Below are 41405 nucleotides of genomic sequence, written 5' to 3'. Positions count from 1 at the left end.
TCGTTTTCAGCGACTTTAATATCTTAACAAGTTATCAACCCGATTGTCAACAACTTTTTTGATATTTATTTTTGTGTGTCACGACCATTCGCGGCACAAGAAGTAATATACCATGGCTTTTTGAATCGTACAAGCATTTTATTAGAAAAACATTTAAAAACTTTTATTTACCCGTTTTTCGACTCGTTTATCCCTATGTTGACTTCAAAAAGAATGCTCCGTTCCTTCTATACAATATAGAAAGAACGGAGCTCCACTCATTAATTTTGTTGGTGACGCATCGTTGGGAAGAGTAATACATCACGAATCGATGGCGCATTCGTCAACAACATGACGAGACGATCGATCCCGATCCCAAGACCACCCGTTGGCGGCATACCGTACTCGAGTGCTTCGATAAAGTCTGTATCCATTTCATGTGCTTCATCGTTGCCTGCTTCTTTTTCGACGAGTTGTGCTTCGAAGCGTTCACGTTGATCGATTGGATCGTTCAATTCCGTGAAGGCATTCGCATGCTCACGACGAACGATGAATAATTCAAAGCGATCCGTAAAGCGTGGATCCTCTGGATTTTTCTTCGCAAGCGGTGACACTTCAACAGGATGACCATAGACGAATGTTGGTTGAACGAGTGTTTCTTCTACTTTTTGTTCGAAGAACTCATTCAAGATATGTCCCGTCGTCATGTGTGACTGAACTTCAACACCGTGTTCATGTGCTAGTTCGAGGGCACGTTCGTTTGAAATCTGTTCAAAGAAGTCAACACCTGTCGCTTCTTTAACGAGATCTACCATGTGTGCTCGTTTCCAACCGACAGATAGATCAATGACGTCTTCTCCGTAAGTGACTTGTGTCGTACCGAGTACTTCTTGTGCGACGTGAGCGATCAGATTCTCTGTTAAGTTCATGATGTCTTTATAATCCGCATACGCTTCATAGAGTTCGATCATCGTAAACTCTGGGTTATGGCGTGTTGAGATTCCTTCATTACGGAACACACGACCGATTTCGTAGACTTTCTCAAGTCCACCGACGATCAAACGTTTCAAATGGAGCTCGATCGCAATCCGCATGTAAAGCGTCATGTCGAGCGCATTATGATGCGTGATGAACGGACGAGCCGATGCTCCACCCGCAATCGTATGCAACATTGGTGTTTCGACTTCCAAGTATCCGAGGTTATCGAGATATTGACGAATTCCACGAATGACTTTACTCCGCGCGATGAATGTCTCACGTGATTCTTGGTTCGTAATAAGGTCGAGGTAACGCTGACGGTAGCGTTGCTCGATATCTTTTAATCCGTGATATTTATCCGGAAGCGGACGTAATGCTTTCGTTAATAACGTAAATGCTGTGACGTGAACAGAAAGTTCACCAACATTCGTCTTGAACACATATCCTTGGATCCCGACGATGTCACCTAAGTCACATGTCTTATAGATCTCATACGCCTCTTCGCCGACGTCATCTTTACGGACATACAACTGAATTTGACCTTGTACATCCTGAACATTCGTAAAGCCAACCTTCCCTTTACGACGTGTCGTCATGACACGTCCCGCGATGGCAACTTCCGGTTTCAGTTCAGCCAATTCTTCTTTTGTATGTTCACCAAATGATGCACGAATGCTCGCAGTATCCGTCGAACGTTCAAAACGTGCGCCGAATGGATCGAGACCTTGTTCACGCATGGCGTTCATCTTACCGAGACGCACCTGCATTTGATCGTTCATTTCCATATCCTGACTCACTGTCTTCACTCCTTTTAATAATGGTTCACGACGATTCTCTCGAATAAAAAGCTGTCGGAATGACCGACAGCCCTTTTAGAAAACCGATACGCTCATCTTCAATGCAACTAGCGTACCACAAAACGACTCTGTCCGACTATACTTTACCTGTTAGGCATATGCTACGTCTTCTTCGAGTGTCTGCAAGTACTGCTGTAACAGTTCGACGAGTCCTGCGTGTGTGTCGATATTGAATAACGCATTGCGAACGCGACCGTTCCCCTTCATTCCTTTCAAATACCAGGCGACATGTGTCCGCATTTCGCGTACGGCGAGTTCTTCTCCCTTTAGCGCGACTAGTCGTGTGGCGTGTAAGAGACAGATATCAATCTTCTCACGCGCCGTCGGTTCTGCTGGAAGCGTTCCTGATTCGAGATACTGGATCGTCTGATACAACATCCACGGGTTCCCGAGAGCTGCCCGTCCGATCATGACACCGTCGACGCCGATCTCATCAATCATCCGCTTTGCATCTTGCGGCGTCTGAACATCTCCATTTCCGATGATCGGAATGTTGACCGCTTTTTTCGCTTCGCCAATGATGTTCCAGTCTGCGACCCCTTCATACTTTTGCGAACGTGTCCGCCCGTGGATGGCAACGGCTTTCGCACCACCCGCTTCTGCCGCTTTGACATTATCAACACAATAGATGTGATGACTGTCCCAGCCGGTCCGCATCTTAACAGTAACGGGTTTATCGATCGCTTGCGTCACCGCATGGACCATCTCATATACCTTATCCGGATCAAGCAACCATTTCGCTCCAGCATCACTTTTCGTGACTTTCGGGACCGGACAGCCCATGTTGATGTCAATGATATCGGCATTCGTGTTCGCCTCGACATATCGTGCCGCTTGAACGAGTGTCTCTTTTGAACCGCCATAGATTTGAAGGCTGAGCGGTTTTTCCCGTTCATCTACGTACAGCATCTGAAGCGTTCGTTCGTTCTCGTACAAGATCCCTTTATCGCTGACCATCTCCGCACAGACGAGTCCCGCACCGAATTCCTTTGCAATTAACCGAAACGCCGGATTACAGACGCCTGCCATCGGTGCCAAGATGACTTGATTCTTCAGTTTGACATCACCAATGTTAAATTCCATTATTGTTCCTCCGCTTCTAAAAGCCCACCTAACCGTCGTACACCGTTTCGTTCTGTCTCTGGTAACTGCTGATACAACTGCTCGACGCTTTGTCCAAGACCGGGTATGACGCATGTTGCTGCGAGTTCACGTAATGGTGCGAGGACGAATGCCCGCTCTTGCATCCGCGGATGCGGAACGGTTAATCCTTCGAGATCAATGCGTTCTTCCTCATATAGCAAAATATCTAAGTCAAGCGTTCGTGGTCCATTTTTGAACAGACGCTCGCGTCCTTCTAGCTGTTCAATTTCCTGCAGTCGCCCAAGTAAGACAGATGCCTCATCCGTCGTTTGAATTGCGACGACCATATTATAGAATAAATCCTGATCGAGATATCCGACAGGTACCGTCTCATAAATGGAAGAGGTCTTCACATCATGAACGGACGGTAATGCTCTCAGGCGAGCAATCGCTACTTTTAAGTGAGCCGCTTTATCGCCGATGTTCGAGCCGAGTGCAATGTAAGCTTGCTTCATGCATAGTCCTCCCGAAGGCGATTGATTTCGACCGCCACATGTTCATAATGACCGGCAATTGGCGGATCCGGCTTGATGACCTTGATCGACGCTTCTTGAATTCGTTCATCTAACGCAAAAACTGCTTTTGCAATACGGTCCGCCAAGGCTTCGACGAGTTGGAGCGGTTCTCCTTCGACGACACGTTTCGTCGCTTCATACAATTCGGCGTAATTGACACTTTTCGTCAAATCATCCGTCCGACCGGCTTCTGCCAATGCAAGTCCGATCGATAAATCGACATTGAAGCGTTGACCGAGTTTCGTCTCTTCTGCGAATACACCGTGATACCCATAAAAACGCATGCCTGTTACATGAATTCGATCCATCGTTATTCCCCCTTCGTCGCAGCCAACATGATGTCCATCATCTGCGCTGCCCGTTTGACTTCTTTGACGTCATGCACACGCATCCAGTCACATCCTTGTTGAATCCCGTAACACACCGTCGCAATCGTTCCTTCGAGTCGTTCTTCTGTCGGTAATCCGAGCGCGAGTCCGATCATCGATTTACGGGATGTCCCGAGTAAAACCGGATACCCGAAGTCCGTTACGATCGATAGATGACGCATCAGGTACAAGTTCTCTTCATGCGTCTTCATGAATCCAATCCCAGGGTCGAGCCAAATGTGTTCTTCCGCTACCCCTGCCTGTTTTGCTAACCGAATGGATTCCTCAAGGTCAGCCCGGACTTCTGCCAGCATATCTGTCCCATGCGCCGTCTCCCGGTTATGCATCAAAATGATGGGTACTTTATACTGCGCAGCAACGTTGACCATCGAACGGTCGCCCCACTTCGAGCCCCAAACATCGTTGATGATATCTGCTCCCGCTTCAATAGCAGCCTCTGCGACGACCGGTTTGTACGTATCGATCGATACGAGGACGTTCAGCTCTCGTTTGATGCGCTTGATGATCGGTAAAACACGGGCGAGTTCTTCTTCGACTGATACGAATGCTGCCCCCGGTCGTGTTGATTCTCCACCGACATCGATCGCATCTGCTCCATCCGCGACGAGCTGACGCGCTTGCCGCATCGCTTGCTCGACATCGACATATTGTCCACCGTCCGAAAAGGAGTCCGGTGTCACGTTCAAGATACCCATGATGTAAGTCATCGTTGTTCTCTCCTTGTCGTCACCTGTTCGACGGATTGATCGAACAGCGTCATGATTTGTGCATATCCTGTTCCGTTGATTCCAGGGAAAGGGCGTCCGTCAAGTGACGAAATCGCGACCGCTTCCTGAACGGAATTCGTATAGATGATCTCATCTGCTTCTTCGAGCTGCGGTAAATAAGCCAAGCGTTCTTCGACCGGTACATGTTGCATGAGAAACTGACGGGTAATCCCGTTCAGTGCACCGGTTTCAAGCGGTGACGTATACCATGTACTTCCGTAACGCCATAAGATGTTTGACGTAATGCCCTCACAGACATGACCTTCCTTCGTTAAAAACAGCCCTTCTGCTTCCGGATTGAACAATTGTCGTTTCGCCACTAGATTGTTCATGTAATGATGTGACTTCAAGCGGTAAGTCGTCTCCGGCGTACTGCGCGGTAAACGAATCGTCTCGAGTGCACGTTCCGCCCGTTTTCGCGGAGCGATTGGTTTCGCATAGATCAACACGGTCGGCGTATCGTAAGGATCGATTGATAAACCGATCTCGCGTGGACCAGCCGAGACGTTCAACCGAATGTATAAATCGTTCGCCCCATATGCTGCATATAAATCTTGGATCGCTTGCCGTAAGGCTTCCCGATCATATGCTAGCTGGATTCCGAGTGCGACACAACTCATCCGTAAGCGTTCAATATGATCATCGAACAAAAACGGATGTCCGTTATAGGTCCGAAACGTCTCGAATACACCCATCCCGTAGACGAATCCGTGATCGAGCGGGGAGATGCGTACTTCTTCTTCTCGTTTAATGGTTCCGTCATGCCAGAGATACATAATGCGTCAACTCCAAGAAATTTTTTAACATCTGCTTACCGTCTCGCGTCAAAATCGCTTCCGGATGGAACTGGACACCGAGAATCGGCAACGTCCGGTGACGGAGTGCCATGATCTCTCCACCGGCTTCCGCCGTCACTTCGAGCACTTCCGGGAATGTCTCGCGTTCAACGACGAGCGAGTGATAACGTGTCACCGGCGTCGCTTGTGGGATCCGTTCAAAGATGCCTTGTCCGTCATGCGTCAGTGGCGAGACTTTTCCGTGCATCAATTCCTTCGCGCGGACGACTTTACCACCGAATACTTGCCCAATCGCTTGATGACCTAAGCAGACCCCTAGTATCGGCACCTTTCCAGCAAAATAAGCAATCGCTTCTAGACTGATCCCCGCTTCATTCGGTGTACAGGGGCCCGGTGAGATGACCAGATGATCCGGTTGTAACGCTTCGATTTCCGCAAGCATGATCGCGTCGTTGCGAAATACCCGGATGTCTTGCCCAAGTTCGCCGAAATACTGGACTAAGTTGTACGTAAAGGAATCATAGTTATCAATCAATACAATCATTGCGTTCCCTCCGCTGTTTCTTTTGTCACCCATAACGCTTTGGCTTTACTAAGTGACTCTTCGTATTCACGTGCTGCGTCCGAATCTGTGACGACTCCAGCACCTGCTTGAACATATGCCATCCCGTCTTTTGCGACGAGTGTCCGGATCAAGATGTTGAAAATGACATCATCCGCCCAACTGATGAAGCCAAGCGACCCAGTATAGATACCGCGCCGGACCGGCTCCAGTTCTTCAATGATTTCCATCGTCCGGATTTTTGGTGCGCCAGTGATCGTACCACCTGGGAACATCGCAGCGAGCACCTGACTCCCCGAGTGTTCCGGAGCTACTTCCCCTCTGACGTTTGAGACGATGTGTTGTACGTGCGAGTATTTTTCGATCACCATCAGCTCATCGACATGAACCGTACCATAACGACTGACGCGTCCTAAATCATTCCGCTCTAAATCAACGAGCATCACATGCTCTGCCCGTTCTTTTTCATTATCGAGTAAGGTTTTCGCAAGTCGTAAATCCTCCGCTTCATCCTTCCCGCGCGGCCGTGTTCCGGCAATCGGACGTGTCGCTAACGCATCACCGATTTTTTCGACGAGCAACTCGGGTGAGGCAGACACGAGTGTTAAATCTTCATCCGCAAAGTAACCCATGTATGGAGAAGGATTGACTTGTCGTAATACATCATACAAATGTTCCGCTGTCGTCCCAAGCGGTTCTTGTTGACGGACGGACAAATTAACTTGGAAAACGTCACCGTCCTCAATATAGGATTTAATCCGGTGTGCCGCTGTCATGAACGCTTCCTGCCCGAAAGCCCGTTCTCGCTCACCTGATGAACCAGTCGCTGTAAATCGAGGTGCATCCGTCTCGATGCACCAACGCGCGACTTCCGTTTCAAGAACTCGCTCTGCTTCTTCTGCCGTGTCTCGTGTCACGGCAATGAACAACTGCTTCGTTTCCTCATCAAACACGGCGACTTCATCGTACCAGTAAAATGATAGATCGGGTGTTTGCAGATCATCCATCGCTTGTTCCGTTAGCTTTTCTAAATAACGGACGGCATCATAACTGACGTATCCGGCAAACCCACCAAAGAACGGTGGCATTCCATCCGGTCGGACTGATTCACGGTCGACGCGGAGCTGTTCGAGTACATCAAACGGATTCGCCGTCGATGTCTCGACTTTTCCATCTGTCTCAATCGTCGTCGTTCCGTCTTTTGTCCGGACGTATCCGACAGGACGAGTCGCCGCCATCGTATACCGGCCGATTCGACCGCTTTCGAGCCAGACGTGTCCCGTTGTGCCATTCGTCTGTTCAACATATCGATTGTAGAATTGTTCTTTCGTCCATGGTACTGCTTTGTATTTCGTCTGTCGCATACGCGTCCCCCACTTCACATTATTCTGCTCTCATTATACGCAAAAAAGTACACGGAAGCCGAATGACTTCCGTGTACGTCCAGTTGATTACTTCGATTGGTCTGCTTCTTCCTCGATTTGATACAGCGGTGTACTTAAGTACCGCTCCCCATTCGAAGGAATGATTGCGAGAACGTTTTTCCCTTTACCGAGACGTTTCGCTGTCTTGAGCGCCGCTGCAATCGCAGCACCTGACGAGATACCACCTAAGACACCATTCGTCTTCGCTGCTCGGCGTGCGTGATCGAATGCTTCTTCCGTCGTGATTTGCTCAACACCATCATAAATCTCTGTATCGAGAATCGACGGCACGAACCCAGCACCGATTCCTTGCAGTTTGTGTGGTCCCGGTTTACCACCTGATAAGACCGGTGAATCCGTTGGTTCGACGGCAATGATTTCAATACCTTGGAAAGCATCGCGTAACACTTTACCAGCACCGGTGATCGTTCCGCCCGTTCCAATTCCCGCGATGAACGCATCGAGTTGCATGCCTTCGAACGCTTCGACGATTTCAGGACCTGTCGTTTTTTCATGGACGACTGGATTAGCACCGTTATTGAATTGTTGCGGCATGAAGTAACCGTGTTCTTCCGCTTCCGCTGTCGCGCGAGCGATCGCACCCTTCATCCCTTCAGGACCCGGAGTCAGAATCAATTCCGCACCATAGGCGCGAAGCAACGTCCGGCGCTCCATGCTCATCGTTTCTGGCATGACGAGGATGGCGCGATATCCTTTCGCCGAAGCGACCATCGCTAGTCCGATCCCTGTGTTTCCACTCGTCGGCTCGATGATCGTGTCTCCTTCTTTGAGTTGACCCACTTCTTCTGCGGCCTCAATCATAGATAGCGCGATCCGGTCTTTTACGCTTGATCCAGGGTTCATGTACTCCAATTTCAGATACACATCTGCATCCTCAGGACCCGTTAGATGATGTAACTTGACGATCGGGGTCCGACCGACTAAATCTAATACTGAATTCGCAATACGCATGACCATTCCTCCTCATTAGTGAACCGCTTGAATTCCAAGTAATCCGATAAACTAATTATCAGCGGACTGGATGAAATCTGTCAATCAAAGCGTTTGACTTCCGGCTTTTTTCCATCCTTCGTCTGGCGTTCGACCGCTTCTTGAATCAAACGATCAATCGTCTGTTTTTCCTGTTCCGTTCGCATCGTCTGATAGACCATCGCGCGCGTGATTTTCTCATCACCGACTTCGGCGACGACATCCTCGAGCGGACCACCGATGCTGTCTTGAACGATTTTAGGAGAATCGACCTTTGGGAGCTCACCCATGAAGGCGTAAGCACCGGTCATGAAATTCGTCAACATTAAGATGAAGATCAACATCCACAAGTACTTAGGTTGTACATTCCCCATATTAGATCCCTCTTATGCTCTTTCGAGTGATTTTTCGCGAAGTTCCTCTAATTCTGGAACATCATAGTGATAATGCTCTGAACAGAAGTGACAAACAGCTTCCGCACCACCATCTTCATCAATCATCGCTTGAATCTCATCTGGTCCAAGAGCGATGATCGCTGTCGCTAATTTGTCACGGTCACACGTACATTCGAATGATACTGGAATCGTATCAAGATGTTCATAGTCACCGAGAACGAGTTCTAACATTTCTTCTGGTGTTTTTTCCTCACCGACGAGAATCGAGATCGGTTTTAGGGCTCCAACACGTTTTTCGAGTGCTGCAATCGTCTCTTCCGATGCACCTGGCATCAATTGAACGATCAAGCCACCTGCTGCGATGACTGATTCGTCTTCTGGATAAACGAGAACGCCAGCCCCAACGACCGATGGGCTTTGTTCCGATACAGCGAAGTAATACGTGAAGTCTTCGCTGATCTCACCTGTTTGAATCGGCGATTGACCACCGACGAAGTCACGCAACCCGAGGTCTTTGATGACAGAGATGTTTCCGCGACCGACCGCTTCACCGACTTTTAGTTTCGTCAGACCATCTGCATTGACATACGTATCCATCTCGACGCGGGGACGACTCACATATCCACGTACGACACCTTTTGCGTCGGCATCGACGATGATTTTCCCAATCGGTCCATCGCCTTCGACTTTTAATGTGACACGTGTATCGCCTTTTTGCATCGTACCCATCATTGCACCGATCGTCAGTGTCCGACCGAGCGCTGCTGTGACGACAGGTGTCGTCTGGTGGCGCAGTTGTGCTTCATAGACCGTCTTCGTCGAACGGATTGCAAACGCACGGACTTCTCCATTGAAGCCTAACGCCCGTACTAAATAGTCATCTTTTAATTGTGCTAATAATTCTTCACGTTTCATCTTGATTCCCTCACTTATTTCGTTCGTAGATAATCCGTAATCCATCTAACGTCAAGAATGGATCGACGACCTCAATCATCGTGGATTCCTCGCTGATTAATCGGGCTAAGCCGCCGGTCGCAATGACCTTCGCTTCTCCCATTTCTTCTTTCATCCGGTGAACGAGTCCGTCCACCTGTGCCACATATCCGAAATAGGTCCCCGACTGCATCGCATGAATCGTATTCCGTCCGATGGCTGACTGCGGTTTCGCGATTTCGATTCGTGGCAATTTTGCTGCCTTATTATAGAGTGCCTCGGTTGCAACCATCACACCGGGTGAGATGATGCCGCCGTAATACCGTTTTTGTGCATCGATGTAACAATACGTCGTCGCTGTTCCGAAATCGACGATGATCATCGGTCCCTCGTATTTCGCCGTCGCCGCTACTGCGTTGACGATTCGATCGGCTCCCACTTCCCGTGGATTATCGACTTTTAAATCCAGTCCTGTCTTGATTCCTGGTCCAATCAAGAACGGACGGCGTTTAAAGTAACGCACACACATATTTTCTAGCGGAAACACGACGGGGGGTACGACAGATGATAACACGATTCCCTCGATTTCTTCCACGTTTAGCTCTGCGTCACGGAACAACGCTTTGACGAGCATACCGTATTCGTCCGTCGTCCGTGTTCGGTCTGTCGCAATCCGCCAATGCTCAATCAACTCTTGTCCTTGATAGACACCTAAGACGATATTCGTATTTCCGACATCGATGACTAAAATCATTTGCTTATTTCCCCGCTTCTTCTCAATTTTCATGCTTCTATTGTATTCCGTTGTTTCACGATCGGAACTATATACGTTGTGATTATACCATGCTCGTATGGTCACACCTACCGATGTGTATTCGCTCGGTCTGCCACAAAAAAGAACGGATTCGATATCAATCGAATCCGTTCTATCCGTTTACACTTGATCGTCGCGGCGCGGCGTATCTGGTGTATCCGTATCTACATTTTTCCCTTCGTCAACGACTGAACCCATTTGCGTTGGAGACTCTGTCGGTTGATCAACAGTTGCATCTGTCGATTCCGGTGCTTTCTCTTCTGCTTTTGGAGTCGTTGCTTCTGGTTCATGTTTTTTGTATTCGCCTGTCTCTAGGAGATGGTGAATTTGTTTTTGATCAAGTGTTTCAACTTCAAGCAACGTCGTTGCAATCAAGTCGAGCTGATCGCGCTTCTCAGTCAGGATATCTTTCGCTTTTTGGTAACAGCGGTTGATGATCGCTTGGATTTCCGTATCGATCTCGTGTGCGATTGCATCCGAGTAATTCTGTTCGTTTTGGAAATCACGGCCGAGGAAGACGTTACCGCTTTGACCTGATCCGAATTGAAGTGGTCCGAGTTTTTCACTCATCCCGAACTCCATGACCATTTTCCGTGCAAGACCTGTCGCACGCTGGAAGTCATTGCTTGCCCCAGTCGAGACTTCTCCGAAGACGATGTCCTCTGCGACGCGACCACCGAGCAATCCAGTAATCTTATCTTCGAGTTCCGGCTTCGTCATGAAGTAACGATCTTCTTTTGGCAACATGACGACATATCCGCCCGCGTTTCCGCGAGGAACGATTGTTACCTTGTGTACTTCATCCGCATCGTCGAGCGTGACACCGATGATCGTATGTCCAGCTTCGTGCCATGCGACGATCTTTTTCTCTTTCGGCGAGATGATCCGGCTCTTCTTCGCTGGTCCAGCAATGACGCGGTCAATCGCTTCTTCGAGGTCAACGATTGAGACTTTATCACGATCTGCACGAGCGGCAACAAGTGCTGCTTCGTTTAGAAGGTTTTCAAGATCCGCACCTGAGAATCCAGGTGTTCGTTGTGCGATGGCTTTCAAATCAACCGTTGAATCAAGTGGTTTGTTCCGCGCGTGAACTTTCAAGACTGCTTCACGACCGACGACATCTGGACGGTCAACCGTGATTTGACGGTCAAAACGACCTGGACGGAGTAAGGCTGGGTCAAGAATATCAGCACGGTTCGTTGCTGCGATCATGATGATGCCTTCGTTTTCACTGAATCCATCCATCTCAACGAGAAGTTGGTTCAATGTTTGCTCACGCTCATCGTGTCCACCACCGAGACCTGCGCCCCGTTGACGACCAACAGCATCGATTTCATCGATGAAGATGATACATGGTGCATTTTTCTTCGCGTTTTCGAACAAGTCACGGACACGCGATGCCCCGACACCAACGAACATCTCAACGAAGTCAGAACCTGAAATCGAGAAGAATGGTACGCCAGCCTCACCAGCTGCGGCACGTGCGAGCAACGTCTTACCTGTACCTGGAGGACCTACGAGGAGGACCCCTTTTGGAATACGGGCACCGAGTTTCGCGAATTTACGCGGATCTTTCAAGAATTCGACGACTTCGACGAGTTCTTGTTTCTCCTCGTCTGCGCCGGCTACATCATCAAACGTGATCTTTTTCTTCTCTGTATCATAGAGGCGTGCCTTCGATTTCCCGAAGTTCATGACGCGACCGCCACCACCGCCACCTTGTGCTTGATTAATCAAGAAGAAGAAGAGGATGAAGATGATGATGAATGGAACGATCGTCGTCAGTAACGCGATCCAACCACCATTCGTTTCTGCTGCCTTGAAGTCCAATTTGACTCCTTGGCTTCTGAGTTGCGTATAGAGATCCGTTAGTTCCGTATCAACAGCCGGTACGACCGTCTCATACGTTGAATCTTTTTCACGCAAATCTCCTGTCACATTATACGTCTGCCCTTCATATTGGAAGGTAGCCGTCTTGATTTCACCTTTTTCAACAGACTCGACAAACTGTGTGTAATTGATTTCTTTGCTTTTGTTCACTGGACTCTGCAAGTATTGCAGAAACAAGATCAAAGCTAGAAAAATGACCCCAAACACGAGGGTATTCTTCACTGCTCGGTTCATCTTATGCCTCCTCTCCGCATCCATCTCGTTTTTCTAATGGATGAATACGAATCCTGGCGCGACAGGGCGCGCTTTGTAATTGGTTTCATCTTATCATGGGACAGACGAGATTAAAAATAATTAGCCGCCGTAGACTGCAGGTTTCAAGACACCTACATACGGAAGGTTACGGTATTTCTCTTCGTAATCCAGACCATAACCGACGACGAATTCGTGTGGAATGACGAAGCCGCTGTAATCTGCGTGCAAGTCATTCTTCCGTCCTGTTGGTTTGTCGAGCAACGTCACGATCTTAACGGACTTCGCTTTCCGGTACTTGAAGAGGTCGACGAGGTAGCCAAGCGTTAATCCGCTGTCGATGATATCTTCGACAATCAAGATGTCGCGTCCTTCTACCGATGTGTTCAAATCTTTTTCAATCTTGACTTCACCTGTTGATGTTGTCCCACCGTGATACGTTGAAACGTCCATGAAGTCCATTTCAAGGTGCATATCCATCTTTTTGACAAGATCAGACATGAACGGCATTGCGCCTTTTAAGACACACACAAGCAACGGAAAACGATCGTGATAATCCGCTGTCAATTCGCCGGCGAGTTCGCCCACTTTATTTTGGATCTCTTCTTCTGAAATCAGTACTTTTTCCATATCGTTCATCAAGGTCATGCTAGGTATTCCTCCTCCATAATAAACACTACATTACCATTCTATCATTAAATAAGATTTTGCGAGGAGTTCAAATGACCCGAATATTGCAATTCGATGTCCAATGACGGCTAAAATCACTCCATTTGCATCGACGACGACCGGAACCTGTTCTCGGAGATAACGTGGAACCTTAGCATCAATCAGAATTCGACTGACTTTTTTCGAACCTACGGCAAGCTGGATTCGATCTCCTGGACGTGGCGGACGCACCGTCAACGGGAACGCAATCGCGTCCAGCGGGATACCTTGGTTTCCGATTGAGAAGCGAACCATTTGTCCACCATAATGATACGTTCCCAAATTCTCCCCTACTTGAAACGGTAAATCGTCATTCATTGACCGTATCACACGATCCTGCATCAAAAAGCCATATGCACGTCGCATCCTCCAGTTTCCATAATACACTTCGTCCGAGCCCTTATCCACCCGAAGCCACATGATGAAGTGACGAATCGTTTCTGAAGAAAACGTTTCTCCCGTTAGTGTCGGCAAGACAAGCCGCTGTAAATCCGTCGGTAATTCTAAAATACGTGCTATCGGAATTCCGTTTGCTTCCTTACACCGGTCGAGATAGGTCGCGACGAATGTCGCCTGCTCACGCATGATTTGCTGTCGCGCATGCGCTGCCGCTGCTGTTGCTTGTTCAAACTCTGGACGAATTTCTCGGAGTGGCGGCACAATCGTATGCCGGATTTGATTACGCAAATAAGTAGTTTCTGCATTTGACGCATCTTCTCGCCACGGAACTTCATGTTGCAATGCATACTCGCGTAATGTTTGCTTCGATTCATGTAGCAACGGTCGATGCAACCAACCGTTACCAAACGGACGAACGACGGGAATACCATCAACCTGCGCTTCTCCACGAATGAGCTGAATGAGTAGCGTCTCAATTTGATCGTCTTGATGATGGGCGAGAATCAGACGCGAGCGCCCGGTCTCTTCCATGATTCGTTCAAAAAACGCATATCTCTCTTCGCGACAAGCTGCTTGAGAGCTCGTACGTCCTGTCCATTCTAAACGCGTCATGAAAAAAGATATCTTTCGGGCCGTTGCCCACTCCTGAATAAAGCACGCTTCTTCGTCGGACGCCTCTCGTAATCCATGATGCACATGCGCAATCGCGATATCGTAACCTTCTTTGTACAACCGATCGACGAGTACCATCGAATCACAACCTCCCGAAACACCTACTAAAAGTGGTTCGAACGGCACACCTTCCATAACGATTTCCCCTTTCCGTTAAAACCTAAAAAAAGCTATCTCTATATAATAGAGATAGCTTTTGAGAATGACCCGTACGGGATTCGAACCCGTGTTACCGCCGTGAAAGGGCGGTGTCTTAACCGCTTGACCAACGGGCCAAAAAAATATGGTAGCGGCGGAGGGAGTCGAACCCACGACCTCACGGGTATGAACCGTACGCTCTAGCCAGCTGAGCTACACCGCCATATTTTTAACTCGTGCGTCTTAAGCACATTTTCTATAATACGGGCAGGTCAAATGAAAGTCAACGCTTTTTCTAAAAATAATTTCAAAAAAATAAAAGATGGAATGAACGGCGTCATTCCATCTCTATTCTTATAGAGAACAGGTCAGCAAGTTATTGACGTTTTGCGCCGCGTCCGCCACGTTTTGAATCCGTTTGACGTTTCAACGTAGCAAGACGATCTTCACTATCTTTCAGGAAACTAGACATCAGCGTATCGAACGATTGTTCTTTGCGCGGTGGTGGTGTACCACGGCCGCCTTTGTTGAAGCCTCCACGGTTACCGCCTCCACGTGGTCCTTTGTTATCGAACGAACGTGGTCCACGATCTTGTCCTGCTGGACGTGGTCCACGGTCGAACTGACGTGCAGGACGAGGACGTTCGCCTTCTGGACGATCGACGGCTTTTTTGATGGAAAGACCGATCTTACCATCGTTTTCAACACTTAAGACTTTGACGGTGATTTCTTGACCAACCGTCAACACATCATTGATGTCTTTAACGTAAGAATCTGCCACTTCACTGATGTGAACAAGACCAGTTTTCCCTGTTGGTAACTCAACGAACGCTCCGAAATTCGTGATGCCTGTTACTTTCCCTTGCACTTTGCTGCCTACTTCAATCGACATAAATTGTATTGCTCCTTTTTAGTTGATTCGTTTCTTATTATACGAGTGATTCATTCTTTTTTCAATCAATCGGCAACCTTCAATTAGTCTTCCGGTGAAAAGTAGAAGATCGTTTCCCCTTTTTTCGAATAGAGCAACTCGCTCCGAGCTAAGTTCGCTACATACTCTTTATCATTGAGACGATTGATTTCTTCCTTCAGACGGGCGGTCTCTTTTTTCGCTTTCGTCTGCTCTTGTTCAGCTACTTGAAATGACTGCTTTTGTTCTGCGATCAATTGCCGTTTTTCCATGTATGACCACCCCATGAGGGAAAAGATGAGCAAAAAGACGGTCAGACACAAGAAAAAGCGATTTTTGAGACGTCGACGGTTTTCAATAGCATTCTGACTCAATTGCTTCTTACGGTCATTGAGCGGCTTGATCTTTGGCGTTTGACGCCCTGATTCGAGCGGTGTTGGCATATCATCCCTCCTCTTTCTGAGTGGTCATCCCTGACACTCTTTAGTATACTTCCTTTTTCCGGTAAATTACATCGATTCTTCGGAATTCACCTTTTCTTCACGGATGATTTCATACATATCAGACGCTTCTTCTTTTTTCGCATGTTCTTTAATGCTTGAAATCGCAACTGTCACGATCTTATTTCCGAACCGAATCGTCATCTCATCACCTGCTGCTACCGTGCTACTTGCTTTCGCTACATTACCATTGATCGTAATCCGACCTTGATCGGCGACTTCTTTCGCAAGCGTCCGTCGTTTGATCAGACGCGATACTTTTAAAAATTTATCAAGTCTCATGACTGTTCCTCCTGCTTCGCTTGATGCCAGAGTGAATCTTGCTCTTCAAGCGTCATCTCAACGAGCGGTCGATCCGCTAGTTGTTCCATCCGTGTAAAACGGCGAATAAATTTATCATTCGTTCGTTGTAATCCTTCTTCTGCCGATAGACCGAGGTATTTTCCGACGAGTGTTATCGAGAACAGGACGTCTCCAAATTCTCCGAGTCGTTCTTCTGGGGCTGCTTCTTTCAATTCATGTAACTCTTCGATCACTTTTTCAAGTGCCCCCTCGACGTCACTCCATTCAAAACCGACTTTCGCCACTTTCTTTTGAATGTCTTCTGCGCGCATCAAAGCAGGTGCTCCTTTTGTCACACCATCAAGTAAAGAAGTCCGCTCCGGTTTTTCTTGTGCTTTGATGTCTTGCCAGTTCGACACAACGTCTGCTGAAGAATCAACAGTCGTTTCCCCGAAGACATGGGGATGGCGACGAATCATCTTATCGCTGACGCTTCCGATGACGTCTCGAATATCAAAATACCCTTCATCTAGACCAATTTGTGCGTGGAGCATAACCTGTAAGAGGACGTCTCCTAGTTCTTCTATCATTAAGTTATCGTCCTGAAGGTCGATTGCTTCCAGTAATTCGTAAGATTCTTCGATTAAATGTCGTTTTAAGGACTCATGCGTCTGCTCTTGATCCCACGGACAACCACCTTCACCGCGTAATCGCGCGATAATCTCTTTTAAAGTCGCGAAGTCACGATTCAACGTCTGCTCATCCGTAACCGGTGGTACATAGACCGTCGTTAAGTTACTGAGCGTCGTCACATGATCGAGTTCATATAACGGCACGCTTTGGACAGTTTGTTTGCTTGTACCCGCTGCCGTGACCAAAGTGACAAGATGTTCGTCCGGATAACGTTCCATCAGCTGAACCTTTAAGTCACCGGCGACGAGCGCATCATAGACTTGTCCAATCAACAAATGTTGACGAATCTGTGCTTCATCGACAGCAAATGCCGTTGCATCAAGTAACTGGAATCCTTCAATCGGATCCACGCCAAGTGCAGCGAACATCGGATCAAGAAAACTTTGTCCCCCTACGACATCGACATTGTCTGTCCGTTGCAACAACTGTTGCACAGTACTCTCAGCGACTAATGGATGTCCTGGAACGGCATAGATGATATTTGTCGTTTCAGAAAGACGAAGCAATTCCTCGACGATTTCTGTATATACGTCTTCAAACCGACTATGTCGTTCATAAACTGAGTCAAATGATGTAAAGTTCATTCCCTCTGCTGCAAGTTCTGAAACGACTGGATGATCCACTGTCCGCAAATAGACAGGTTGTGTCGTGTTTTTTAATAATCGATAGATGCCAAACGGCAATTGTTCGAGTTCGCCGACGCCAAGGCCGACGATCGTAATTCGGTGTGTCATATGCTCCTCCTACGTTGGTACATCTGATATAACTTATCTCCTAAAGGCAATAACGCCCACTCTTGTTCTGATAAGGCACGAAAGCGTAACGCCATACTGCCATAAATGATGGCACCACCGACGACAAGAACGCCGACTTCGAGTGCCGCACCGATTCGTGTCTCAAGCTCAAACAGCTGGAAAAACGTCTCGATCAGATACAGAAACACACCCATGGTAAGCACAGGTAAGACCAGTCTTCGATAAAAAACAGTTCCCGCAGATACACGACCGAACTTCCGGTTCAATAAAATCCATTGTGCTGCCGCCATGACGGCAAAACCGCCAAATGTCGCCATACCCGCCCCGATCATACCATATCGGGGAATGAAATAGAGGTTCAGAGTAAGCTTCGCCCCTAATCCGATAAGAACACCAACAAGCGCATACTTCTCGGCATCAACCGACTGGAGACAAGAGACGATCATCATCGCGATCGATGCGGCAAATGCCGTCGCTGCGAGCCAAATCAATCCCGCTGTTCCTTGATCATTTTGATATAACGCAATATTGAGCGGACGCATCACACCCATTAGCCCGATCGTCGCTGCAGCGGCAATCAATAAACCGGAACGGAGTAATGTCTCGAGTTGTTGACGCATCATCTGTGGATCGTGTTTCCGGTATGCGGTCGACAAGGCTGGCACACTCGCAAGGCTCATCGACGTCGCAAACAGAATCGCAAATTGCAGTAACGGATACCCACGGTCGAGTATTCCTTTTTCGATTTTTGTTTCCGTCGTATTGCCAAGTAGATTGACGAACGTTAATCCATCAATCAATTGCATCAGCAACAAGGCAAGTGACGCGATACTAACTGCTACACCGCTTGTCACCAGCACTTTTCCGACACGTCTTATATGAATACTCGAAAATACCGGACGACCGATTTTCCCTTTCGCAAAGCGTAACAGGACGAATAACGAAACGATGCTGCCGCCAATCGCCGTTAAATGAGCGCTCGCACCAATCCAGTAGGGGTCCGCCTGCATCGAGACACCGATATACGTCACAAGCAACAATAGTCCGACACGGACGGCATTTTCAGAGACTTGGGATACAGCCGTCGGTCGCATCTCAAGATCTGCTTGGAACATTCCTCGTAGAACAGCAATCACGGGTAGTAAATAAAACGTACATGTTACCGCACGCAGGGGCACAACCAGTTTTGCATCCCCGAACCACCCAGCGAGCGTCGGGGCGATCCACCATCCGAGCAGACCGAAAAAGACGGTCATGGCAAGTAAGACATAAAAAATCGACCAGAGAACTTCTCGTTTCTCATCCGGGTGGTGAAGCGTCAACTTCGCCACGATGACAGGCAGCGCATAAATGCCGAGCGCTGCCGCAATCGCAAATAATGGATAGACGGTCTGATAGACGTACAATCCGAAATCACCAGCGAGGTTCTGATACGGAATCCGGTAAAAGAAGCTGAGCAATTTTGAGATATAACTAGAGATCGCAAGCAGTGCTGCGCCTTGCGCAATCGTTCGTCTATTCATCGCCCGACGAGCCGGCGATCAAGCTCTGCTAGCAACTGTTCTGCCTGCATCGTCATCTGTTGCGTCGACTGTTTATTCCGGTTCAGGGTCAAGACGAGTTTCTGTTCTTGTTGTCCCATTCCAAGACCACGTCCCAGTGGAACAGTCCATTTAACGAAGTCCGCCACATCGAGTTGTTGTGTCGATTGGAGCGATAAGACGATCTCAATTTTCGGATCGGTTTGTTTAACACGCTCGACACGCGCCCGTTCAGCGAAAATGCGCATTCGCGTCAACTGGATCAAACGCGCGACCTCATCCGGAAACTCACCGAATCGTTCAAGCATTTCCGTTTCGAGTTGTTCGAGACTATCGACGGTATCAACATATTTCAAACGTTTGTAGAACTCGATTTTCAGCTCGGAGTCTGTCATGTAGTGCGATGGAATATAGGCATCAAGGCTGAATGTGAACTCAGGAACGAATTTCTGGATGCGTTTTTTACCTTTCATCCGTTCTTTCCGCTCCTCGACTGCTTCTGCAAGCATCTGCGAATAGAGATCGAAACCAACAGAATCGATGAATCCAGATTGTTGCGAACCGAGTAAGTTCCCGGCACCGCGAATCGACAGGTCACGCATTGCGATTTTAAAACCGCTACCGAGCTCCGTGAACTCCTTGATTGCCTGCAGACGACTTTCTGCCACTTCCGTCAATCGTTTTTGCGGACGGTACGTAAAGTACGAGTAGGCGACGCGACTTGAACGACCGACACGACCACGTAATTGATAAAGCTGTGATAAGCCCATTTGATCGGCGTCATGAACGATCAACGTATTGACGTTCGGGATATCAATCCCCGTCTCAATGATCGTCGTACTGACAAGGACGTCGGCATCTCCTTCGAAGAAGGCGATTAGCTGACTTTCGAGTTCGGTTTCCGTCATTCGACCGTGAGCCGTGACAATCCGTGCTTCCGGTACGAGGGCGCGAATCTCTTCTGCCTTTCGCTCGATGCCCTCGACACGGTTGTAGAGGAAGAATGCTTGTCCACCACGTCCGAGTTCCCGTTCGAGTGCTTCCCGCATGACGATTCCGTCGTATTCCATGACGTATGTCTGGACCGGATAACGGTTTTCCGGTGGTGTCTCAAGGACCGAGAGATCACGGATTCCGATCATCGACATGTGCAATGTCCGCGGAATCGGTGTCGCTGTCAACGTCAAGACATCGACGTTTGTCTTCAACTGTTTCAGACGTTCTTTGTGTTTAACACCGAATCGTTGCTCTTCATCAATGATCAACAATCCGATATCAGCGAATTGGACGTCTTTCGACAGCACACGGTGTGTCCCAACGACGACATCGATCGTTCCTTCTTTTAACCCTTGTTTCGTCGCCTTTAATTCTGCTGGCGAACGGAACCGGCTCATGACCGACACTCGAATCGGCCATTCACTGAATCGCTCAAGCATCGTTTCGTAGTGTTGTTGCGCAAGGACGGTCGTCGGTACGAGTAACGCGACTTGTTTTCCAGACATGACCGCTTTGAACGCCGCTCGAATCGCAACTTCCGTTTTCCCATACCCGACGTCGCCACATAATAGACGATCCATCGGACGCGGACGTTCCATATCCTTCTTGATCTCGGCAATCGATCGCAATTGATCGACCGTTTCCTCATACGGGAACGAAGCCTCGAACGCTTGCATGTTATCGTCGTCCTCTGGGAACGCAAAACCGACGGCAGCTTCACGAGCCGCATAGAGCTTGATCAATTCATCAGCGATATCCTCGACCGATTTCTGGACCTTCGCTTTGACCTTTTTCCATTCCGTCCCGCCGAGTTTATAAATCTTCGGCTCTTTTCCTTCAGCGCCGACATACTTTTGAATCAAGTCGATCTGATCGACAGGAACATACAACGAGTCCTCTCCCGCGTAAACGAGATGGAGATAATCCTGATGATTACCGGCTACATCAATCGTCTTGATGCCGTGGTATCGTCCAATCCCATGATGAATATGAACGACGTAATCGCCTGTCTTCAATTCTTGGTAGCTCTTGATCCGTTCAGCGTTCGTCAGCTTCGTCGTTTGCTTCCGGCGACGCGCTGGTTGCTTGAAGACTTCTTCTTCCGTGATGACGACGAGACGCGCATTCGTCATCTCGAATCCACCATGAATTCCCCCAATCAGGATCGCTGGTTGACCACGAGTGATGCCTTCTTTCGTTACGATCGAGGCTTCGACCCCATAATCGGATAACGTCTGACGCATCCGCTCGGCACGTTCTCGGTTACTCGCTAAGAAAACCATCCACATGTCAGCGCGACGATATCGCTCGACTTCTTGCTTCAGGCGTTCCATCTGACCATGGAACGGTGCAATCGGTTTGATGCTGAAATGGATTGCCGCACTTTCCGGTACCCCACTCCGGCGGGTCGGTAGGAGCGAGAGATACAACAATGGTTGTCCTTCAAAGACATGTGCCATCGGAACGGACAGGACGTAATCACTGACGCTTTGTCCGCGTTCAATGAGAGACGCCATCCATTCTGCTTCCTCGGCATCCTGGACTTCCGCCGCTTCTTCGACCCGTGCGACTTCATCGACGATCAAGACGCTTCCCGTCACGTCTTGACGTAACGTCGACGTGTAGAGGATCGGTGCATACTTCACGAACTGTTTCGGACGATCGCCATTTTCTAACAACTCGACGTCATAGGCGATTCCCTCTTCAAGTGCCGCGAGGACTTCCGTACTTTGGACGCGCTCTTTCGTCGCCTCATAAAGACGACGGACTTTTTCACCCGCGTCCTTCAACTGATCCTTCGTCGCGAAGTGTTCCGCCGCTGGCATCAAACATGCTTCTGCGACGACACCGAGCGAACGTTGTGTCTCCGCATCGAATGTATAGATCGAGTCGACTTCCTCGTCGAATAGATCGAGCCGGTATGGGCGTTCGACCGTAAGCGGATAAATATCGATGATACTTCCGCGAACAGCAAACTCACCAGGCGTCGTCACGGTCGCTGTCCGTTCGTACCCCGCATCGACTAAATCTTGAACGAAGTCCGGAATCGATAAGATGTCGCCCGGCTTCACTTGTTTGACGTGTGACAGGAACGTCTGTGCATCCGGAACATATCGACGTAAACCGACGAGCGGAATGATCAAAATTCCGTCGTCCGTCGTCAGTAAACGATGACGGGTCTCAATCCGCGTCGCCCGCAGTTCTGGACTTGCGCCATAAGAAAGTTCTGCTGCTAACGTCTCATCGACCGGATAGAGCATGACGTCTTCTTCCGGTACGAGTTCAATCAAATCATCGTACAGTTTTTGTGCTTGGAACATATTATGTGTCACGAGTACGAATCGACGTTTCGTCTCCTGATAAATCCCGGCTACGAACAATGCTTTCCCACTGTTCATCAGACCGGTGATCAACTGAGCGTTGACACCGTCCCGGAAACGTTCCCGAACCGTCTTGATTTCAGGAATCGCTAGTAAGAGTTCTTGTAATTGTTTCATCTTCTTCCTCCTAAAACACGACAGCAAAAACGCTTTGGAACCCCAAAGCGTTGCGTTCAGTTATACCGATTCATTAAAGCGAGAAACGGTGTGTCTATGAAGTCCGTCGCTACATCGACAGACGCATTGAGTACATGTTGCAGACTTCCTTGCTCCGCCTTCGAAAAATTCATTAACACCCAGTCAATGACTTGGATGGGTGCCGGTGGTCGACCGACGCCGAGCTTAAGGCGCTTGATTTCCTGCGTACCGAGGTGCTGGATCAACGACTTGACGCCGTTATGACCGCCTGCACTACCTTTTGAACGCAACCGTAGTTTCTCAAGCGGCAAGTCCAGATCGTCATAGATGACGAGCACATCTTCGACCGCGATTTTATAGAAATCAAGTAACGGTCGCACCGCTTCACCTGATAAGTTCATATACGTCAATGGCTTGACGAGCACGACACGTTCTCCGTTTATCATTCCCGTTCCGAAGAGGGCTTTAAACTTCGATTCTGAAAGCTTGATCCCGTGCTTCTCCGCTAAGGCATCAATCGCAAGAAAACCGATGTTGTGGCGCGTATTCGCATACTTCGCACCAGGATTCCCTAATCCGACGATACATTTCATATCGATTCCTCATTTCTATTAAAAAAAGTAAACGAACAAGGGTCCGATTTCAATAAACCGGACCACGTCGTTCGTATGCATCAAGCAATCAGCTGAAGAGCGGGCTGATTGATTTCTGTTCGTGTACACGGATGATTGCTTCTGCAAGCAAACGTGCCACAGAGATTTGTTTGATTTTGCTTGCACATTCGCGTTGTGTCAAGTCAATCGTGTTCAAGACGACGAGTTCTTCGATCGCTGAGTTCTCGATCCGTTCCATTGCTGGACCCGAAAGAACAGGGTGTGTACAACATGCATAGACTTGTTTCGCTCCGTTTTCGATCAAAGCGTTCGCTGCAAGTGTGATCGTACCCGCTGTATCGATGATGTCATCGATGATGATGGCAATCTTGCCATCGACTTGACCGACGATATTCATGACTTCTGCGACGTTCGGTTTCGGACGGCGTTTGTCGATGATCGCGATCGGTGCTTTTAATTGTTCTGCTAATTTACGTGCCCGTGTGACACCGCCATGGTCTGGAGAAACGATGACGAGTTCGTTTGGATCGATGTTCTTTTTCTCGAAGTATGAAGCGAGAAGCGGTACACCCATCAATTGATCTACTGGAATATCGAAGAACCCTTGGATTTGTGCTGCATGGAGATCCATCGTCACGACGCGTGTCGCCCCTGCTACTTCAAGCAAGTTCGCAACGAGTTTCGCCGTGATTGGCTCACGTGAACGTGCTTTGCGGTCTTGACGCGCATAACCGTAATATGGAATGACGACGTTGATTGTCCGTGCAGACGCCCGTTTCAGTGCATCGATCATGATGAGAAGTTCCATCAGGTTTTCGTTGACTGGTTGGCTTGTCGATTGAATGATGTAAATATCATCCCCTCGGACACTTTCTTCGATGTTCATCGAAATTTCGCCATCACTGAAGTGTTTGACTGAACTTTCGCTGACCGGGATTCCGATGACTTTAGCGATTTCCTCTGCCAGTGGTTTGTTCGAGTTGAGTGCGAAAATACGAATTTCATGTTCTAAGACAGTAGACATGTGTAGGTGGCCTCCATTTGTTTGGGTTTAGACGAGTAGAGCGACAAGTAATGAATTAACGATAATCGGGTTTCGTCGTTTGACGTTCCCGTGCGATCGCGAGACCGTTTTCCGGCACATCATCCGTGACGGTTGATCCGGCAGCAACAAGGGCATTCTTGCCGACCGTGACCGGTGCGATCAAGTTGACGTTACAGCCGATGAAGGCATCGTCCTCAATGATCGTCTGGAATTTATTTTTTCCATCGTAGTTGACCGTGATCGATCCACAACCGAGGTTGACGTTCTCTCCAATCGTCGCATCTCCGACATAGCTCAGGTGTGCTGATTTGCTACCTTCGCCAAATGTTGATTTTTTGATCTCAACGAAGTTTCCGACGCGTGTGTTCGCACCGAGAACCGCTTGCTGACGTAAATGCGCGAATGGACCGACTTGTGCCGCAGGACCAACCTTGCTATCCGTGACGACGGATTGACGAACAGTGGCGCCATCTGCCACTTCACTATTGCGGATATCCGAGTTCGGACCAATCGTACATTCTGAACCAATGACCGTGTGACCGAGTAATTGTGTTCCCGGATAAAGAACAGTATCTGAACCAATCGTGACGTCCGGTCCGATATACGTCGAAGACGGGTCAACGAACGTGACACCTTGACGCATCCAGTACTCGTTCGTCCGCTTACGCATCGATGTTTCCGCTTGCGCAAGTGCGACGCGATCGTTGACACCGATTGTCTCTTCGAACGTAGGTGCCGCATACGCTGCGATCGTTTCGCCTGCTGCTTTAGCAATCTCAATCACGTCTGGTAAGTAATACTCACCTTGCGCGTTATCGTTCTTGACCTGCTTCAGCGTTGCGAACAACATCTCGTTATCAAATACATACGTACCGGTATTGATTTCCCGAAGTGCAAGTTCTTCTGCATTCGCATCCTTGTGCTCGACGATTTTCGAGACGTTTCCATCTTCGCCACGCACGATTCGTCCGTAACCTGTCGGATCGTCAGCGAGTGCCGTCAAGACAGTCACTTTTGCGTTCGTATCCGTATGATGTTGTAACAATGAAGACAGTGTCTCGCTCGTCAAGAGTGGTGTATCGCCACAGACGACGAGTGTTGCTCCCTGTTCGTTCCCGAGTACGGGTTCTGCCATTTGAACAGCATGACCTGTGCCAAGCTGCTCACTTTGAAGTGCGTATTCCACCGATGTGCCAAGCACTTCTTTGACGGATTCCGCACCGTGACCGACGATGACGACCTGTCGCTTGACGCCGAGCGTCGCTAATTGATCGACGACGTGCTGTACCATAGGTTTCCCAGCGACTGGGTGAAGTACTTTGTAAAGCTTCGATTTCATCCGAGTTCCTTTACCCGCTGCTAGAATTACCGCGAAATGATTCATCCTTGTCGCTCCTCCACGTAAATTAGTGTTGATTTCGTTCTGAAATAGTACACTCGTTCCAACTATAACGAAAATGGCATCGTTATTCAATGATGGGACGAAGCGGAATCGAGGAAAAAACGAGAAAAAAGACAGGTTTTCCCAAGAAGAGAAAACCTGTCTTTTTCTTATGCTTGATTTGTCGTTTGGGCAGAAGAGACTTCGTAACCGAGACCTTCTTCTTGATCCTCACGTGCCGCATAGGCTTCGAGTACTGAATCTTCGACCTTTTTTCGCATTAATGCATTGATTGGATGAGCGACATCCCGGAAGATACCTTCTTGCGTTCGTTTGCTTGGCATGGCGACGAAGAGACCACTGTTCCCTTCGATCACACGCAAATCATGTACCACGAATTCATGGTCGAGCGTAATAGAGGCAAGTGCTTTCATTCGACCCTCTGCCACGACGCGACGAATTTTAACGTCCGTAACGTTCATTTTGTCCGCACCCCTTTAACCGTTGTCACAACTCTTCGTTGTCTACTTCTACTTACGGCTTAAAACAAACAAAGGTTTAGTCTTTCCCAATCTTTTTACGCATAATTTCCAAAAGTTTGATAATTACAGTATAGTTACAATCCATGCGGCTGTCAATTTCAGGTAGTCTCTGCTTCCGAGAAATAGTGATCGACGTTTCCGCGCTTGACTTGAATTTGACCAAGATCGACGTCGACGTCCGCTAATTTCATTAAGCTGACGTATTCGTTAACCATCTTCTTCTCGGCACCCTCTGCCTCGATCAAGACACCCACACCTGCGACCTTTGCTTCGAACTCGCTCAAGAGACTCATCATTCCGCGAATCGTTCCGCCGGCTTTCATGAAGTCATCGATCAATAAGACGTTCGCCCCACGTGGTAAACTCCGGCGCGCAAGTGCCATCGTCCGAATCGCTTTTGAAGAACCTGAGACATAGTTGATACTGACCGTTGAACCTTCTGTCACGCGACTATCCGAACGCACGATGACGAACGGCACACCAAGTTGCTCAGCGACCGCATAAGCAAGTGGAATCCCTTTCGTCGCGATTGTCATGACGACATCGACTTTCTTTTGGCTAAAGACAGATGCAAACACTTGCCCCATTTGTTTGACCATCTTCGGATCCCCGAGTAAGTCCGTCAAATAAAGGTATCCCCCTGGCAACAGTCGATCTGGACGTGCGACACGTTCACATAGATCGTCGATGAACGGTAACGCCTTCTTACTGCTCCACGTCGGGATGAACATGACGCCACCCGCAGCACCTGGTACCGTGACGAGACGACCCGTTCCCTCATGCTCTAACATCTCGCTGACGATATCTAAATCTTCACTGATCGACGATTTCGCCGATTTATAACGTTCTGCAAAAATCGTCAATGAGACGAGATGATGGGGATGGTCAAGCAAGTACCGCGTCATGTCGACCAATCGACCACTTCTCCGAATTTTCATTTGTTTTGTTCCACCTCTCCGTAATTCCGAATATTCAATAGTGAATATATCATTTTCATACGGATATTATCAATGGTTTTCGCCTAAAAGACGAACGACGTAGACTTCGTTACAAAAGCCGCGTAATCCATTATAGAGACGTTGTGCCCGATTCTCGTGTTCCGTCAATGCAAAGACCGTCGGACCACTTCCGCTCATCAAGACGCCTTCTGCGCCACAACTCGCCATGAATTCCTTGATTTGCTCGACTTCCGGGTGCATCGGCAACGTGACCGATTCGAGAACATTCCCAAGTGACTGGCAAATACCTTGGAAATCTTGCGCCTTCACCGCATCGATCATCGCTTCGACGTTCGGACGTTTTGCCGTGTTCAAGTCAAGGGCACCATAGACGTCAGCCGTCGATACACCGATCGTCGGTTTGGCAAGAACGACCCAACACGGGGGTGGTGAGACAAGTTTTTCTAGCTTCTCTCCGCGACCCGTTGCGATCGCTGTTCCTCCCATGACACAAAACGGTACGTCAGAACCAACCGCCGCGCCGACTTCCGCCAACTCTTCCAGCGTCAAACCGAGTTGCCATAACTCGTTCAAACCACGTAATGTCGCTGCTGCGTCACTAGAACCACCTGCAAGTCCCGCTGCGACCGGGATGTGTTTCTCTAAGAAGATTTCGACCCCTGTCTTGACGTCGTATTTTTCTTTTAAGATTGCTGCTGCTTTATACGCAAGATTACGTTCGTCGTTCGGAACGTAAGCGTGCTGGGCATTCATTCGAATTTCTCCTGACGGCAGCTCCGTCAATTCTAGACGGTCTGCCAAATCGACTGTCGTCATCACCATATGTACATCGTGATAGCCGTCCGGGCGCTTTGCCGTCGCATCCAGGACTAGGTTGATCTTGGCCGGAGCCTTTACAATAATCGTCATCGTGCCGTTCCTCCTCTAGTTCGTTTCCTGTAGGAATTGTATCAACCTTTCCACAAAAAAAGAAGCGAACATTTTGTCCGCTTCGGAAGGTAAGTTTACGAATTCGCAAATTCGATTTGTACGGAGTCTGTTAGCACGTCGGCGTAGCTATAAGAAACTCGCTCGACATTGTGGCGCTCTGCGTCTAGCTTGACTACAAACACCGAAGGATACGTCTCAACGAGCGTTCCGATTCGGGTTACGACCTTTTTACGACCGCCGCTTGCTTTTAGCGTCAGTCTTTCACCAACATGTGTTTCGAAAACATGTCTGATTTCGTTCAACGTCTTTGGCATACGCTTCACCTCACTAATATTTATTATAGCATATTAAATAAATATTAGAAAGGGGAAATATTATATCTGTTCTAATCGTATCCGTCAACGTTTTTTAATTGGCAAAAGTGCATCCGCTAACTGTGCGAATTCCTGCAGGCTGAGCGTTTCTCCGCGACGACGTGGTTCGATTCCAGCTTCCAACAATGCCGCTTCGACCGCCGCCTTTTCCGTCTTCCCGAAGTGTGTCGTCAAGTTGTTCAAAATCGTTTTCCGGCGTTGTGCAAAACTTGCTCGGACGATTTCGAAGAATAATGCCTCATCCTGTGTCTGTACCGCCGGCTCTTTTCGAATGTTCAAACGGATGACTGCTGAATCGACATTTGGTGCCGGAATGAAGACTTGTTTTGGAACCGTGAAGCAGACTTCAGCTTCCGCATAATACTGAATCGCGATCGATAGAGAACCGTATGCTTTCGTGCCCGGTTTTGCACCGATTCGTTCAGCGACTTCCTTTTGAATCATCATGACGAGCGTCCGAAACGGTGCTTTCGCTTCGAGAATCCGCATGATGATCGGTGTCGTGACGTAATACGGGAGGTTCGCGACGACGGCAATATCAGTGATGCCTTCTTGCGTGAACTCTTCTGCGACGATCGTCGAAAGATCAAGTTCAAGAGCATCGCCGTGAATGACCTTCGTATGAGGATACGGTGAAAGTGTATCGTCAAGAATCGGTAGCAACCGCTGATCGATTTCAAGAGCGACGACTTTTTTCGCCTGTTTCGCCGATTGTTCCGTCAATGAGCCGATTCCTGGTCCGATCTCGAGTACGCCGCTTTCAGGCGTTAATCCAGCTGCCCCGACGATGTTTCCTAATACGTTTAAATCGATTAAAAAGTTTTGTCCCAACGATTTTTTAAACGAAAAGCCATGTTTCGCTAAAATTTCTTTCGTCCGGTGCAATGTAGCAATGTCTTTCAAACTTCTTCCTCCTCTAATTGTTTCAATGCCGCTTCCCATTCCGCCCGCGTGATTCGGATCGATGCGACGCGTTTGACGAGTTGTTTTGCATTCGGTTCACCAATCGCAAGAATCTGACCGAGACGACGACGACGGATCGAGGCTGCTGGTCCACCAATCAAATCGGCTGCTAGAATCATCTCACGTGTCACTTCGGCAACCGGTGCTTCTTCCGTCTCATAGACAGCAGCGAGCGCCTCTTCGATTGCGGCAGGTGAGGCATGCTCCACACCAATTTTCCCTCGCTTATCTTTTGCTTGGGCACGAGGAAGATAGGCGTGTTTACAGCCTGGTACGCGTTCATTGATTCGGGCACGGATACGATCTCCTGGAAAATCAGGGTCCGTGAAGATGATGACACCGCGTCGTTCCAGTGCCTTCTCGATGCGTTGCATCGTTTGTTCATTAACGGCTGAACCGTTCGTTTCAATTGTATCGACATCAAAGACTTCTTGTAATCGTGTCGTATCATCCCGTCCTTCGACGACTATGACTTCTTTTAAGCGTTTCCGCATGATCTCTCCACCTTCTTCAAACACTCTCGTAATTGTACCTGTTTCCACGAAAAAAACAAGGAAGCGTCACGTGTCCGCTTCCGTTGCACTAGGAATGACCCAGACTTGCAGTTGTTTTCGACCGAACGTCTTCGCTTTTTGTTCTCCATCGACCAAGACATCGATCTTATTTCCTTTGATGGCTCCACCGGTATCGAGGGCGATCGCAAGACCCACTCCTTCGACGTAGACCTTCGTTCCAAGCGGAATGACTTTCGGATCAACCGCGATGATCGGCATCCCTTGATAGGTGATCGTATCCGTCACGTCATACCCGGTCGCGGTCAAGGCACGTCCGTTGTACAAACGACTGCCGTTCGAAGCTGGGTCGTTCGTATACGCCGTCGCTTCGACCATCAAACTCTTCGCACTCGAAAAATCAAGGTCCGCATCGGCTTTCGGTGTTTCAGTTAGTGGATTCGTCGCCTGCTCTTCGTTAAAGACGGGTGCTTCAGTAGGCGTCTCGATTGGTTTTGTTCCGACCTTGACGACTTGTTTGATCGGTGTCCGTGTCACTTGGTCATCAATCAGTTTCTTCTCTTTGCTAAGACCGTCAGCTAACGTCAATTGATACTTTTTCGTTCGGACACCCGGACGACCTGATGCCGTCACGAGTTGTTCGCCTTCCGGTAGAGTTGGATCCTCGACTTCTTCAATCTCAAACGGCACGAGCTGTTCTTGCGTCAACGTCGCACGACGTGTCGTGTTGACCGTGATCAACGTTCCTTCCGTCACGCGGGTATCGGGATCCGGAGCGACCCGGTCTTCCTTTTGCAGACGGATTCCTTCCCGTGCTAACAATTCCCGAACTGACGTCTCATACGTGTAGATTTGTCGGGCTTTTCCACCAACGACGAGATCAACGGGAAAAGCTTCCCGGTACCGAACGGTCATTCCGTTCGTCAACACAGCGTCAGAGGACGGATAGATATCATCCGTCTCCGCTTTTTTGATGCCGCGTTCTGCCAGCAAATCCTTCACTTGGCGTGCTTGCGTTCGAACGCGACGAGACTCACCATATCCCATGATCAGCGTGATTTCTTTCGCCCGCTGAATGACGATTAATCGTTTTTTCGGCAGGTCGGCACTAAGTGCTGGTTCAATCACATCATTGTCACGCGTCGTAATACCGGCTTCTTCAAGTGCTCCATAGACAGAGTCAGCTGTCGTTTCAATTTGCTGTTCTTGACCATCAATCAAGACAGTCACGGTTTGTGGATGATCCATCATCCCATAGACGAGTGCTGCCGCAAGTAGCAGGCTGCACCCGATCGTAATGAACGTCAACGAACGCATCATGGCAAACGGAAGACTCGTTTTGCATTTTCCGTCGTCGCTGCTTCGACGTCAGCATACATCATGCCACGGAGCTGCGCGATCTCTTCGGCGACGAATCGGACGTAAGCCGGTTCGTTGCGTTTACCGCGGTGCGGTGTCGGTGTCAGGTACGGACAATCCGTCTCAACGAGTAGACGATCGAGCGGGACTTCCTGCGCGACACGTTTCGGCATCTTCGCATTCTTGAACGTAACGGGACCTCCGAGTGAAATGTAGAAGTTCATCGCCAGGCATCGTGGTAATAATTCAGCACTCATGCTGTAGCTATGCAGAATCCCTCCGACTTCTTTTGCATCCTCTTCTTCAAGGATCCGTAACGTATCTTCTGTCGCTTCCCGGTTATGGATGACGATCGGTTTTTTCTTCTGCTTCGCGAGACGGATCTGTTTGCGGAAAGCTTCTTGCTGCACATCTTTCGGTGACGTATCCCAGTGATAATCGAGCCCAATTTCTCCGAGCGCAACGACTTTTTCGTGATCCATCAACCGTTCGACCTTTTGGTACGCTTCCTCGTCAAAATCAATCGAGTCGACGGGATGCCAGCCGATGACCGCATAAAGATCATCGTACGCTTCGACGAGTTCCATCGCACGATCAATCGTCTTGTGATCAAATCCGACGACGATCATCGGTGAGACACCGTTCGCGCGTGCCCGCTCGATCGTCTCGTGGACGTCGTCCGCAAATTGGTCTGCATTCAAGTGAGTGTGTGTATCGATTAACATAGCTGTTCGACTCCTTCTTTAAAAAAATGCCTGTGACATGAAGTCCACAGGCATCGGTTTTATTTTACGCTTGCGCCGTTCGCCATCGTTGACGGGACCGTCGCTAGTTCAAGTTTTCCTGCTTTTTCAGCAGCAAGGACCATTCCTTGTGAGAGTTCGCCACGTAACGTGACCGGTTTTAAGTTCGCCACGACGATGACTTTTCGTCCGACTAAATCTTCCGGCTCATACCACTGAGCGATACCAGAGACGATTTGGCGTGTTTCTTTGCCCATATCGACTTGTAGCTTCAATAGTTTTTTCGCCTTTTTGATCTTTTCAGCCGTCACGACTTCACCGACACGTAATTCGATCTGGTCAAAGACATCGATTGTCGTTTCTGGACGAATATCTTCGTCTTCTTCTTCAACTTCTTCTTCCTCAACACGTGCTGCAGAAGCTTGACGCATCATGTCGACGATTGCTTCGACTTCTTCTTTGACGTCGAGACGTGGGAAGATTGGTGTCGCTGTACCGACTTTCGTTCCTGGTGCGATGTCTGCGAATTTCTCGAGCGCTGCCCAGTTCATCGCTTGTCCAGAGAGACCCAGTTGCGCAAAGATCTCTTTTGGTGAACGCGTCATGAACGGTTGCAACATGATCGCCACGTGACGTAAGACGCCGACGAGATGCACCATGACCGAACCGAGTTCCGCCGTTTTGGATTCGTCTTTTGCAAGCACCCACGGTTGTGTCTCATCGATGTATTTATTGGCACGGCTGATTAATTGCCAAATGTTCGATAGCACGACAGAGAATTCCATATGTTCCATCGATGCTTCGACTTTCGTGACCGTTTCTTTTGCAAGATCCGAGAGTGTCGCATCAAACGGTGTCACATTGCCTGTATAGGCCGGGATCTCACCGTCAAAGTATTTCGTGACCATCGCGATCGTTCGGTTGAGTAAGTTCCCAAGGTCGTTTGCTAAATCGTAGTTCATCCGCTCAACGAATGCTTCAGGTGTGAACATACCATCTGAACCGAATGGAACTTCGCGTAACAAGTAATAACGAAGGGCGTCAAGACCGTAACGATCCGTCAATGGGATCGGATCAACGACGTTCCCTTTTGATTTCGACATTTTTCCGTCTTTCATCAACAACCAACCGTGTGCGAAGACTTTCTTCGGTAATGGGAGATCAAGTGCCATCAAGAGTGCCGGCCAGATGATCGTGTGGAAACGAACGATTTCTTTTCCGACGAGATGAACATCTGCTGGCCAGTACTTATCGAAATTACCATGATCGTCCGTACCATAACCGAGTGACGAGATATAGTTCGTCAACGCATCGATCCAGACGTAGACGACGTGCTTCGGATTCGATGGGACTTGTACACCCCAGTTGAATGTCGTCCGTGAGACCGCTAAGTCTTGGAGACCCGGTTTAATGAAGTTATTGATCATTTCGTGTTTACGTGATTCTGGCAAGATAAATGACGGATTCGCTTCAAAGTACTCAAGCAGACGGTCCGCGTACTTGCTGATCCGGAAGAAGTAACATTCTTCGCGAACGAGTTCGACTGGGTGTCCACTATCGGGGCTCTTTCCGTCGACGAGTTGTGATTCCGTATAGTACGTCTCATCCGGAATCGAATACCAACCTTCGTATTCACCTAGGTAGATATCGCCTGATTCAAGAAGTGTCTCGAACACTTTTTCGACGACTTTCTTGTGACGTGGTTCTGTCGTCCGGATATAATCATCGTACGAGATGTCGAGACGATCCCATAAGACTTTAATCTGCTCGACGACACCATCGACGAATGCCTGTTCCGAAATACCTGCTTCTGCTGCTTTTTCCTGGATCTTTTGACCGTGCTCATCGCTACCTGTCAAATACCGGACGTCGAATCCTTGAAGTCGTTTGTACCGTGCCATTGCATCTCCAGCCACCGTCGTATACGCGTGACCGATATGTAGTTTTGCACTTGGATAATAAATCGGGGTCGTGATATAAAATGTCTTTGCCATGTTATTCCTCCGTTCTCTTATTTCCATCTTCATTATAGGCTATTATACGCTGTTACGGGACTGATGTCGAAATTCACTTTTTGTCGAATCGAAACATTTTTTGACATCAGACATCAAATTACAAAAAAACACACTCTATAGTTTCATTTCCTTTAAAAAGGGAAAATACATTAATAAATCGTTTCAAATATGGGTTTTTTGAGAAATAAATGACATTTTGATTTCAAACTATTCAGATTGGTTGACTACTTTTGGAAAGTCTAGTATTCTACATTCTATAGAAACGATGTCGAATTTTGACGATTTTTCAAAAGAAAAAGAGATCCATGACATCAAAGGAGGAATAACAAAATGAAATCAACAGGTATTGTACGTAAAGTAGACGAGCTCGGTCGTGTCGTAATTCCAATCGAATTACGCCGTACACTTCAAATCGCAGAAAAGGATGCCCTCGAGATTTATGTCGACAACGAACAGATCATCCTTAAAAAATATAAACCAAACATGACTTGCCAAGTGACAGGTGAAGTATCAGAAGATAACTTCAAATTGGCTGATGGTAAATTGATTCTTTCACCAGATGGCGCACAACGCGTTCTCGTTGAATTAAAAGATTTCCTCGATCGTCATTACGCAAGCAACGAATAAACAAAAAAGGAAGCTCCTTAACGGGGCTTCTTTTTTTTAATCTGCTTCGTGAAACGCGAGGTACAATTCCTGACGATCCAGTCCTCGTTCTTTTGCGACACGCTTCAACGCTGCATTCGGCTTTTCGCCCTCTTTGATATACCGACGGATTTGCTCGAGCGGATCACTGTCTTGAATGACGGCATCCGGTCGTTCTTCGTTTGATCCTTCGACAAGGACGACGAACTCACCTCGAACGTCTTCTGCTGCCCAAGCGCGTAATTCACTCACACTTCCACGAATATACTCTTCATACCGTTTCGTTAGTTCTCGGGCTAACGTCACCTGGCGATCACCAAGTACTTCTTCGATCCCTTGCAACATCTCTTTCAATCGATGCGGTGCTTCATAAAAGATGAGTGTTCCTGATTCGTATTTCAATTGCTCTAACGCTTCGCGGCGTTCTTTTTTCTTTCGTGGCAAAAAACCATAATACAAAAAGCGTTCTGTCGACAGACCGGACGCGACAAGGGCTGTCAATGCAGCGTTCGCACCCGGAAGAACGATGACAGGAATATCTGCTGCGATCGCTTGGCGGATCAAGTCGCTTCCCGGGTCCGAAATACCGGGCATCCCGGCGTCGGAGACGAGGGCAATTTGCTTTCCCGCCTCTAAATCAGCGAGTAGTCGTTCGCCACTTGTTTGTTTATTGTGTTCGTGGTAACTGACCAGCTTCGTCTCAATCGAAAAATGCCGAAACAATTTCATCGTCTGCCGGGTATCTTCTGCTGCGACGATATCGGATTCCTGTAAGATCCGGACAGCTCGATACGTCATGTCTTCTAAATTGCCGATTGGTGTCGGGACGATATAGAGACCGACTCCTTGCTGTTGATAGCTACTTGTCGCTTTCATGAGGTTCCTCCTTGAATCAAACGCTCTTTCTGTGAACGTGTCAATTGTTTAATCGCGTATTCCCGCTTCATCGCTTCTGATTTTGTCGCGAAAATTTCCTCATGAACGAGGACGACCGGTAGACGGGCACGTGTATACTTCGCCCCCTTGCCTGCGTTATGTGTCGCGATGCGTTGCGTGACGTCTACCGCGTAACCCGTATAATACGTATCATCTTGGCAACGAACGATATAGACTGCATGCTCAGACATTGAACAGTTCCTTCATCTGAGCCGCATACGAGTTGTTCGCTTCATAGACGATGAACGGGGGAAGCACCTTCAGTCCAGGTTTTGCATCCTTGATCCCCTCGATCAACAGCATGTTTGCTTCCTTCCCTGCTTTCGGATAAATCAGCTGCATCCGTTTCGGTTCCAAGCGATACGTCCGCATCAAGGTAACGATATCGAGCAGTCGTTCCGGTCGATGGACGAACGCTGCTTTTCCGCCTTGTTTCAACAAATCAGATGCACCTCGAATGCAGTCTTCAAGGGTACAGAGAACTTCATGTCTTGCAATCGTATAATGTTCACTTTGGTTTTGGTTCGATGTCTCGTTTGCTAAAAAATAAGGCGGATTACAGGTGACAGCATCATAGATTCCGTATCCAAGACGCGTACCCGCCTCTTTGACGTCCCCTTCAATCATCTCAATCCGGTCGTTCAGTTCATTCAAGGTGACGCTCCGTCGTGCCATCTCCGCTAGTCGCGGCTGGATTTCAAGACCCGTGATCTGCCCTTTCGTCCGGTAGGATAAAAAGAGTGGAATTGCACCGTTTCCTGAGCAGAGATCGGCAATCCGCCCCTGTTGAATCGGGACCCACGCAAATCGTGCGAGCAGTGCCGCGTCGAGTGAATACGAGAAGACGGATGGACTTTGAATGATTTTCCCTTCCTGTCCTAAGAGATAATCAAGTCGTTCGTCTGGTAATAGTTCAAACATGTCGTGTCTTCCTTTCCGAAAAAAAGACTGACTCATGTAGAAGTCAGCCTCTCAATGTTTCGTTAACATGGATAAGCAAAAGAGACAATCGCCGTCTTTTCGTACTTGTCCATAATGCAAGTTACAGATGTGGAACCCTTCCTGGTACAATCGTCCGAGATTATCGTAGCCCGCACCGACGCCCGCTTCCGCTTCTTCCGCTTCCGTGACCGGCTGCTGTTCGTCGCGTTCGACTTTTTCCCGAAGGTGATGATTCTCCAGATACAGATGTTGGTTCTCTTCCATCATGTAAGCCAGCTGATCCTTTAACACGCTCAGATGCTCAGTCAGCAAATGAATCTGTTGCTCAATCGCATCGACACGCGTAATGATTTCTTTTTTATCGACTCTCTCCACGCGTATGCACCCCGTTATTCTTTTGGTCGTTTTGGTTTTACGGCACCAACGGATAATAGTTCTTCCATTGAGTACGTCAAGACGCGGGAACGATCCTTCAGTTCGATTTGAACGACTTGATCGAGGATGTTCAAACCAACGACGCGTCCTTCGCCTTCAGGTACTGTCAAACGTTTTCCGTAGTCCGGCAAATCACGGCGCATTTCTTCATACGTATCGTTCTCATATTTCAGACAGCACATCAAACGACCACATACTCCTGAAATCTTCGTCGGATTCAACGACAGATTTTGATCTTTTGCCATCTTGATCGAAACCGGTTCGAACTCACCGAGGAAAGATGAACAACATAAGACACGACCACACGGACCGATGCCTCCCAGTAACTTCGCTTCATCCCGAACACCGATTTGACGGAGTTCGATGCGTGTCCGGAAGACCGCCGCTAAATCTTTGACGAGCTCACGAAAATCGACACGTCCTTCTGCCGTGAAGTAGAAGATGACCTTATTGCGGTCAAACGTATACTCGACATCGACCAATTTCATATCGAGTTTATGTTCACGGATTTTTTCAACACATACCGCATGCGCATCAAGCGCTGCGACTTTATTTTCGCGGACGATCATTGCATCCTTATCGTCAGCAATTCGAAGAATGGATTTCAGTGGCAACACCACATCTTCTTCGTCCATTTGTTTATCGGCGATGACCACTTCGCCATATTCAATGCCCCGTACCGTCTCAACGATGACTGCTTGTCCTCGTGATAATGACTCTTGTCCAGGTGCAAAATAATAAATTTTGCCCGCTTCTTTAAAGCGAACGCCTACTACTTCTAGCATGTCGCTCTACCCTTTCTGTAAGTCAAACATGAGACGCTCAACTGTTAATTGGGGATTAACATTCGCTTCGACCCGTCGGACTGCAGCAAGCACAGCTTGCAACCAGCGGGTGATCGTCGTCTGGCTCTTGGACCCCATCTGTTCAAGTCGGGGTTTACTATTCGTATAGGTCATACCTTCCCACGCCGGATTCAGTTTCAGGCGTAAGACATCCTCGAAGAAACAGGTGACGAGTTCAAGACCGATTCGGACATCCTGACGGTTCTTGAATTGTCCCATCCATTTCTCTTGTACGAACAGCGGTAAATCAGCCGGACGATTCGCTAATTCCTCCATCAATTGTAACACTGACGCTCGCGCATTTACAAACCAGTCTTCGAGTAATGCTTCTTCCGCATCCTCGACTTTTGGATAGACACGCGCTGCCAGTTGCGTCAACTCGTGGTCCCGTCCCGTTTTTTCAGATAAAACCTCGCCAATCATTTGACGATCCGCTGGGCGAAAACTTAATAACTGTCCCCGCGATCGAATTGTCGGTAAAAGGAGTTGAGGTTGATTCGTCAACAATAAGGCCACTTTTCCTTCTCCTGGTTCCTCAAAGAACTTCAGCAAACTGTTCGCTGCCTGCGGAGTCATCTTATGGGACTGGGTAATGACATAAATCTGACGATCGCCTTCGAGTCCTCGGAGTGAGAGATCATGCATCAATTGTTGAATCTGTTCTTTTTTGATGGTCGCGCCATCTGGTTCGATTTCATAATAATCGACCAAGTTGCCACTTTCCATCCGCCGACAGCTACGACAGACACCACACGGCTCTACATCGACCGGTGCCTCACAAAAAAGGCTTTTCGCGAACAAGTGAGCCGCTTCAAGTAGAAGCGGCTCATAGTCTCCGGTAAAGATATAAGCGTGATTGATTCGATCGTTCCGTAACGAATTTTGAAGAATCGTCGAAATGACCGATTGTGTCTGTTCCAGTTCATGAAACGTCTGCATCAGAATTGATGAAACCCTTCGATTGGCAAGACGAAGACCGTTGCCCCGCCTACCTGGACTTCAACGGGATACGGGATATAAGAATCGGCATGACCACCCATTGGTGAGATTGGAGAGACCATCTGTTCGCGGCTCGAACAGTTCTTTTTGATCAATCGTAACAAATCATCGAGACGCTCACTCTGTACACCAATCATGAACGTCGTGTTCCCTTCTTTAAGAAAACCACCTGTCGTTGCCAGTTTCGTTGCTCGGAAATCATGCTCGACAAGTGCTTCCGCCAAACGTAAGCTATCTTTATCTTGGACGATCGTAATGACCATTTTCATGAGAATCTCTCCTTTTCTTCTAAATACGTAATGACATCTTCCACTAAGTCCTGATGAATCGCTTCAATCGATCGATTGGCCTGTACGATCTGTACTCGTTCTGGATCCGACGCCGCAATCTGCTGAAAACCATCATAGACGCGGGCACGAAACGCATCATCTCGCTGCTCGATTCGATCAAGTGCTCCCCGGTCCATCATTCGTTTTTTAGAATCTTTTACCGTTAAATCAAACAAATACGTCCGGTCTGGCGCCAACCCGCCTGTTGCAGAATCATTGATTTTACGCACGAGATCAATCGGATGTCCAAGACCATATCCTTGATACGCAAGTGACGCATCAACGAATCGGTCACATAAAACGATTGTGCCTGCCTCTAACGCTGGTCGAATCAATTCCTCGACATGCTGGGCACGAGACGCTGCATACAGCAGAATTTCCGTCATCTCTTTCATCTCTTCAAAATCAGGATTCAAAATCAACGAACGAATTTCATTTCCAACGCGTGTGCCACCTGGCTCGCGGGTCGTCATGACGTTATAGCCCTTTTCTTTTAACACATCGCCAAGCAATTGTAGTTGTGTCGTTTTACCGGCACCATCCGGTCCTTCGACAGTAATGAACGTACCTTTCATTCTTCAAACCCTTCCTCTATGACGCGTAACGCTCCTCGTTGCAATTGTTCGCCTCCTTGCAAATGAACGGCTACGGTTTGATAATGTCGTAAACGTAATACCTGTTCCGCCGTAATGCGTTCTCCTCTGACGATCAACGGAATGCCTGGCGGGTACGGAATAATCGTTTCGAGTGAAACATGACCGATACACTCATCCAGCTGACGGAACGTACCTGTTGCTTGTTCTAACTGTTCATAAGAACAAGATAAAGCAGATACCTGTATTTTACCCATAATTGGTTGCTCGATATACCTTTTCAAAGGAATTCCTTCTGATTTCATCATTTGAATGGCTCGTTCGACACGATGGACCCAGTCATTCTGCTCAGACTTTGCTAGCGGACGAAGTGGCAAAATACAGACGACGTGATCTCCTAGAGCAAATTCCGCATCGAGTTGAACAGCTCGTAACGCGTGCAGCAACGCATCTCCTGAATATCCCTCATACGTTAATGTCATCCGTGACCAATCATCGAAGCGAAGGACCGTCATATGATCGAACCGTTGAAGTGCTTCGATGAATGTATCATGACTAGCCTGAATATCTGACATACCTTTAACTGTCCATTGTTCACGATAGGAACGGGCATAGTCTAATGAAGCCAGCAGTAAATATGAAGGACTTGAGGTCTGAAACGCTTGAAGCGCTCGCTGTAACTTTCTTCTCATCTTTTCCGAAAATCGCTCATGCATCCATGCTCCCATCGTCAGTGCTGGAAGTGTTTTATGGGCAGACTGGACAACAGCAGTTGCTCCTAATTCAAATGCAGAGCGTACACCAAATGCTTCACCGAAGTGTGCACCATGTGCTTCATCCACTAATAAAGGGAGTTCATGCGACGCTGTGAGCTGAACGAGTGACGTGATGTTAGCCGCTTCCCCGTAATATGTCGGTGAAGTGATAAACACGCCGACTCCTCCTGGATATTTCGTAAACGCTTCCTTTAATGTTTCACGTGAAACATGTCCACTGATTCCCGTTTCCTCATGGATGTCTGGTTCAAGAAAGATGGGTTCGATCCCCAGCCATTCTAACGCATTGAACACGGATTTATGCGAATTACGCTGTACATAAACACGCTCTCCTCTTGCTGCTGTAGCGGCAAGCATCGCCCAGTTCCCAACGGTCGAACCATTCACAAGGAAATGACTCGCTTTTGCACCGTAGACTTTTTGCAGCAAAGCTATCGCGTCTGCAATGGCCTCTTCCGGATGATGAAAATCATCTAGACCAGGTAATTCTGTGACGTCCCATTTAAAGAAGTCAGGAAGAGGTGTCAATGTTCCATTCTTATGACCAGGAACATGCCATGAGATGGGCGTTCGATCTAAGTGACGTTGAAGTGCATGTACAATAGGAAGTTCGTGTTTCATGAAAAAACTCCTTTTCCTCTAAAATGATTACACAAAAAGACCGACCTGC

43 protein-coding genes and 2 tRNA genes are annotated in these 41405 nt (G+C 48.3%); 1 reads left to right on the top strand and 44 read right to left on the bottom strand.

All coding sequences use genetic code 11. The features are described from left to right. Window positions 1–260: 260 nt before the first annotated feature. The 35 genes from lysS to metG all read right to left on the bottom strand — a co-directional run bounded on the left by lysS (window position 261) and on the right by metG (window position 34241). The gene (lysS, locus tag B4C70_RS11670) at window positions 261–1742 is read right to left on the bottom strand and encodes a lysine--tRNA ligase (protein ID WP_087682563.1); all 1482 of its coding nucleotides are present in this window, start codon (window positions 1740–1742) and stop codon (window positions 261–263) included. Between the two features lie 162 nt (window positions 1743–1904). After that, a complete protein-coding gene (gene dusB / locus B4C70_RS11665) occupies window positions 1905–2897 on the bottom strand; it encodes a tRNA dihydrouridine synthase DusB (RefSeq protein ID WP_023466575.1) in 993 nt (330 codons plus the stop codon). After that, a complete protein-coding gene (gene folK, locus B4C70_RS11660) occupies window positions 2897–3412 on the bottom strand; it encodes a 2-amino-4-hydroxy-6-hydroxymethyldihydropteridine diphosphokinase (protein ID WP_290779597.1) in 516 nt (171 codons plus the stop codon). Before folK ends, dusB begins: the two co-directional genes overlap by 1 nt. Next, a complete protein-coding gene (gene folB, locus B4C70_RS11655) occupies window positions 3409–3780 on the bottom strand; it encodes a dihydroneopterin aldolase (protein WP_023466572.1) in 372 nt (123 codons plus the stop codon). Before folB ends, folK begins: the two co-directional genes overlap by 4 nt. 2 nt (window positions 3781–3782) lie before the next feature. Beyond that, window positions 3783–4568: a dihydropteroate synthase gene (gene folP / locus B4C70_RS11650; protein ID WP_149426600.1), complete on the bottom strand. Its 786-nt coding sequence runs from the start codon at window positions 4566–4568 to the stop codon at window positions 3783–3785. Beyond that, entirely contained in the window at window positions 4565–5404 is an 840-nt protein-coding gene (locus tag B4C70_RS11645) for an aminotransferase class IV (RefSeq protein ID WP_290779593.1), read from the bottom strand. Before B4C70_RS11645 ends, folP begins: the two co-directional genes overlap by 4 nt. Continuing rightward, on the bottom strand, window positions 5388–5969 hold the full coding sequence (locus B4C70_RS11640; protein WP_290779590.1) for an anthranilate synthase component II: 582 nt from the start codon (window positions 5967–5969) through the stop codon (window positions 5388–5390). The genes B4C70_RS11645 and B4C70_RS11640 overlap by 17 nt, the downstream gene beginning before the upstream one ends. After that, window positions 5966–7351: an anthranilate synthase component I family protein gene (locus tag B4C70_RS11635; protein WP_290779587.1), complete on the bottom strand. Its 1386-nt coding sequence runs from the start codon at window positions 7349–7351 to the stop codon at window positions 5966–5968. Before B4C70_RS11635 ends, B4C70_RS11640 begins: the two co-directional genes overlap by 4 nt. Before the next feature lie 87 nt (window positions 7352–7438). Then, complete coding sequence (gene cysK, locus B4C70_RS11630; protein ID WP_290779584.1) at window positions 7439–8383, bottom strand: cysteine synthase A; 945 nt, start codon at window positions 8381–8383, stop codon at window positions 7439–7441. A gap of 80 nt (window positions 8384–8463) precedes the next feature. After that, entirely contained in the window at window positions 8464–8775 is a 312-nt protein-coding gene (locus B4C70_RS11625) for a hypothetical protein (protein ID WP_023466564.1), read from the bottom strand. Between the two features lie 12 nt (window positions 8776–8787). Continuing rightward, window positions 8788–9711 carry an Hsp33 family molecular chaperone HslO gene (hslO, locus tag B4C70_RS11620; protein WP_023466563.1) on the bottom strand — a complete coding sequence of 308 codons (924 nt, stop codon included), beginning with the start codon at window positions 9709–9711 and terminating at the stop codon, window positions 8788–8790. Window positions 9712–9721: 10 nt separating this feature from the next. Then, a complete protein-coding gene (locus tag B4C70_RS11615) occupies window positions 9722–10483 on the bottom strand; it encodes a type III pantothenate kinase (protein ID WP_029343061.1) in 762 nt (253 codons plus the stop codon). Between the two features lie 180 nt (window positions 10484–10663). Beyond that, on the bottom strand, window positions 10664–12667 hold the full coding sequence (ftsH, locus tag B4C70_RS11610) for an ATP-dependent zinc metalloprotease FtsH (RefSeq protein ID WP_223041102.1): 2004 nt from the start codon (window positions 12665–12667) through the stop codon (window positions 10664–10666). 120 nt (window positions 12668–12787) lie between these two features. Continuing rightward, complete coding sequence (hpt, locus tag B4C70_RS11605; protein WP_023466560.1) at window positions 12788–13333, bottom strand: hypoxanthine phosphoribosyltransferase; 546 nt, start codon at window positions 13331–13333, stop codon at window positions 12788–12790. Window positions 13334–13366: 33 nt separating this feature from the next. Then, complete coding sequence (gene tilS, locus B4C70_RS11600; protein WP_290779577.1) at window positions 13367–14599, bottom strand: tRNA lysidine(34) synthetase TilS; 1233 nt, start codon at window positions 14597–14599, stop codon at window positions 13367–13369. A gap of 68 nt (window positions 14600–14667) precedes the next feature. Continuing rightward, window positions 14668–14739 (bottom strand) — tRNA-Glu (locus tag B4C70_RS11595). A 9-nt stretch (window positions 14740–14748) separates the two neighbouring features. Continuing rightward, window positions 14749–14825, bottom strand: a tRNA-Met gene (locus tag B4C70_RS11590). A gap of 153 nt (window positions 14826–14978) precedes the next feature. Then, window positions 14979–15494, bottom strand: coding sequence for a S1 domain-containing RNA-binding protein (locus tag B4C70_RS11585; RefSeq protein WP_023466558.1), 516 nt, complete (start codon window positions 15492–15494; stop codon window positions 14979–14981). 83 nt (window positions 15495–15577) lie between these two features. Further along, on the bottom strand, window positions 15578–15955 hold the full coding sequence (locus B4C70_RS11580; protein ID WP_035413247.1) for an FtsB family cell division protein: 378 nt from the start codon (window positions 15953–15955) through the stop codon (window positions 15578–15580). A gap of 66 nt (window positions 15956–16021) precedes the next feature. Continuing rightward, on the bottom strand, window positions 16022–16294 hold the full coding sequence (locus tag B4C70_RS11575; RefSeq protein ID WP_023466556.1) for an RNA-binding S4 domain-containing protein: 273 nt from the start codon (window positions 16292–16294) through the stop codon (window positions 16022–16024). After that, complete coding sequence (gene mazG / locus B4C70_RS11570) at window positions 16291–17721, bottom strand: nucleoside triphosphate pyrophosphohydrolase (protein WP_290779574.1); 1431 nt, start codon at window positions 17719–17721, stop codon at window positions 16291–16293. Before mazG ends, B4C70_RS11575 begins: the two co-directional genes overlap by 4 nt. Continuing rightward, window positions 17718–19265, bottom strand: coding sequence for a putative polysaccharide biosynthesis protein (locus tag B4C70_RS11565; protein WP_056062004.1), 1548 nt, complete (start codon window positions 19263–19265; stop codon window positions 17718–17720). Before B4C70_RS11565 ends, mazG begins: the two co-directional genes overlap by 4 nt. Further along, the gene (gene mfd / locus B4C70_RS11560; protein WP_290779569.1) at window positions 19262–22777 is read right to left on the bottom strand and encodes a transcription-repair coupling factor; all 3516 of its coding nucleotides are present in this window, start codon (window positions 22775–22777) and stop codon (window positions 19262–19264) included. The genes B4C70_RS11565 and mfd overlap by 4 nt, the downstream gene beginning before the upstream one ends. A gap of 56 nt (window positions 22778–22833) precedes the next feature. Continuing rightward, window positions 22834–23391 (bottom strand): aminoacyl-tRNA hydrolase, encoded by a 558-nt coding sequence (pth, locus tag B4C70_RS11555; protein ID WP_023466549.1) that lies wholly within the window; start codon window positions 23389–23391, stop codon window positions 22834–22836. A gap of 88 nt (window positions 23392–23479) precedes the next feature. Continuing rightward, window positions 23480–24436, bottom strand: a complete 957-nt coding sequence (locus B4C70_RS11550) for a ribose-phosphate diphosphokinase (RefSeq protein WP_012368955.1) — start codon at window positions 24434–24436, stop codon at window positions 23480–23482. Window positions 24437–24491: 55 nt separating this feature from the next. Beyond that, complete coding sequence (gene glmU / locus B4C70_RS11545; RefSeq protein WP_290779564.1) at window positions 24492–25841, bottom strand: bifunctional UDP-N-acetylglucosamine diphosphorylase/glucosamine-1-phosphate N-acetyltransferase GlmU; 1350 nt, start codon at window positions 25839–25841, stop codon at window positions 24492–24494. A 167-nt stretch (window positions 25842–26008) separates the two neighbouring features. Continuing rightward, complete coding sequence (spoVG, locus tag B4C70_RS11540) at window positions 26009–26320, bottom strand: septation regulator SpoVG (protein ID WP_290779562.1); 312 nt, start codon at window positions 26318–26320, stop codon at window positions 26009–26011. A 158-nt stretch (window positions 26321–26478) separates the two neighbouring features. Beyond that, window positions 26479–27318 carry a pur operon repressor gene (gene purR / locus B4C70_RS11535; protein ID WP_023466544.1) on the bottom strand — a complete coding sequence of 280 codons (840 nt, stop codon included), beginning with the start codon at window positions 27316–27318 and terminating at the stop codon, window positions 26479–26481. Window positions 27319–27387: 69 nt separating this feature from the next. Then, a complete protein-coding gene (ispE, locus tag B4C70_RS11530; protein WP_023466542.1) occupies window positions 27388–28248 on the bottom strand; it encodes a 4-(cytidine 5'-diphospho)-2-C-methyl-D-erythritol kinase in 861 nt (286 codons plus the stop codon). A gap of 95 nt (window positions 28249–28343) precedes the next feature. Next, on the bottom strand, window positions 28344–28583 hold the full coding sequence (locus tag B4C70_RS11525; protein ID WP_012368950.1) for a Veg family protein: 240 nt from the start codon (window positions 28581–28583) through the stop codon (window positions 28344–28346). An 84-nt stretch (window positions 28584–28667) separates the two neighbouring features. Continuing rightward, window positions 28668–29546: a 16S rRNA (adenine(1518)-N(6)/adenine(1519)-N(6))-dimethyltransferase RsmA gene (gene rsmA / locus B4C70_RS11520; protein WP_023466540.1), complete on the bottom strand. Its 879-nt coding sequence runs from the start codon at window positions 29544–29546 to the stop codon at window positions 28668–28670. Beyond that, window positions 29543–30100: a ribonuclease M5 gene (rnmV, locus tag B4C70_RS11515; protein ID WP_023466539.1), complete on the bottom strand. Its 558-nt coding sequence runs from the start codon at window positions 30098–30100 to the stop codon at window positions 29543–29545. The genes rsmA and rnmV overlap by 4 nt, the downstream gene beginning before the upstream one ends. 66 nt (window positions 30101–30166) lie before the next feature. Further along, window positions 30167–31438, bottom strand: a complete 1272-nt coding sequence (locus B4C70_RS11510; protein WP_290779559.1) for a 3D domain-containing protein — start codon at window positions 31436–31438, stop codon at window positions 30167–30169. Then, the gene (locus B4C70_RS11505; RefSeq protein WP_023466535.1) at window positions 31435–32202 is read right to left on the bottom strand and encodes a TatD family hydrolase; all 768 of its coding nucleotides are present in this window, start codon (window positions 32200–32202) and stop codon (window positions 31435–31437) included. Before B4C70_RS11505 ends, B4C70_RS11510 begins: the two co-directional genes overlap by 4 nt. 59 nt (window positions 32203–32261) lie before the next feature. Beyond that, on the bottom strand, window positions 32262–34241 hold the full coding sequence (metG, locus tag B4C70_RS11500; protein WP_290779556.1) for a methionine--tRNA ligase: 1980 nt from the start codon (window positions 34239–34241) through the stop codon (window positions 32262–32264). A 324-nt stretch (window positions 34242–34565) separates the two neighbouring features. On the opposite strand from metG, the gene B4C70_RS11495 reads away from it, so the two are divergent. Next, window positions 34566–34862, top strand: coding sequence for an AbrB/MazE/SpoVT family DNA-binding domain-containing protein (locus B4C70_RS11495; protein ID WP_023466531.1), 297 nt, complete (start codon window positions 34566–34568; stop codon window positions 34860–34862). Between the two features lie 36 nt (window positions 34863–34898). On the opposite strand, the gene rsmI is transcribed toward B4C70_RS11495, so the two are convergent. From rsmI to B4C70_RS11450, 9 genes are read right to left on the bottom strand one after another with little or no spacing between them, the layout of a single operon-like run. Next, window positions 34899–35756 carry a 16S rRNA (cytidine(1402)-2'-O)-methyltransferase gene (gene rsmI, locus B4C70_RS11490; protein WP_290779553.1) on the bottom strand — a complete coding sequence of 286 codons (858 nt, stop codon included), beginning with the start codon at window positions 35754–35756 and terminating at the stop codon, window positions 34899–34901. Then, window positions 35753–36007: a GIY-YIG nuclease family protein gene (locus tag B4C70_RS11485; protein ID WP_035413209.1), complete on the bottom strand. Its 255-nt coding sequence runs from the start codon at window positions 36005–36007 to the stop codon at window positions 35753–35755. Before B4C70_RS11485 ends, rsmI begins: the two co-directional genes overlap by 4 nt. Then, window positions 36000–36737: a tRNA1(Val) (adenine(37)-N6)-methyltransferase gene (locus tag B4C70_RS11480; RefSeq protein WP_064301041.1), complete on the bottom strand. Its 738-nt coding sequence runs from the start codon at window positions 36735–36737 to the stop codon at window positions 36000–36002. Before B4C70_RS11480 ends, B4C70_RS11485 begins: the two co-directional genes overlap by 8 nt. A 51-nt stretch (window positions 36738–36788) precedes the next feature. Continuing rightward, on the bottom strand, window positions 36789–37139 hold the full coding sequence (yabA, locus tag B4C70_RS11475) for a DNA replication initiation control protein YabA (RefSeq protein WP_119182633.1): 351 nt from the start codon (window positions 37137–37139) through the stop codon (window positions 36789–36791). A gap of 8 nt (window positions 37140–37147) precedes the next feature. Then, the gene (locus B4C70_RS11470) at window positions 37148–37978 is read right to left on the bottom strand and encodes a PSP1 domain-containing protein (RefSeq protein ID WP_029343044.1); all 831 of its coding nucleotides are present in this window, start codon (window positions 37976–37978) and stop codon (window positions 37148–37150) included. A 6-nt stretch (window positions 37979–37984) separates the two neighbouring features. Continuing rightward, window positions 37985–38977 carry a DNA polymerase III subunit delta' gene (locus B4C70_RS11465; protein ID WP_290779549.1) on the bottom strand — a complete coding sequence of 331 codons (993 nt, stop codon included), beginning with the start codon at window positions 38975–38977 and terminating at the stop codon, window positions 37985–37987. Further along, window positions 38977–39306, bottom strand: a complete 330-nt coding sequence (locus tag B4C70_RS11460) for a cyclic-di-AMP receptor (protein WP_023466519.1) — start codon at window positions 39304–39306, stop codon at window positions 38977–38979. Before B4C70_RS11460 ends, B4C70_RS11465 begins: the two co-directional genes overlap by 1 nt. Next, window positions 39303–39941, bottom strand: a complete 639-nt coding sequence (tmk, locus tag B4C70_RS11455; RefSeq protein WP_290779545.1) for a dTMP kinase — start codon at window positions 39939–39941, stop codon at window positions 39303–39305. The genes B4C70_RS11460 and tmk overlap by 4 nt, the downstream gene beginning before the upstream one ends. Next, window positions 39938–41356, bottom strand: coding sequence for an aminotransferase class I/II-fold pyridoxal phosphate-dependent enzyme (locus B4C70_RS11450; RefSeq protein WP_290779542.1), 1419 nt, complete (start codon window positions 41354–41356; stop codon window positions 39938–39940). Before B4C70_RS11450 ends, tmk begins: the two co-directional genes overlap by 4 nt. Window positions 41357–41405 lie beyond the last annotated feature (49 nt).

This window comes from Exiguobacterium sp. UBA5002 (assembly GCF_002396765.1).
Classification (GTDB): domain Bacteria; phylum Bacillota; class Bacilli; order Exiguobacteriales; family Exiguobacteriaceae; genus Exiguobacterium_A.
The sequence above is the reverse complement of the archived record's forward strand: the minus strand, read 5'-3'. Positions and strand labels throughout refer to the sequence as shown.

Bases quoted from the DNA above. Each gene is read 5' to 3' on its own strand.
- lysS (WP_087682563.1), bottom strand. From the start codon at position 1,742: ATGGAAATGAACGATCAAATGCAGGTGCGTCTCGGTAAGATGAACGCC.
- dusB (WP_023466575.1), bottom strand. From the start codon at position 2,897: ATGGAATTTAACATTGGTGATGTCAAACTGAAGAATCAAGTCATCTTG.
- folK (WP_290779597.1), bottom strand. From the start codon at position 3,412: ATGAAGCAAGCTTACATTGCACTCGGCTCGAACATCGGCGATAAAGCG.
- folB (WP_023466572.1), bottom strand. From the start codon at position 3,780: ATGGATCGAATTCATGTAACAGGCATGCGTTTTTATGGGTATCACGGT.
- folP (WP_149426600.1), bottom strand. From the start codon at position 4,568: ATGACTTACATCATGGGTATCTTGAACGTGACACCGGACTCCTTTTCG.
- B4C70_RS11645 (WP_290779593.1), bottom strand. From the start codon at position 5,404: ATGTATCTCTGGCATGACGGAACCATTAAACGAGAAGAAGAAGTACGC.
- B4C70_RS11640 (WP_290779590.1), bottom strand. From the start codon at position 5,969: ATGATTGTATTGATTGATAACTATGATTCCTTTACGTACAACTTAGTC.
- B4C70_RS11635 (WP_290779587.1), bottom strand. From the start codon at position 7,351: ATGCGACAGACGAAATACAAAGCAGTACCATGGACGAAAGAACAATTC.
- cysK (WP_290779584.1), bottom strand. From the start codon at position 8,383: ATGCGTATTGCGAATTCAGTATTAGATTTAGTCGGTCGGACCCCGATC.
- B4C70_RS11625 (WP_023466564.1), bottom strand. From the start codon at position 8,775: ATGGGGAATGTACAACCTAAGTACTTGTGGATGTTGATCTTCATCTTA.
- hslO (WP_023466563.1), bottom strand. From the start codon at position 9,711: ATGAAACGTGAAGAATTATTAGCACAATTAAAAGATGACTATTTAGTA.
- B4C70_RS11615 (WP_029343061.1), bottom strand. From the start codon at position 10,483: ATGATTTTAGTCATCGATGTCGGAAATACGAATATCGTCTTAGGTGTC.
- ftsH (WP_223041102.1), bottom strand. From the start codon at position 12,667: ATGAACCGAGCAGTGAAGAATACCCTCGTGTTTGGGGTCATTTTTCTA.
- hpt (WP_023466560.1), bottom strand. From the start codon at position 13,333: ATGACCTTGATGAACGATATGGAAAAAGTACTGATTTCAGAAGAAGAG.
- tilS (WP_290779577.1), bottom strand. From the start codon at position 14,599: ATGGAAGGTGTGCCGTTCGAACCACTTTTAGTAGGTGTTTCGGGAGGT.
- B4C70_RS11585 (WP_023466558.1), bottom strand. From the start codon at position 15,494: ATGTCGATTGAAGTAGGCAGCAAAGTGCAAGGGAAAGTAACAGGCATC.
- B4C70_RS11580 (WP_035413247.1), bottom strand. From the start codon at position 15,955: ATGCCAACACCGCTCGAATCAGGGCGTCAAACGCCAAAGATCAAGCCG.
- B4C70_RS11575 (WP_023466556.1), bottom strand. From the start codon at position 16,294: ATGAGACTTGATAAATTTTTAAAAGTATCGCGTCTGATCAAACGACGG.
- mazG (WP_290779574.1), bottom strand. From the start codon at position 17,721: ATGACACACCGAATTACGATCGTCGGCCTTGGCGTCGGCGAACTCGAA.
- B4C70_RS11565 (WP_056062004.1), bottom strand. From the start codon at position 19,265: ATGAATAGACGAACGATTGCGCAAGGCGCAGCACTGCTTGCGATCTCT.
- mfd (WP_290779569.1), bottom strand. From the start codon at position 22,777: ATGAAACAATTACAAGAACTCTTACTAGCGATTCCTGAAATCAAGACG.
- pth (WP_023466549.1), bottom strand. From the start codon at position 23,391: ATGAAATGTATCGTCGGATTAGGGAATCCTGGTGCGAAGTATGCGAAT.
- B4C70_RS11550 (WP_012368955.1), bottom strand. From the start codon at position 24,436: ATGTCTACTGTCTTAGAACATGAAATTCGTATTTTCGCACTCAACTCG.
- glmU (WP_290779564.1), bottom strand. From the start codon at position 25,841: ATGAATCATTTCGCGGTAATTCTAGCAGCGGGTAAAGGAACTCGGATG.
- spoVG (WP_290779562.1), bottom strand. From the start codon at position 26,320: ATGAACGTTACGGACGTTAAAATTCGTCGCGTCGTGGCAGAGGGTCGA.
- purR (WP_023466544.1), bottom strand. From the start codon at position 27,318: ATGAAAATTCGGAGAAGTGGTCGATTGGTCGACATGACGCGGTACTTG.
- ispE (WP_023466542.1), bottom strand. From the start codon at position 28,248: ATGACGATTATTGTAAAGGCTCCGGCCAAGATCAACCTAGTCCTGGAT.
- B4C70_RS11525 (WP_012368950.1), bottom strand. From the start codon at position 28,583: ATGCCAAAGACGTTGAACGAAATCAGACATGTTTTCGAAACACATGTT.
- rnmV (WP_023466539.1), bottom strand. From the start codon at position 30,100: ATGCGGAAACGCTTAAAAGAAGTCATAGTCGTCGAAGGACGGGATGAT.
- B4C70_RS11510 (WP_290779559.1), bottom strand. From the start codon at position 31,438: ATGATGCGTTCGTTGACGTTCATTACGATCGGGTGCAGCCTGCTACTT.
- B4C70_RS11505 (WP_023466535.1), bottom strand. From the start codon at position 32,202: ATGTTAATCGATACACACACTCACTTGAATGCAGACCAATTTGCGGAC.
- metG (WP_290779556.1), bottom strand. From the start codon at position 34,241: ATGGAAATAAGAGAACGGAGGAATAACATGGCAAAGACATTTTATATC.
- B4C70_RS11495 (WP_023466531.1), top strand. From the start codon at position 34,566: ATGAAATCAACAGGTATTGTACGTAAAGTAGACGAGCTCGGTCGTGTC.
- rsmI (WP_290779553.1), bottom strand. From the start codon at position 35,756: ATGAAAGCGACAAGTAGCTATCAACAGCAAGGAGTCGGTCTCTATATC.
- B4C70_RS11485 (WP_035413209.1), bottom strand. From the start codon at position 36,007: ATGTCTGAGCATGCAGTCTATATCGTTCGTTGCCAAGATGATACGTAT.
- B4C70_RS11480 (WP_064301041.1), bottom strand. From the start codon at position 36,737: ATGTTTGAACTATTACCAGACGAACGACTTGATTATCTCTTAGGACAG.
- B4C70_RS11470 (WP_029343044.1), bottom strand. From the start codon at position 37,978: ATGCTAGAAGTAGTAGGCGTTCGCTTTAAAGAAGCGGGCAAAATTTAT.
- B4C70_RS11465 (WP_290779549.1), bottom strand. From the start codon at position 38,977: ATGCAGACGTTTCATGAACTGGAACAGACACAATCGGTCATTTCGACG.
- B4C70_RS11460 (WP_023466519.1), bottom strand. From the start codon at position 39,306: ATGAAAATGGTCATTACGATCGTCCAAGATAAAGATAGCTTACGTTTG.
- tmk (WP_290779545.1), bottom strand. From the start codon at position 39,941: ATGAAAGGTACGTTCATTACTGTCGAAGGACCGGATGGTGCCGGTAAA.
- B4C70_RS11450 (WP_290779542.1), bottom strand. From the start codon at position 41,356: ATGAAACACGAACTTCCTATTGTACATGCACTTCAACGTCACTTAGAT.